Below are 57,133 nucleotides of genomic sequence, written 5' to 3'. Positions count from 1 at the left end.
GCCTGTAGTTCTTCCTGCTCGCTTCCCTAACTTGCTTGTAAACGGTGCGACAGGGATTGCGGTTGGGATGGCGACCAATATCCCACCGCATAATCTCGGTGAGTCTATTGATGCAGTTAAGCTTGTTATGGATAATCCAGAGGCAACAACTCGCGATATCATGGAAGTCCTGCCTGGACCAGATTTTCCGACAGGAGCACTGGTTATGGGCAAGTCCGGTATTCACCGGGCTTATGAAACAGGGAAGGGTTCGATTGTTCTTCGTTCTCGCACTGAAATTGAAGAAATGAAAAACGGCCGTGAGCGAATTGTCGTAACCGAGTTTCCATACATGGTTAATAAGACCAAGGTCCATGAGCATATTGTTCGTCTGGTGCAGGAAAAACGAATTGATGGTATCACAGCTGTTCGTGATGAGTCTAACCGTGAAGGGGTCCGTTTTGTCATTGAGGTTCGTCGTGATGCCTCTGCTCATGTCATTCTAAATAACCTTTTCAAGCTGACTCAGATGCAGACCAATTTCAGCTTCAATATGCTGGCTATTCAAAATGGTGTACCGAAGATTCTATCTCTGCGTGAGATTTTGTTAGCCTACATTGAACACCAAAAGGAAGTGGTGACTCGACGGACGGCTTTTGATAAAGAAAAGGCAGAAGCGCGAGCTCACATCTTGGCTGGTTTGCTGATTGCTCTTGATCATATTGATGAAGTGATTCGCATTATCCGTAATAGCGAGACAGACGCAGAAGCACAGGCTGAATTGATGGCTAAGTTTGAACTGTCTGAGCGTCAGAGTCAAGCTATCCTCGATATGCGTCTGCGTCGTCTGACTGGTTTGGAACGTGATAAGATTCAGTCAGAGTACGACGAGCTGATTGCCTTGATTGCGGACTTGGCTGATATCTTGGCTAAGCAAGAGCGAGTTATCGCTATTATCAAGGAAGAGTTAGATGAGGTCAAACGTAAATTTGCGGATGAACGCCGAACTGAGCTGATGGTGGGAGAAGTTCTTTCTCTTGAAGATGAAGATTTGATTGAGGAAGCGGATGTTTTGATTACCCTATCTAATAAAGGTTATATCAAACGTCTGAATCAGGATGAATTCACTGCTCAGAAACGCGGAGGCCGCGGTGTTCAAGGAACTGGTGTCAAAGACGATGACTTCGTCAAAGAGCTGGTTTCAACAAGTACCCACGATAGACTGCTCTTCTTTACTAACAAAGGTCGAGTTTATCGTCTCAAAGGATATGAAATTCCTGAGTATGGCCGGACAGCCAAGGGCTTGCCAGTGGTCAATCTCTTGAAGCTGGATGAAGGAGAGACTATTCAGACCATTATTAATGTCCAGCAAGACCGCAGTGATGATTCCTATCTCTTCTTTACTACCCGTCATGGGGTGGTCAAACGGACCAGTGTGACGGAATTTGCTAATATTCGTCAGAACGGCCTCAAGGCTTTGAATTTGAAGGATGAAGACGAGTTAATCAATGTCTTTCTGACAGACGGCGCTGCAGACGTTATCATTGGTACTAAGTTTGGTTATTCTGTCCGCTTCAATGAGACAGCTGTCCGGAGCATGAGCCGGATAGCGACTGGTGTTCGCGGAGTTAATCTTCGAGAGGGCGACCAGGTCGTTGGAGCTGGTGTGATTGCTGAGGGAGACGAAGTGCTTGTCATCACCGAAAAAGGCTATGGTAAGCGAACTCTTGCTAGTGAGTATCCAACCAAGGGCCGTGGCGGTAAAGGGATTAAAACAGCCAATATCACTGATAAGAACGGGCCTCTTGCTGGTCTGATGACCGTTACTGGCGAGGAAGATTTGATGATTATCACTAATACTGGTGTCATCATTCGGACCAGTGTGGCTAATATTTCTCAGACAGGCCGCTCGACCATGGGAGTTAAGGTCATGCGTCTGGATCAAAATGCTCAGATTGTCACCTTTACTAGCGTCGAAGCAGATGATAAAGAAGATGTAACAGAGGAAGAAAACGAATCGTAAAAGAGGACCTCTATATGGTACAAGGAAAAAGAAGTCGAAAAAGAAAACAAAAAAGCAAAAGAAATATCTTTATTAATATTGTTGCGACATTATTAATTATTGTGGCTCTTGGTTTAATCTTTAATGCGCAAATCCGAAACATGATTATGGTTTGGCATACCAACCAATATCAGGTCAGCAAGGTTTCTAAAGACTCTATTAATAAAAATAAAAATGTTGAGACTAGCTTTGATTTTAATAAGGTAGAGTCACTTTCTACAGAAGCAGTTATCAATGCTCAGTGGAAAGCTCAGCAACTGCCTGTTATCGGAGGCATCTCTATTCCGGAAGTTTCCATGAATTTGCCGATCTTCAAAGGACTGGATAATGCCGGATTGTATTATGGTGCTGGTACGATGAAAGAGACCCAGCAGATGGGGCAGGGCAATTATGCCTTGGCTAGCCACCATGTCTTTGGCATCACAGGGGCTAGTAACATGCTCTTTTCCCCACTGGACCGTGCTAAGGCTGGTATGAAGATTTATATCACCGATAAAGAGCAAGTCTATACTTATGTAATCACTAGTGTTGAAACGGTAACTCCGGATCGAACGGATCTGATTGAGGATACAGAAGGTGTTACAGAGATTACTTTGGTTACTTGTGAGGATGCTGCGGCAACCAACCGGACTATTGTTAAAGGAACGTTAGAAGGCTCTGTCGAGTATGATAAGGCGCCCAAGGAAGTTCTTGAATCTTTCAGTAAGTCCTATAATCAAATGCAGATCTAAAGTTAAAAAAATTTCACTCCAAAGGTTAGGAAAAACTCTAACTTTTGGAGTTTTTTTATCTAAAATTTGTTCTGGACGAAAGATTTTCAATCTTTATTTTCTGTATCTTTTCTTGTTGATTTTGACTCTTTTTCCGAATTATAAGATAAGGAGGTTTCTATGTATAGCATTTCATTTCAAGATGATATTAGCATGATGCCGCGCGAGCGATTGATGAGAGAAGGCGCTGAAAAACTCAGTAACCAGGAGCTTCTATCAATCTTTCTCAGAACAGGTAACAAAAAAGAAACTGTTTTTCAAGTTTCTCAAAGAATTTTATCATCGATTTCCAGTTTGAACGATCTTAAGTATTTAACTTTGCAGGAATTGCAAACAATTTCTGGAATCGGTCCGGTTAAGTCTGTGGAGCTGCAGGCCATTATCGAATTAGGCCGTCGAATTAACCAAGCAGAGGTTCTGCAGAAAGAGCAGATTATGGGCAGTCAAAAATTAGCCCAGAAGATGCAGCAAGAGCTAGGAGACATGAGGCAGGAGTGCTTGGTTGCTATTTATCTTAATAGTCAAAATCAAATTTTGCACCAGCAGACTATTTTCATGGGGACGGTCAGCAGAAGTATTGCTGAGCCGAGAGAAATTCTCCACTACGCTCTCAAGCACCTGGCGACATCTATTATACTGGTACACAATCATCCATCAGGCTCAGTCGTCCCTAGCAGAAACGATGATGAAGTGACCCAGCATATGAAAGAAGCTTGTGAGATGATGGGCTTGGTTCTTTTAGATCATTTGATTGTGTCCAAGTCCAACTACTATAGCTACCGAGAGGAGACAGATATGATATAATTTGATTTACTTGAATATAAAAAACTTCTATTCGTGTAGAACAGAAGTTTATCTAGGAATAGAGGCTTTTAAAGAATATTTACAACATAATCAAACAGAGCTAAGTCTCCTTCTCTGGAGCCAAACAAGAACTCTGGGTGCCATTGGACGCCAAGGAAAGGACTACCATCAGTAGAAGTGATGGCTTCAATAATTTTATCTCGCGGATCATAGGCGATGACTTCTAGGTCAGCCGCTAAATCCTTGATACTCTGGTGGTGGAAGGAGTTGATTTCAGATGCAGGGCCATAGATTTCGTGCAGAATAGAGCCGTTTTTGGTCACCATGCTTTGAGTCGTGTACTCAGCAGAGCTATCTTGCCAATGATCTTCAATGTCTTGATGAAGAGTACCGCCCAGTGCGACATTATAAAGTTGGGTTCCGCGGCAGACGGTGAAGATTGGTTTATTTTGACGGCGGGCTTCCTTAATTAAAGCAAGTTCAAAAATGTCCCGCTTTAGTAGATAATCATCACTGTCAATAACTTTTTCTTCTCCATAGAACTGGGGACATACATTCTGACCGCCTGTTATGATTAATTTGTCAACAATGGAAACATACCGTTTTGCCATTTCTTCATCACCAATTGGCAAAATCATTGGAATTCCGCCAACTTCTTTGACTCCCTCAACGAATCCAGTCGCCGTATAGCTCATATGGATGAAGTGATCGTCTGGGATTTCTCTTTCATTTCCGGTTATTCCAATAATTGGTTTATTCATTGAGTGTTCAATACCTCTTTCAAATTAATGTTCATTTTTTCTCATGAAGTAGAGCAGAGTCTGCAGTTCGCTAGTCAGGTCAACATACTGAACGACCACGTCCTTAGGTAGGGATAGGTTGACTGGCGAGAAGCAGAGAATGCCTTTGATACCTGCTTCAACCAAGATAGAGGCAACTTCTTGAGCTTTTACGCTAGGTACAGTTAGGATTGCAGTACGCACATTTCCTGACTGTATTTTTTCTTTGATTTGGGAAATTCCATAGATAGGAATCCCATCGCTGGTTGTGCTGCCAACTTCTGGATGGTCATCTGTGTCGAAAGCCATTACAACCTTCATTTTATTGCGCTCATGAAAACGATAGTGCAGCAGAGCTCGCCCCATGTTACCGACACCAACAATCATGACATTGGTGATAGCATTGTCATTCAAGAGGTCAGCAAAAAAGTTCATTAATTTCTTGACATCATAGCCAAATCCTCTGCGGCCAAGTTCACCGAAATAAGAAAAATCTCGTCTGACGGTAGCAGAGTCAATGCCAATAGCTTCAGCGATTTGCTTGGAGTTGGCTTTCTCAATTTTCTCAGCATTAAACCGTTTAAAAATACGATAGTAGAGCGACAGTCTCTTAGCAGTTGCTCGGGGAATTGTAGTATTTTTTTCAGTTTTCACAAAATCACAACCTTTCTAATTCTATTTTATAGGAAGTTTGTGAAAAAATCAACTAATTAAGGATGTTTGATTTATAAAAAAGAAAATCAGTAATCGCTGGGAATAGTAGCGTTGAAAAACTTAGTCCTGATAGGGACGTAGGTCTAACCGGTACATTTGGCGGTACAAGTCCCCAATTAGCCCTGTAAAAGGCAGCTGGTGTCCCTTATAAGTAACAGAAAGTACCTTGAGCGAGTCAGGAACCGTGACGCAGCCAGAGAAGGCTAGAAGAAATTCGTCAAAGTCTTCATAGGTGAGTGTTCGTTTTACCTTATATGAGTCCAAATAGGTCAGTTCAACCATCGTTAATCCTTTCTTTTGGTTCGATTAGTCATTTGATATTTTCAAGCGTTCCAAGTAGAGGTCAAGCTCGTTTAAATTTTGAAGAGTCAAAACCAAAAAAGCAAAATTACGAGAATCTTGCTTATTGTGGTGTCTTTTCAAAAATATTTCTTTCAACCAAGCTGTCCATCAAGAAATAAAATTTTTGTTGGATAATGTGATGATCTTCTGATTTGAAAATATTGACCAAGCGCAGGCCTGATTTGTCAGTGATGTTAATTTTAAAACCATTCAAATCTTTATTGACGATGATTTTGAGCAGAAAGCCATTTCCGCTGTTGGGAACAGATTCCAGCAGACGAGAGAGTTCGTAGTTGCCAACCTTGCTTTCCGCGAAAGTATTGTCGCGCAGGGTGAATTTCTTGACATTTGGATGAAGTGAATAGGTATATTCACAGTTTGCTAAGCTAACAGATGTTTGAAAGGCCATCTTATCCTCCTAAAATTTCTTTTAATTTCTTTGTAAATGATTGAATCTCTTGCAAAGACGTTTGGTCCGAAGTACTGATCCGAACAGACTCATACAAGCGATTGGAATCCTTGCCATACATAGCCTGCAAGACATGACTGGGTTGTATAGCTCCGGCTGTGCAGGCTGATCCTGTTGAAATGGAAAATCCATTTAAATCCATTTGAAGCAGAAGCAGGTCATTCTTTTGATTGGGAAATCCCAAATTGATGACGTAAGGCAAGCTTGGCTGACTTTCATTTAAGTAATAGTCAATGTCTGATAAGTCAGCAAGCAATCTGTTTTTTAAGTATTGCGCATGCGCTAGATTTTCCTCAAGATGTTCCGTGCTATCTGACAGAGCCGCCGCCATACCTGTGATAGAGATTAGATTTTCAGTTCCGGCCCGGTGTTTTTCTTCCTGGTCGCCACCGTGCATGAAATTGTCAAAATCCATCTTCTTGGCATAAAGGAAGCCAACGCCTTTGGGACCATGAAACTTATGCGCTGAAGCAGAGAGGAAGTCAATCCTTAGCTCGTCAGGGTAGATGGGAAGTTTACCAATTGCTTGGACAGCATCAACGTGAAAAGCAGCAGGATGTTCTTGTAGTAATTCACCAATTTCCTTAATGGAGAGCATGGCACCCGTCTCGTTATTAACTGCCATGACGGACACAAGAATAGTGTCAGGTCTAAGAGCCTTCTTAATATCCTCCGCTCGAATCTGACCATCTACCGGCTGAACAAAAGTAGCTTCGAAGCCGAATTTATCTACTAGGTACTCCACCACTTCTAAGACAGCATGGTGTTCAATAGCAGTGGTCACAATATGCTTTCCTCGGTTCTGGTGACGAAGGGCATAGCCTTTGATAGCAGTATTATTGCTTTCAGTGCCGCCTGAAGTAAAAAGAATCTTATTGCTTTGAGTATGCAGGGCTTGAGCAATATCTTCACGCGCCTGCCTAAGGAGTTTACTAGCTTCTCGACCATGGCTATGCGTACTGGAAGGATTTCCGAAGACAGTCATAGTTTTGGTCATTGCTTGAATTGCAGCGAGCGACAAAGCAGTTGTAGCAGCATTATCTAAATAAATCACTCTGGTTACCTTATTTCTTTTGATAGGCAAAGAGTGGGCTGACTGGTTTTCTCTCTTGGATGCGGACAATGGCATCACCAATCAGTTCACTAGCTGTAATGTAGTGGAGATTCTTAGGTGTTTTTTCTTTGGTATCAACAGAGTCTGTCACAAGAATTTCCCTGATAGGAGAATTATCCAGTAATTCTGCAGCTTTATCCGCAAAGAGACCATGACTGGATACAGCATAGATTTCGACCGCGCCTTCGCGACAGACAATTTTAGCTGCTTCAGAGAAAGTCCGACCGGTATTTAAAATATCGTCGATTAGAATAGCTTTCTTACCTTCGACATCTCCGATAATATAGCCCTCGGAGCGACCTGCCTCATCTTCGCCATAATCAATGATAGCGATAGGGGCATCCAGATATTCAGCCAGATTGCGGGCGCGTTTTACACCAGAGTTTTTAGGGCTGACGACAACGACATCATCGCCAGAAAGCCCCATGTTGCAGTAGTGTTTGGCAAAGAGCGGGATAGTGAAGAGGTTATCAACTGGGATATCAAAGAAACCTTGGACCTGCACGGCATGAAGATCCAGAGAAATCACACGATCTACTCCAGCTCCGACAAGCATGTTGGCAACTAGTTTAGCTGTAATTGGCTCGCGAGGAGCAGCAGTCCGATCCTGACGGGCATAACCAAAATAAGGCATGACAACATTAATCGTATTAGCACTGGCACGCTTGCAGGCATCCACCATAATCAAGAGCTCCATCAAGTGATTATTGACAGGGAAGCTGGTAGACTGAATGATGTAAATATCATAGCCACGAACGCTTTCTTCAATGTTAATCTGAATCTCGCCGTCCGAGAATTGGCGGGAGGAAAGTTTTCCCAAAGGAACTCCAGCCGCTTCAGCGATTTTTTCAGCTATGGAATGATTGGAGTTGAGGGAAAAAAGCTTCATATTTTTTTTATCTGACATGAGTTGGACCGTCCTCTTTTTGTCTCATTTCTATATCTAATGCTCCATGAAATTTATATTTCAATAGGCTTTAGATTGCTACCTTTTATTTTACCAAAAAAATTAGATTATTTCAGCTATTTTGTGGTCGTTGATTTACAAGTTTTCAGAAAATCTTGCTATCTTGCTCTTGCCAGGTTTGTAGTCGATCTTGTGCTGTTTTAGGAAGTTGAGGAAATTTTCTTTTCCCTTTTCAAAATCTTCAACTTCGACTTCAAGTTCGAAGTCTTTTTTGCCCAAGTAGTGGCTCTCATCCAGAGCAAATAGACCGATTTTGTCTTCTTTTTCATAGCGGATAGTCTCTAGAGAACCTAGAATCTTCAAGTCTTGGATGGGAATTTCTTTCTGAAGCAGCGTCTCTAAAATCTCTCCCGTAGGAAATTCATTGTTCTGCAAAATGTTTTTGGTTTCTTCTGGTGTCAAGTTCTGATTGAGTTCCAAGGCTCCGACTTCTTGAGGAATCTTGAGTGTCAGCTCAGCTTCGCGATGGTTAAAAGTTCGTACTCGAAAAGCCATGTGGGCGTGTCGGATACTCTGCTGGTCTGACTCGATGTAGTAGTTGGTCTGGCTAATAGGCGAAATATCAGCAAATAACTGGAGCAGACGGTCGTGCTCTTCTTTGGTCAGCATGGTTTTGAATTCAATTTCTAAGTGATTCATTTTCATATCCTTTTCTTTTTTTTGAAAGCGATTTATGTTATAATAACAGTTGTGTTTATTTTATACAAAAAATAATGATATGACAAGGTAAGTGTATGACAATAGAATGGGAAGAGTTTCTAGACCCCTATATTCAAGCAGTTGGAGAGCTGAAAATTAAGTTGCGTGGGGTGCGAAAGCAATACCGTAAGCAGCAGCGCCATTCTCCGATTGAGTTTGTGACCGGACGCGTCAAGCCGATTGAGAGCATTAAAGAAAAGATGGTTCTGCGAGGCATTCGAGAGGAAAATATCGAGCAGGAGATGCAGGATATCGCTGGCTTACGAGTCATGGTTCAGTTTGTCGATGATGTAGATGAAGTTTTAGAAGTCCTGCGAAACCGGACTGATATGCGCATTGTTCAGGAGCGGGATTATATTAAAAACAAAAAAGCCAGTGGCTATCGGAGCTACCATGTGATTATAGAGTATCCAGTTGATACGATTAATGGTCATAGGCTTATTCTGGCTGAGATTCAGATTCGCACCCTTTCGATGAATTTTTGGGCTACGATTGAGCATTCTTTGAATTACAAGTATAAAGGAGAATTTCCCGAGGAGATCAAATGTCGCTTGGAAACGACAGCTAATCTTGCCTATCAGCTGGATGAGGAGATGGGAGAAATTCGTGATGCTATCCAGGAGGCGCAGGCTCTCTTTGATCCTCTCCACCGCAAGTTAAATGACGGTGTGGGAAATAGTGATGATACAGATGAAGAATACAGATAAAAAAATAGCGATTATCCGTAATCGGAAAAGACAGAGCGAACAAGTTTATCAAGATTTAAAGCAGAAGCTTAAACAGAACGGCTTTATTTTAACTACTAAGAATCCCGATATCGTGATTTCGGTAGGTGGTGACGGCATGTTGCTGTCGGCTTTTCATATGTATGAAGAACAGCTGGATCGGGTCCGCTTTGTCGGTGTGCATACAGGGCATCTCGGCTTCTATACGGACTACCGTGATTTTGAACTAGATAAGCTGGTCGAAAACCTTAAATTAGACTCTGGTGCTCAGGTTTCTTATCCAATTTTAAATGTGAAAATCACTTTCGAAAATGGTGATACACGCACCATTCGTGCTTTGAACGAAGCAACAATCAAGCGTTCGGATCGGACCATGGTAGCTGATGTCATTATCAATCGGGTTCATTTCGAGCGCTTTCGAGGAGATGGGATTTCCGTCTCTACTCCGACGGGCAGTACAGCCTATAACAAATCTCTGGGCGGAGCGGTATTGCATCCGACAATCGAAGCCTTGCAGGTGACAGAAATTGCTAGTCTCAACAATCGGGTTTATCGGACGTTGGGTTCGTCGGTCATTGTTCCCAAGAAAGATAAGATTGAGTTAGTGCCGACCCGCAGTGACTATCATACTATCGCGGTTGATAATCAGACTTTCTCTTTCAAAAATATTGTCCGTATTGAGTATCAGATTGACAATCATAAGATACATTTTGTGGCTTCGCCAAGTCATACCAGCTTTTGGAATCGTGTCAGAGACTCCTTTATTGGAGAGTGCAAGGAATGAGGTTTGAGTTTATTGCTGATGAGCATGTCAAGGTGAAGACTTTTTTGAAGCGGCACGAAATTTCCAAAAGCCTCTTGGCAAAGATAAAATTTTCCGGCGGAAACATTCTCGTCAACCATCAACCTCAGAACGCTGTTTATCTCTTGGATATTGGCGATAGGGTGACGATTGATATCCCGTCTGAAAAGGGATTTGAGAGTCTGAAGGCTGTTGATAAGGACTTGTCTGTCATCTATGAAGATGAGCATTTCTTGGTTTTGGATAAGCCGGCAGGGGTGGCTAGTATTCCCAGTGTTAATCATTCCAACACTATGGCTAATTTCGTCAAGGCTTACTATATTCGTCAGGGATATGAAAACCAGCAGGTGCATATCGTGACTCGCCTGGATAAGGATACAAGTGGTCTCATGCTTTTTGCTAAGCATGGCTATGCTCATGCCAGATTGGACAAGCAACTGCAGAAGAAGCTGATAGAAAAGCGCTATTACGCTCTGGTTCGGGGGACTGGTGACTTAGAAGAGCAAGGTGAGATTATTGCTCCGATTGGACGCAATCCTGAGAGTATCATTACGAGGCGCGTGACAGAGGATGGCAAGTACGCTCATACCAGTTACAAGGTCATAGAGCGATTTGGAGATGTCTATCTAGTGGATATTCATCTGCATACTGGGCGGACTCATCAAATCCGCGTTCACTTTTCACATATTGGCTTTCCGCTTTTGGGTGACGACCTTTATGGTGGGAGTTTGGAACACGGAATAGAGCGTCAGGCTTTACATTGTCATTCTTTGAAATTTTATAATCCTTTTAGTGGTCAGGAAGTTGAGCGTGCCAGTCCTTTGCCAGAAGATTTTAAACAAGTTATTGAGAAATTAAAAGAATAAGAGATAAAGGAGTTTTAAGAAACATGAAAATTTTTGACTCAATTCGTGAAGCCTTGAAAGATAAGGAAGTAAAGATTGTCTTGCCAGAGGGTGAGGAGCCACGGATTTTGCAAGCAACTAAACGCTTGGTGAAAGAAACCGATATTACACCAGTTCTTTTGGGGAATCCAGATAAAATCCGTATTTATCTGGAAATTGAGGGAGTAAAAGAAGGATATCAGGTTATTGACCCTTCAAACTGTTCTTGCTTTGAGGAACTGGTAGAAGCATTCGTTGAGCGTCGCAAAGGGAAAATCACTGCAGATGAAGCACATCAGTTGCTAAAGGAAGACGTCAACTACTTTGGTGTTATGTTGGTTTATCTTGGTAAAGTCCAAGGAATGGTATCTGGCGCGATTCACTCCACAGCAGCGACTGTTCGACCGGCTCTTCAAATCATCAAGACCCTGCCTTGGGTGTCTCGTACTTCAGGAGCCTTTCTCATGGTGCGTGATGACGAACGCTATATTTTCAGTGACTGTGCCATCAATATTGATCCAGACGCCAATATTTTGGCGGAGATTGCTGTTAACTCAGCTTTAACAGCACAAATTTTCGGTATCGATCCAAAAGTTGCTATGCTCAGCTATTCGACCAAAGGATCTGGTTTCGGAGAAAAGGTTGATAAGGTTGTGGAGGCGACTAAGTTGGCTCAGGAAATGCGTCCAGACTTGGCTATTGATGGTGAATTGCAGTTTGATGCAGCTTTTGTTCCCGCAACAGCAGAACTGAAAGCACCTGGCAGCCCTGTGGCAGGTCAAGCGACCGTCTTTGTCTTCCCAAGTATCGAGGCAGGGAATATCAGCTACAAAATGGCAGAGCGTTTGGGTGGCTTTTCAGCGGTAGGTCCTATCCTACAAGGACTAAACCACCCAGTTAATGACCTTTCTCGAGGCTGTAATGCGGATGACGTATACAAGCTGACTTTGATTACAGCCAGTCAGGCTGTCGGTCATTATTAAACGATTGAAAGCGATTGGAGGGCGTAAGCTCTCCAATTTTTCTTGCCTTGTGCTATACTAGATTTATGTTAGATTTGAAAGAATACGGAATTGAGATGTGGGGGGCAGATAAAATTGCCTCTTTTCGTGAAAAATTATTGACTTGGTATGATGAAAACAAACGCGACCTGCCTTGGCGCAGAACAAATAATCCTTATCATATATGGGTTTCTGAGATTATGCTGCAGCAGACTCGGGTGGATACGGTGATTCCTTACTATGAGCGCTTTCTTGACTGGTTCCCGACAGTAGCTGACTTAGCACAGGCACCAGAAGATAGACTGCTCAAGGCTTGGGAAGGGTTGGGTTATTATTCTCGGGTGAGAAATATGCAAAAAGCAGCCCAGCAGATAATGACGGATTTCGCTGGAAAATTTCCTGATAGCTATGAAGGAATTGCCAGTCTCAAAGGGATTGGTCCTTATACGGCTGGTGCTATTGCTAGTATTGCCTTTGGCCTAGCCGAGCCTGCGGTAGACGGCAATGTCATGCGGGTGCTGAGTCGCTTATTTGAAGTCGATTTAGATATTGGCCAACCTAGCAATCGTAAGGTCTTTCAGGCTATGATGGAGATTCTGATTGATCCAGATAGACCCGGAGATTTCAATCAAGCACTGATGGATCTGGGTTCAGATATTGAAGCCCCTGTTAATCCCCATCCAGAAGACAGTCCTGTAAAAGAGTTCAGCGCAGCTTATTTGCACGGAACTATGGATAAATATCCAATCAAAGCACCTAAAAAGAAGCCAGTTCCAGTCTATCTGCAAGGCTTGATTATCGAAAACGAACAGGGACAGTTCTTGCTTGAAAAGAATGAGGCTGCTGGCTTATTATCAGGTTTTTGGCATTTTCCCTTGATTGAAATTGAGGAATTTCAAACTGAAAATCAGATGTCCCTCTTTGAGGTGGCAGAAAATCAGTCAAGTCTGGACTTGTCTCCTCAAGAAAGTTTTGAGCAGGATTATGATCTGATTGTTGATTGGCAGCAGCAGTCCTTTTCAAAAGTACAGCATGTTTTCAGTCATCGTAAGTGGCATATTCAGCTAGCTTATGGACGAGTCAAAGATAGCCAACACGCAGCTGATGGAGAGGTCTTGTGGCTTCATCCAGAAGATTTTGGCAATTACCCCTTTGCCAAACCCCAGCAGAAGATGTGGGAGGCTTTTCAGGAAGCTAGAAATAAATAAAAAATCTGAGACTAATTGGTCTCAGATTTTTTTGAATCAATTTTACAAGTTTGCAAAAGCTTTAATTTCATCTGCAGTCATAGAAGAATCACAACGAACAGAGACTTGGCCGTCTTGAACATGAACAAAACCAGGAACCGTCGGAATGCTGTATTCAGAGCGGAAGGCTTGCAATTTCTCTAATTCGCTAGCTTCTTCGCTATTGATAAAGAAAATATGCGCCTTGGTATCAGCGACAACGCCAGCAAGAGTAGCAGCGAATTTACGGCAGTAAGGGCAAGTTTTGCGACCAACGAAGAAAGTTGCTGTCTCTTTGTCAGCAATCGCTTGACGAGCGCGGTCAACTGTTGTGACTTCAAGGTCTTTAATGTTTTGATCAAATTGTTCCATAAATCATCCTCATTTCTTTTGATAAGACTAGTATGCCATAAAATGCAGAAAAATGCTTGATTTGGAAACGAAAAACCAGAGAATGCGAAATTCATCCTCTGGTTGCTTGGTTGATAGTGTTATTTTACTTGATAAAGGCATTAATCTCTGCTTCAATAGCAGCAATTTTTGTTTGAGCATCTTCATTGCTGTCACCGACAACGGCAATGTAGAACTTGATTTTTGGTTCTGTTCCGGATGGCCGAACAGCAATCCATGAACCGTCAGCCAAGGTGTATTTCAGCACATCGCTTGGAGGAGTTGTCAGAGCTGTAACTGTACCATCTATAGCGGTAGAAGTCTGAGCCTTAAAGTCTTCTGTGACAGAAATAGCAGTAGCGTTGAATTCTTTCGGAGCATTGTCACGGAACTTAGCCATGATAGCCTTGATTTGCTCAGCTCCATCAACACCAGACAAGGTTACAGAGATAGTCTTTTCAGCAAAGTAACCGTACTCTTTGTAGATTTCTTCAATACCGTCAGCCAGAGTCAAGCCAAGTGAGCGGTAGTAGGCAGCTAGCTCAGCTACAACCAGAACAGCTTGGATAGCGTCTTTATCACGTACAAACGGTTTAATCAGATAGCCGAAGCTTTCTTCAAATCCCATCATGTAGGTGTGGTTGTGCTTTTCTTCGAATTCTTGAATCTTTTCAGCGATAAATTTGAAACCAGTCAAGACATTGAACATGGTTGCGCCATAACTTTCGGCAATCTTAGTCACCAAGTCAGTAGAAACGATAGACTTGCAAAGTGCTGCGTTTGCTGGCAGAGTTCCAGCACTCTTATGAGCTTCCAAGATGTACTTAGCCATAATAGCTCCGATTTGGTTACCTGAAAGGTTGAGATAGCTGCCATCTTTTTGCAGAACTTCGACACCGACACGGTCAGCATCTGGGTCAGTTGCGACCAAAACATCTGCACCAACTTTACGGCCCAATTCCTCAGCCAAGGCAAAGGCTGTTTGGCTTTCAGGGTTTGGAGACTTAACAGTAGAGAAGTCTGGATCAGCTACAGCTTGAGCTTCAACAACTTCAACAGAATCAAATCCTGCTTGAGCCAAAGCGCGACGAGCCAACATTTCACCAGTGCCGTGCAGAGGAGTATAGACAATCTTCATGTCCTTGCCGTATTCATCAATCAGTTTTTGGTTGATATTGACATCTTTAACTTCCTTGAGGTATTCAGCATCAATAGCATCGCCAATCACTTCAATCAATCCAGAAGCTTTTTCAGCTTCAACATCAGCGACCTCAATAGTAAAAGGATTTTCAATCGCACGGATGTAATCAGTCAATGCATCCGCATCATGCGGAGGCATTTGTCCGCCGTCTTCACCATATACCTTGTAGCCGTTAAATGGAGCAGGGTTGTGGCTGGCCGTAATCATGATACCAGCAAAAGTTCCCAAATGGCGCACTGCAAATGAAAGTTCTGGAGTTGGGCGCAGACTTTCAAAGACATAGGACTTGATGCCGTGTTTAGCTAAAACAGCAGCAGATTCAAAGGCAAATTCTGGTGAGAAATGACGGGAGTCGTAAGCAATCGCGACACCGCGTTTTTTGAACTCATCACCTTTTTCTTCAATCAAGCGAGCCAAACCTTCGGTTGCCTGACGGACAACATAAATATTAATACGGTTGGTACCAGCGCCAATCAAACCACGCATACCAGCAGTACCAAACTCAAGATTGGTGTAAAAGGCATCTTCCTTAGTTTTTTCGTCCATACTGTTCAAGTCTTGGCGAAGATAGTCAGGAAGTTCAGCATAATCAAGCCATTTTTTGAAGTTATCTTGATAAGTCATAGGTGGAGTCTCCTTTATTTTTGAAATGAAGAGTTGGAAATTTTAGTAAAAAATCCTGCTCTTAAATTTTCTTAATCGCTTACATTGTAGCATATTTTCATTAATTTTGAAAGAGGTTACCTAGAAAACGATGAAATACTTTTCAAGGTATTGTTTCAAGGATTTCAGAATGGTATAGCGGAATTGTGGGATTAAAAAAAGACCAAAGCAAGGCTTGGTCCAGAAAACTAAATCATCATCATTTTTTGGCTTTTTCAAGCGCAGGAATGATAGTTGCTGTCAAAATCGCAGAAATGATTAACTCGGCAATGGAATTCGCTGATAGAATCACAGCCAGAAGTGCTTTGATATCTCCTTGGTATACATTTGAAAAGAGAAAGAAGATACCGCCCAAGACGAAGATGGTATTAGTGGCAGAACCAACGGAACCAGCTACAATCAAGCCAGCCTTATTTTTCATTGCTTTATATACGAAATAAGGAGTGATACCGATGAGAATTCGAGGCACCATGGCAACAAGAAGTGAAGAGAGGCTTCCATTTGGCACAAAAGGGCTAAAGAGATAGCTGGTTGGCAGCAGTACCAAGGTATTGGTAATAACGCTGATACATCCCATGAGGCCGCCTAGGACAGCCCCGACTTTAGGGCCATAGAGGATACTGGCGATAATCACTGGGATGTGAATAATTGTAGGCTTAATCGGTACTGGAAGCAGGTTAAAAATGACTGAACTGAGCAGGTGCAGTACCAACATGATGGCAAAGAAAATAGCAATTTGAGCAATTTTAGATTGTTTTTTCATAAATAAGTTCCTTTACTGTATAAATAATTGTATCAATTTCAGCTAGAGCACCTGTCCCCTGATCGCCACAGGCTAGAACAGCTTCGCGCGGCTGGATAATCTTCCATCCAAAACGCTGCAGACGCTCCAAATTGTGTTGGGTTAGTGGATTTTCAAACATCTTAGTGTTCATAGCTGGAGCCAAAACTTTCTTAGTATGAGTCGGCAGAGCCAGGGCAGTAGCTGTCACCATATTGTCAGCTAAGCCGTTGGCTAGTTTAGCGATGGTATTGGCTGTAGCGGGGGCCAGCAAAAAGAGGTCAGACTTTTTAGCGATATCAATGTGATTGACCTTGCTAGGGTCAGGTTCTTGCATAATATCGATTGCAACTGGTCTTTGCGACAAGACTTGCAGGGTCAACGGTGTGATAAATTCTGTCGCTGCATTTGTCATGAGGATAGCTACTTCAAAGTTCTCTTTCTTTAGACGGCTGGTGATGTCAGCAGCCTTATAGGCTGATATACTTCCGCTGACAGCTAAGGTAATCTGAGTCATCTTGTTCCTCCTTATGTATTGTGGATATGCAGGTAGAGGAGCTGAGCAATTTCTTCTTTGGATTGAGCTTGAATTACAGTATCTTTTCCGATAAGGTAAGCTCTGTGCTTTTGGTTAGAAATCTTTGTTAAATCATTGGCGACAATGATTTCTGCTTGATTTTTTATGAGACTGGCTCGTGCGGTCTCGAGTAACTCTTCGTTAGAAACATCAACCAAGAGTTTGAAGCCAATCAAGCGAATGTCTGGATTCCATTTTTTTACCAGGCTGATGATTTTTGGTGTCTTTTTGAGAAAAAGAACTTGAACATCATCCTGAGAAGAAATCTTACTTTCTGAGTTAGTTTTATTCAGAAATTCAGTCAAATCAGAGCTAGCTGCTACAGCTTCCAAACCAGTCATGTAGACGGGAGTATAGTCAGAAACAGCCATTGCATGAATCAGTACATCATGTGTGTGAACGAGCGGCTTCAAGCTTTCAAGCAGTTCTGCAACGTTTTCAATCTGGACAATGGTAAGATTGGGATGAGCTGCCGGGCGGACAGCCTTGGGAGTCGTCACCAGAGTCACCTGATCGCCCTTGTCTAGGAATGTTTCAGCTATGATTTTCCCTAGCCTGCCCGTCGAATGATTTGTAATAGAGCGGACACGGTCGATTTTCTCGCTGGTCCCGCCAGAAGTAATCAATATGTTCATAGCACTATTTTACAAGAAAAAAGAAATTTAGTAAAATAATTCTAATTACAGAGTGTCACAGCGGAGAAGTGACTCTAAAATCTTATAGTTTAGAGAACAAAAATTTCCATTTTTTTGTTTTTTTCCGAACATTAAAATCTATTTAGAGTTTAATCGTGTAGATTTTGCTCTTTTTTGTTATAATCTTTATATTAATTGATAGAGGAGTTCTTGATGAAAACAGATATTGAAATTGCTCAAAGTGTTGAATTGCAGCCTATTGTTGATGTGGTGAAAAAAGTCGGCATCGACTATGATGACTTGGAACTATATGGTAAGTATAAGGCCAAGCTCAGCTTTGATAAGATTCGTGAGGTTGAAAAAAATCCTGTTGGCAAACTGATTTTGGTAACGGCAATCAATCCGACACCAGCTGGAGAAGGTAAGTCTACCATTACTATTGGACTAGCTGATGCGCTCAACAAAATTAGCAAGAAAACTATGATTGCTATCCGCGAACCGTCTTTGGGACCGGTGATGGGGATTAAAGGAGGAGCTGCTGGCGGCGGTTACGCGCAGGTTCTACCGATGGAAGATATCAACTTGCATTTTACTGGTGATATGCACGCCATTACGACTGCTAATAATGCCCTGTCAGCTCTTATTGATAATCATTTACATCAAGGAAATGCCCTGGGAATCGATCAGCGCCGCATTATCTGGAAACGTGTGGTGGACTTGAATGATCGGGCTCTTCGCCATGTGACTGTTGGCTTAGGAAGTCCAGTTAACGGTATTCCACGCGAAGATGGCTTTGATATCACGGTCGCTTCTGAAATTATGGCGATTCTTTGCCTAGCTACGGATATTGAAGATTTGAAAAAACGCTTGGCTAACATTGTCATCGGTTATCGCTATGACCGCACACCAGTCTATGTTCGTGACCTTGAGGTAGAAGGAGCCTTGGCTTTGGTCTTGAAAGATGCGATTAAGCCAAATCTAGTTCAGACTATTTACGGGACACCAGCCTTTGTTCATGGCGGGCCTTTTGCCAATATCGCCCACGGATGTAATTCTGTCTTAGCGACTAGCACAGCGCTGCGCTTGGCTGATTATACAGTGACTGAGGCAGGGTTTGGTGCGGACCTTGGTGCTGAAAAATTCTTGGACATTAAGACGCCAAACTTGCCAACCTCTCCAGATGCAGTAGTCATTGTTGCAACCCTTCGTGCTCTTAAGATGAATGGCGGCGTAGCTAAGGATGCACTGACAGAAGAAAATGTAGAAGCAGTTCGTGCAGGTTTTGCTAATCTTAAACGCCACGTTGAAAATATCCGTAAGTTCGGTATTCCAGCAGTTGTTGCTATTAATGAATTTGTTACTGATACAGAAGCTGAAATTGCTACTCTTAAAGAACTTTGTGCAGAAATCAGAGTACCGGTTGAGCTAGCTAGCGTCTGGGCTGACGGCGCCGAAGGTGGTGTATCTTTGGCTGAGGCTGTAGTCAAAACTATTGACGAAAAACCAGCGTATTACACTCGTCTCTATGACAATGATTTATCTATTGAAGAAAAAATCGAAAAAATTGTCACAGAAATCTATCGTGGTTCGAAGGTGAACTTTGAGAAAAAAGCGCAGACTCAGATTCGCGAAATTGTCAAAAACGGCTGGGACAAGCTACCACTCTGTATGGCCAAAACACAGTATAGCTTCTCTGACAATCCTGCTGCTCTGGGGGCGCCAGAAAACTTTGAAATTACAATTCGTGAACTGGTACCAAAACTTGGAGCGGGCTTTATCGTGGCTCTGACAGGAGATGTCATGACCATGCCAGGATTGCCGAAACGCCCAGCTGCACTTAATATGGATGTGGCAGCAGACGGCACAGCGATTGGTCTATTTTGATCTTGGTTTAAAAGGCTCTTTACGAGTCTTTTTTGGTATAATAGTGAAAATAATGAGAATAGAATATGGAGTCAACATGAACATTAGATTAGCAACTCCATCAGACGCTGCAACCTTGCTTGCTATTTATGCGCCTTATGTGGAAAATACAGCCATCACTTTTGAGTATGAAGTTCCAACTATCGAAGATTTCACAAATAGGATTGCGACAACATTGGAAAAATATCCTTACCTGGTGGCGGAAGAAGACGGTGTAGTCGTAGGTTATGCTTATGCTTCGACTTATTATGCGCGTGCAGCATATGATTGGGCAGTGGAATTATCGGTTTATGTCAGTCAAGATGCTAGAGGAAAAGGAGTCGGCAGTAAGCTTTATGATAAGCTTGAAGACCTGTTAGATCAGATGGGATATATGCATTTTCTAGCCTGTATTTCTCTGCCTAACGAAGCTAGCCTGGCTTTGCATCGAAAAAGAAGCTATCAGCAGGTGGCGCATTTCCCTAAAATGGGCTATAAATTCGAGCGTTGGCATGACATTGTTTGGCTGCAAAAGTCCTTGGACAAGCAAGCTGGCCCCATCAAACTTTTAAAAGAAATGGAGCGTAAATGATGAAAAAGAAATATTTACTAATAGCTCTTTTTAGTATTGGTCTTTTGACCCTGACCGGTTGTCAGGCTGTTGAAAATTGGTTTAAAAATGCCAAGGAGGAATGGTTGGGGTTGGAGATGACGGTTCGCACCTATGATGAGAATTCCCAACTCATAGACCAGATGTCGGGCAAGTCACTATCCATCTCGCGTAACGAGGAGTTTGATTCAGTTGATGCGGAAGGAAATTCCAAGGAAGATTCTTCTGTGCTCAAAATAACCTTGGGTAAGTATGAGATTGACCATGTGGGCTCTTCCTTGATTGCAGAAGAAAAGGGATTGAAGGATGTGTTTGCCCAGTATCAAAAGACTACAGATGTTGAGGAGAACAGTCATGCAGTTCCCGTTTTAAATCGCATGATTTCAGCCTTTAAAAACGACTTTACCGGAAAGAAAAAGGTTGTTCTGATTCGCTCTCAAAACGGCACTCCGTTGGCTGCCTATGCTGGAGACCGTGTTTCTCTTGATAAATCTGATGCTCCAAAAACCTCTGAATTGCTGATTGACGGCAAGCGCCTCGTGATTTACCGCTGCGACTACACTATTTATGACCGTGAATTGCTGGAGTAAGTTATGGATGTAGAAGAGTTGCTTGAAAATCTGAAAGCAGTAGCTAACCCTGACGATGCGGGAGCTATGAAAGCCTATATGAAAAATAAATTTGAGTTTCTAGGAGTCAAGACTCCAGCCAGACGGAAGCTTGCAAAGGCTTTTTTCAAACAGCAGACTGACTCCGTCATTGACTGGAATTTTATAAATGAAGCTTGGAAAAATCCCTATCGAGAATTGCAGTATGCCGCGCTAGATTATCTGGAAAGTCGCAAGAAACTATTGACTCCATCTGACTTGCCACGTTTGAAAAAGCTGGCCCAAACAAAATCTTGGTGGGATACCATAGACTTTTTGGACCGCTCGGTTGGATCAATCATTGCCCGATTTCCAGAAACCAAAGAGATTATTTTAGCTTGGAGTCGTGATGAGGATATCTGGCTGCGGCGCTTAGCTATTGATCACCAGCTGTTGCGAAAAGAAGAAACGGACACGGAGCTCTTGGAGAAGATTTTAGTGAATAATCTAGGCCAAACAGAATTCTTTATTAACAAGGCCATCGGCTGGGCGCTGAGAGATTATTCCAAAACCAATCCAGACTGGGTCAGAGATTTTATAGAATGGAATCGAGCAGCAATGGCTGCCCTTAGTATTCGAGAGGGAAGTAAGTATTTATGAAACATATTTATTTAAAATATCTGGAAGAGAAGGATTTCTCGGTTTGGCTGGAAGGATTTTCCAATAGACTACCTTCCCAATCGCCATTTGATGATGGGCTTTTAGATATGACAATTTGTACAGAAAGTTGGTTTGCGGATTTGGTGGCTAAGCACCGTGATTTTCGAGAGAAAGACCAACAGTATATTTGGGGAATTTATGATGCAAAAAGCGGAAAACATGTAGGTATGGTTAATTTATTTGTGCTAGCTAGAGACGATTTCCAATGGGCGGAAATAGGCTATACGATACATAATCAATTTTGGCGTCAGGGTTACGCCAGAGCTATGTTAGAAGAACTCAAGAAAGTCAGTCGCGAACTAGGATTTCATCGTTTAGAAGCACATGTTGATCTACAGAATATCCCTTCGCAAAAATTACTAGAGCAAGCTGATTTCTATCGTGAAGGAGTACGGAAACAATTCCAAAAAGAAGGTCAAGAATGGAAAGATAGACAAGTTTTTGTTTATATTTTAGATTAAATACCTTGACAAAACGGAAAAAGATAAGGTAAACTATATTTCGTGCGATGAGTCGATATGCAGATTTTCTGCAAATTGAAGCATGGGAGGTCATAACGCAGGAGCGGATCTTGATCAGTTGTGTGAACCTGCTGATCACACGAAAGTGCCCTTATCCCCAGTCTACGGATTGGGGATTTTTCTATGTCTCTTAGATAGGCAAGACGTTTAGTCGCAGCCGAGCTTAGAGACATTGATACTGAGACGGTTGGCGTCGTGAGTGCTATTGCTCTTTGCGAAACAACTTCGCAGAAGGCAGTTGAGTCGTAGAGCAATGGATGCAGTTTTGTTCGTGAGAACAAAAGCTGTAAACTTTGAAACTTCTCTTAGAGAGGTAAGAGAGTTGGTGTGGTTTATCCAAATATCACACTTATATTCTTCAGAAATATTTGCATTTTTCCCTAAAAATAGTATAATACTAACAATACAAAATTTTTTGAAAATTCAGAGAGGTTATCGCATGGGATATACAGTTGCTGTAGTAGGTGCCACTGGTGCCGTTGGATCTCAAATGATTAAAATGCTGGAAGAATCTAGCCTTCCAATTGATAAAATACGCTATCTGGCGTCTGCTCGTTCAGCTGGAAAAGTTCTCCAGTTCAAAGGACAAGATATTACTATCGAAGAAACGACTGAGACGGCTTTTGAAGGTGTAGATATTGCTCTCTTCTCAGCTGGAGGTTCTACCTCAGCAAAATTCGCTCCTTACGCAGTTAAAGCGGGATCGGTGGTGGTCGATAACACCTCTTATTTCCGTCAAAATCCTGATGTTCCTCTGGTTGTTCCAGAAGTCAACGCCCATGCCTTAGATCAGCACAAGGGAATTATCGCTTGCCCTAATTGCTCGACAATTCAGATGATGGTGGCTTTAGAGCCTGTTCGTCAGCAATGGGGGCTGGAGCGTATCATTGTGTCTACCTATCAAGCAGTTTCTGGTGCAGGTATGGGAGCCATTCTTGAAACCCAAGCTCAATTACGCTCTGTTCTCAATGATGGTGTAAATCCTAAGGATGCGGAAGCCAATATCCTGCCATGTGGCGGTGATAAAAAACACTATCCTATTGCCTTTAATGCCTTACCTCAGATTGATGTCTTTACAGATAACGACTATACTTACGAAGAGATGAAGATGACTAAGGAAACTAAGAAAATCATGGAAGATGATTCTATTGCTGTTTCTGCGACTTGTGTTCGTCTTCCAATTTTGTCTGCTCACTCGGAGTCTGTTTACATCGAGACTAAGGAAGTGGCACCTATTGAACAGGTAAAAGCAGCAATCGCAGCTTTCCCAGGAGCTGTTTTAGAAGATGACGTAGCTCATCAGGTTTATCCGCAAGCAATCAATGCGGTTGGTAAGAAAGAAACCTTTGTCGGCCGAATTCGTAAGGATCTTGATGCGGAAAAAGGAATCCACATGTGGGTTGTTTCAGACAATCTTCTTAAGGGGGCGGCTTGGAATTCTGTTCAAATCGCAGAGACACTGCATGAGCGTGGTTTAGTTCGTCCAATAGCAGAAGTTGTTTTTGAATTAAAATAAAGTGACCAAGGAAACTTGACAGTACAGGGTTGAATAATCGTTCTTTCAACCCTCTTTTCGTATAATAAAGAGAGGTAAGTTTATGGCGTATGCGGATCTGAAAAACTGTAAAATCATCACAGCTTTTATCACACCTTTTCATGAAGATGGTTCCATCAATTTTGATGCTATTCCAGACTTGATTGAGCACCTTTTGGCACATCATACGGATGGGATTTTGCTGGCTGGAACAACTGCAGAAAGTCCAACCCTGACTCACGATGAAGAGTTGGAGTTATTTGCGGCAGTTCAAAAGGTTGTCAAGGGGCGTGTTCCTTTGATAGCCGGCGTCGGTACCAATGAAACGCGCGACTCTATCGAATTCGTCAAAGAAGTAGATGAATTTGGTGGTTTTGCAGCTGGTTTGGCCATTGTACCCTATTACAACAAACCTTCTCAGGAAGGGATGTATCAGCACTTTAAAGCCATTGCGGATGCTTCAAACCTGCCTATCATTATCTATAATATACCTGGGCGGGTAGTTGTTGAGATGACGCCTGAGACTATGCTAAGATTGGCAGAACATCCAAATATTATCGGCGTTAAAGAATGTACCAGTCTGGCGAATATGGCCTATCTGATTGAGCATCGTCCAGAGGAGTTTCTGATTTATACCGGTGAGGATGGTGATGCCTTTCATGCTATGAATTTGGGGGCTGATGGAGTTATTTCTGTTGCTTCTCACACAAACGGTGATGAAATGTTTGAAATGCTGGATGCTATTGAACACAATGACATCAAAAAAGCAGCAACTATCCAACGGAAATTCATTCCTAAAGTCAATGCTCTTTTCTCTTACCCAAGCCCTGCCCCTGTCAAGGCTGTCCTTAATTACTTAGGCTTTGCAGCTGGTCCAACCCGCTTACCTCTTGTGCCGGCTCCCGAAGAAGATGCCAAACGCATTATCAAGGTCGTAGTTGATGGCGACTACCAAGCAACCAAAGAGACGGTTAAAGGAGTCCTGAGACCGGATTATTGATTGATAGCAGCAGTTTTAGGATTGACATAGATAAAAATAATAAAGAAAGAATTGAAATTTGTGACAGAAAAACATAGTGAACGAATTGAGGAGTATAAGGCTAAGCATAGACTGGAAAAACTTGAGGGAAAAAAAGTTTATGATAAGCCAGTTATCCGAACCGGTGATAAGGCAGGTTGCTATGGTTCAGGATTGATTTTACTTGGATCTGTTTTAGGAATTATTTATTTACTTCTAATACTGATAACGGACTGGGATTTGAAACTTTTCTCTTTCATCTGGGAAACACTTGCTGCGTTAGGGATAGTTTTCAGTCTCTTTGGAGCTTTTAAAATCGGTCAGTTGGAGCTGCACAGTTTGTCAATGGTGGCTGACAAAGAGAAAAATTTTGAAATCGATAAAGCTTTCAATCTTTATAACATCATTCACAAACCAACAAAGAAAATTTTACTTCAATATGATAGTGAGGATGATAGTTTAATTTCTCTGAATGCTGGAGGAGAGTTATTAGTTGAGCTCTTAAAGAGAGTTGAAGAAGAAAAATTGTTCTTTAAGGCTATTAACAAAACATTGAGTTTAGAAGAAGTATCTGAAAATCACTGGAAAATGCACTATCGTTATAAAAGACAGGACATAATATTAGAGAAATCCGATACATAGTGTTTGGCTTGTTATTTTAGTTGTATTGACTTAAACTGAAAAGTGAATTCAGAATCTGATAGTTTTTGAAGAGCATATAAAAAAGAGAGCTTCCTTTGAAAAATATTGGAAAAAATTATATAATGTTAAGGTATGGTCTGACTTTGAGATTTCTTTTTGAGCAGACTATAGACAACTGGACTGGCAGCAGTCATGTTAGAGTTTTACATTAGATTAGAAATATATAATATAAAAGGAGTTTTTTATGCAAGTTATTAAACGGAGCGGTGAGGTTGTAGAATTTGACCCAGATAAAATCTATCAAGCAGTTTTAAAGGCAGCACAGACTGTCTATGTGTTGACAGATGATTTGCGTCAGAATTTAGCGCAGGTTACAAAGAAAGTGGTTCTGGATTTGGAAGAAGCTAAGGTTGAGCGTGCGACGATTAGCATGATCCAGTCCATGGTTGAAAGTCGCCTCTTGGGTGCAGGTTATATTACTATTGCCGAGCATTATATTTCCTATCGCTTACAGCGCGATTTAGAGCGCAATGGCTATGGAGATCATATAGCTGTGCATCTGCATTTTGAACAAGTAAGATAAAGTTAGAAAGCCCGCTAGGGCTTTTTTTGCTCTTGAGGTAGAGAGTGTCGCTTTAGAATTCACCCGCTTAAATTCTAGAAATATGTTAAAATAGTTAAGGATATAAAATTTTATCAATGATATTCGTTGAAAGGATAAATTATGGCAACGATTCAATGGTTTCCGGGGCATATGTCCAAGGCACGGAGACAGGTACAGGAAAATATTAAGTTTGTTGATTTTGTGACGATACTGGTTGATGCCAGGCTTCCTTTATCCAGTCAAAATCCTATGCTGACTAAGATTGTGGGAGATAAACCTAAGCTTTTGATTTTAAATAAGGCTGATTTGGCAGACCCTGTTCGTATCAAGGAATGGCAGAGCTATTTTGAAAGTCAGGGGATTCCGACTTTATCTATTAATTCCAAAGAGCAATCTGCTGTAAAAAAAGTGACAGATGCAGCTAAAAAGCTTATGGCTGACAAATTGGCGCGTCAGAAAGAGAGAGGAATTCGCGTCGAAACCCTGCGTACCATGATAATTGGTATTCCAAATGCCGGAAAATCAACCCTCATGAATCGCTTGGCAGGTAAGAAAATTGCCGTTGTAGGGAATAAGCCAGGTGTGACCAAGGGGCAGCAATGGCTCAAGTCAAATAAAGACTTGGAAATCTTGGATACACCAGGGATTCTCTGGCCTAAGTTTGAAGATGAGACGGTTGCTCTCAAGCTTGCCCTGACTGGAGCTATTAAGGATAATCTGTTGCCTATGGATGAGGTGACGATTTTTGGCCTCAATTACTTTAAGGAGCATTATCCTGAAGAGCTGACAGCACGCTTCAAGCTGCTGGATCTGAGTCAGGAAGCACCTGATATGATTATGGATATGACTCAAAAACTCGGCTTCCGCGATGACTACGATCGTTTTTACAGCCTTTTCGTCAAAGATGTTCGCGATGGCAAGTTAGGCCGTTATTGTCTGGATATGGTTGGTGAACTAGATGGCAACGATTAAAGAAATCCAGCAACGTTTAGAGTTAGTGACTGATTTGGCTGATCCTTTTCTGGCAGAAGCGGCGAATGATTTGCGCAGCGGAGTTCAAAAGGCGATTGAAAAGCGTAAAAGAGTCATTCAGGCAGAGTTGGACGAGGATTTGCGTCTGGAGCAGATGCTACGGTATGAAAAAGAACTTTATCAAGCCGGCTATCAGACGATTGCTGGGATTGATGAAGTCGGCCGCGGTCCTCTAGCTGGACCAGTTGTCGCTGCAGCAGTTATCTTACCTCCGGGATGTAAGATTAAGGGCCTTAACGACAGCAAGAAGATACCCAAGAAAAAGCATCAAGATATCTATCAAGCAGTCATAGATAAAGCCTTGGCAGTCGGTATTGGCCTGATGAACAATGAGATTATTGACCAAGTCAATATTTATGAAGCGACCAAGCTTGCTATGAGAGATGCTTTGTCTAAGCTTTGTCTCAAGCCAGATTATCTGCTGATTGATGCCATGAAGCTAGATGTCGAGATTCCGCAAGAGTCCATCATCAAAGGTGATGCTAATTCGCTATCTATTGCAGCGGCCAGTATTGTTGCTAAGGTCACTCGAGATAAGCTGATGGCAGACTATGACAAAGAATATCCTGGTTATGATTTTGCGCAAAATGCAGGCTATGGAACTAAGAGCCATTTGCAGGGCTTGGAGCGAAATGGCGTAACTCCTATTCATCGCAAGACATTTGAACCCGTAAAATCAATGTGTGAATAAGCACGAAGAGGTGAGGCATGCTAATCAGTAAAATCTTAAACAATAATGTGGTGATTTCTGAAGAGGACCAAGAAGAAGTTATTCTCATGGGACGAGGACTGGCCTTTGGTCGAAAAGTTGGCCAGGAGATTCCAGATGAGCTGATTGAGAAAAAGTATGTCTTGTCAGAAAATAGACGCCAGCTTCTGATGGAGTTGCCAGCAGAGGTCATGGAAATGTCGGATAAGATTATTTCTTTCGCAAGGGAGAAACTGCAGAAGAAGCTCAAAGACACTGCTTTTCTGGCGATGGCAGATCATATCCACGGAGTCTTGCTGCGCTTGGAAGATGATATTTACCTCAAGAATTTCCTCATGTGGGATATTAGACGCTTTTTTCCTATCGAGTTTGAGGTTGGTCAGTATGCCAAACAGCTTTTGAGCGCTTATATCGGTAAGGAACTTCCAGAGGAAGAAGCAGCTTTTATAGCGCTGACCTTGGTCAATGCAGAGTTGGAAAATGGCGATGGAACTGCGCGTGATTTGACTATGATGATGGAGGAAATCATGACCATTGTCAAGTACAGTTTGGAAATTTCTTTAGACGAGGAAGACATCTACCTTGAGCGCTTCATGACCCATCTAAAATTTTTCTGTGAGCGAGTCCTGACTGATAGAGGCCACCGTGACCTAGAGGACAATGAAATGTTTGGCTTACTTAAATGTAAGTATCCCTTGGCCTATGAAACCACTAGGAAGATTGCTGAATTTTTAAAGCAAACCAGAAATTACCAAACATCAGAGGATGAACAACTTTACCTGACCATCCATTTGTCACGCATGAAAAGGAGGATGACATGCAAAGCGAATACGAAAAAATGATTGCTGGAGAGATTTACCGACCACAAGACGAAGATTTAAGAAAAATTAGAGCCCGATCCAAAGAATTTCAATATCGTTTTAACCAAGAGCAAGACAGCGACAAGAGAAGTGCTATTATCAAAGAATGGTTTGGCAGCACAGGAGAGAATCTTGCTATGAAGCCTGATTTGGTCTGTGATTATGGAATCAATATTCATCTAGGCGAGAATTTTTATTCTAACTGGAATCTGACTATGCTGGACGTTTGCCCGATTCGCATCGGAGACAATGCCCTGCTCGGTCCTAATTGCCAGTTTCTGACACCTCTTCATCCGCTTGATCCAGTGGAAAGGAATTCCGGAATTGAGTACGGAGCACCAATCACTATTGGTGATAATTTCTGGGCTGGCGGAGGTGTGACGATTCTGCCGGGCGTGACACTAGGGGATAATGTCGTAGTCGGAGCAGGAGCGGTTGTGACTAAGTCTTTTGGTGATAATGTAGTCTTGGCTGGCAATCCTGCTAAGATTATTAAGGAAATCCCTGTTCATAAAGAATAAAAGATGTGTTAAAGGCGATAGGCATAGAAACCAGCTATTGACAACATCAAATTTAATAGAATCGTAAAGAAGGAACTGTACTGCAGTTCTTTTTTTGAACTTTTTTACGAATAAGAAAGTGAGGTGAAAAAATGAATAATTTTGAAATTTATAAATTGAAAAAAGCTGGTTTGACCAATCATCAGGTTTTAAATGTTTTGAGATACGCCGAGAGTAAAGATGGCAAGCTTTCTCTGCGAGATAAGGCTGTCGTATCTGAGTGTCGCAATCCTGCCCTCTTTATAGAGAAATACAAGAGGCTTGATTTACCAGCTTTGAAGGAAGAATTTGAACTTTTTCCATCCTTTTCTATCTTGGATGATATCTACCCTTGGGATTTATGCGAGATTTACGATGCACCGACTTTGTTATTTTATCAGGGAAATCTAAATCTACTAGAATTGCCCAAGGCTGCAGTCGTTGGCAGTCGAGACAGCAGCAAGCAAGGAAATGCCTCTGTACAAAAGATTATCAAAGAGCTAAACAATGAGTTGGTTATCGTCAGTGGCCTAGCTCGTGGAGTAGATACGGCGGCCCATATGGCTGCCCTGCAAAACGGAGGTCAGACAATTGCTGTCATCGGAACGGGATTAGATGTCTTCTATCCCAAGGCAAACAAAAAACTACAAGCTTACATTGGCAAAAATCATTTATTGCTGACGGAGTATGGTCCAGGTGAACAGCCTTTGAAATTTCACTTTCCAGAGCGGAATCGTATTATCGCCGGTCTATGTCGAGGCGTCATCGTGGCAGAAGCCAAGATGCGCTCAGGCAGCCTGATTACCTGTGAGCGAGCCATGGAAGAAGGGCGGGATGTCTTTGCTATTCCAGGGTCAATTTTAGATGGAAAATCTGATGGTTGCCATCATTTAATTCAAGAGGGCGCAAAGTGCATCAAATCAGGCTCTGACGTCCTTTCTGAGTTTGATTTTTAAAACAAGTTTTCCTATAAGAAAAGTTAGCAGTTGACATCTATCAAAAAATAGTTTAAACTCTATGAGATTTATTTCTTATAGAAGGTGTCTAAATTGGTAACAAAAACAAAGAAAAAGTCTACGACCAAGAAAAATCTTGTCATCGTAGAGTCGCCTGCCAAGGCAAAAACAATAGAAAAATATCTGGGACGAAACTACAAGGTTCTGGCCAGTGTCGGGCATATTCGTGACCTGAAAAAGTCTACTATGTCCATTGATTTTGAGAACAACTATGAGCCACAATACATCAATATTCGTGGTAAAGGTCCCTTGATTAATGACTTGAAAAAAGAAGCGAAGAAAGCTAAGCAAGTCTTTCTGGCAAGTGACCCGGACCGCGAAGGAGAAGCTATTTCTTGGCATCTGGCTCACATTCTGAATCTGGATGAGAAAGAGAAAAACCGCGTCGTCTTTAATGAAATCACCAAAGATGCAGTCAAGAATGCTTTTAAAGAGCCGCGCCAGATTGATATGGATTTGGTCGATGCGCAGCAGGCTCGCCGAGTTCTGGATCGCTTGGTTGGTTATTCCATTTCTCCTATTCTCTGGAAGAAAGTCAAGAAAGGTCTGTCAGCTGGTCGAGTGCAGTCTGTTGCCCTCAAGCTGATTATCGACCGGGAAAATGAAATCAACGCCTTCAAACCAGAAGAATACTGGACAATTGACGGAACCTTCAAGAAAGGAACCCGTCAGTTTCAGGCCAGCTTCTACGGTATGAATGGTAAAAAGATGAAGTTGTCTAACAACGACGAGGTCAAAGAAGTCCTGTCTCACCTCAAGGGTGATGATTTTACAGTTGACAGCGTTGAAAAGAAAGAGCGTCGACGCAATGCTCCGCTACCCTACACGACTTCCTCAATGCAGCAGGATGCCGCTAATAAGATTAATTTCCGGACTCGTAAGACCATGATGGTGGCTCAGCAGCTCTATGAAGGGATTAACATCGGTTCTGGCGTACAAGGTCTGATTACGTATATGCGTACCGACTCGACTCGTATCAGTCCTGTAGCGCAAAATGAAGCAGCAAGCTTTATCACGGATAAATTTGGTGCTAAATATTCCAAACATGGCAGCAAGGCTAAGAACGCTTCTAGCGCTCAAGATGCCCACGAGGCCATTCGTCCTTCCAGCGTTTTCAATACTCCAGAAAGCATCGCAAAGTATTTGGACAAGGATCAGCTTAAGCTCTATACTCTAATCTGGAACCGTTTTGTAGCCAGCCAAATGACAGCAGCAGTCTTTGATACTATGAATGTTAAGCTGGGGCAAAATGGTGTCCAATTTTCCGCCAATGGCAGTCAGGTCAAGTTCGATGGCTATCTGGCTATTTATAACGACTCTGACAAGAATAAAATGCTGCCAGATATGGAAAAGGGGGATACAGTCAAGCGAGTCAATACCAATCCAGAACAGCACTTTACCCAGCCACCTGCACGTTATTCTGAAGCGACTCTCATCAAGACTTTAGAAGAAAATGGTGTTGGTCGACCATCTACCTATGCACCGACTATTGAGACCATTCAGAAACGATATTACGTTAAGCTGGTTTCTAAGCGCTTTGAGCCGACGGAACTAGGGGAGATTGTCAATTCATTGATTGTCGAATTCTTCCCAGGCATCGTAAATGTGAAATTTACAGCTGAAATGGAAGCAAAACTGGATGATGTAGAAGTTGGAAAAGAGCAGTGGCAGAAGGTTATTGACGAGTTTTATCAACCTTTTGAAAAGGAAGTAGCTAAGGCCGAGACCGAAATGGAGAAAATCCAAATCAAGGATGAACCAGCTGGTTTTGATTGTGAGGTCTGTGGCAGTCCAATGGTCATCAAGTTGGGTAGATTTGGCAAGTTCTACGCCTGCAGTAACTTCCCAGACTGTCGTCACACTCAGGCTATTGTCAAGGAAATCGGCGTGACCTGCCCACAGTGCCAAAAAGGTCAAGTTATCGAGCGTAAGACTAAGCGAAATCGCATTTTTTATGGCTGTGATCGTTATCCTGACTGTGATTTCACATCTTGGGACAAGCCAGTCGGTCGGAACTGTCCAAAATGTGACCATTATCTGATTGAAAAGAAAGTTCGTGGTGGCGGCAAGCAAGTGGTCTGCAGCAATGGCGATTACGAAGAAGAAAAAGTGAAATAGCTCCTTTTACATAATTTATATTATGTAAAACATTTTCTGAAGAAGAGGTGCAGCTTTATGACAGATAAATTTGCAGAATTTCTAAAAATCGCTTCTCAACTGAATAAGATGGGAATTATTCCAATTCTGATGGGTTCTCTAGGTCTGGAGCAAGTTACTGGTCAGGACTGGCAGGCGCGGGATATTGATATTCATGTTCACGGTGATGAGCGTGGCTGGGAAGCACCAGATGAAGAGCGCATTTATGATATGGACAAGATTGAACCTATGATGGAGAGCTTGGGCTATCGCTTAGTCGATCTGCACGAGCATGAATTTCAAAAAGAAAGCTTATCTATTGAATTTGGGGTCATGGAAACCTTAGAGGCATTTTCATGTGTGCCGCTAGAGAAGTTGACTCGAAAAGAAGTTGAAGGTGTCAAGTTTCTGCTGCCAACTGCAGAGCAGTTTTTAGCTATCTACCTTGCTTCTTCACAAGATTCTTACCGAAATGATAATAACAATCATAAGGATTTTGCTAAGATTGCTTATTTGGAAAAAATGACAAAATGACGGACAGACGGGAATTCTCCTGTCTGTCTTTTTTACTATCTTTTTGTTATAATGGTCAGAGTGAAAATCTAGAAATATCCAAGGGAGAGTATCATGTCATCATCCTATATCAATGTTATCGGTGCTGGTCTGGCTGGCAGTGAAGCAGCTTACCAGATTGCCAAGCGTGGAATCCCAGTCAAACTCTATGAAATGCGGGGTGTTAAGTCAACGCCTCAACACAAGACTGCAGACTTTGCAGAACTTGTCTGCTCCAACTCTCTACGAGGCGATGCGCTGACCAATGCAGTCGGTCTGCTCAAGGAAGAAATGCGACGGTTGGACTCGGTTATTTTAAAGTCAGCAGAAGCGACTCGGGTGCCAGCGGGTGGTGCTTTAGCAGTTGATAGAGAAGGCTTTTCTCAGATGGTAACGGATCTAGTGAGCAACCATCCATTGATTGAGGTCATTCGTGAAGAAATCACCGAAATTCCAGAGGGTGACATCACAGTCATTGCGACAGGACCCTTGACCAGCGATGCTTTGGCCGAAAAAATCCACGCGCTCAATGGAGGCGACGGTTTTTATTTCTACGACGCAGCAGCGCCAATCATTGACGTCAATACTATTGATATGACCAAGGTCTATCTCAAATCCCGCTATGATAAGGGCGAAGCTGCCTATCTCAACGCGCCAATGACTAAGCAAGAATTTATGGATTTCCATGATGCTTTGGTCAATGCTGAGGAAGCACCGCTCAATTCCTTTGAAAAAGAAAAATACTTTGAAGGCTGTATGCCAATTGAAGTTATGGCTAAGCGGGGCATTAAAACAATGCTTTATGGACCGATGAAGCCAGTTGGTTTAGAATATCCAGATGACTATCAAGGCCCTCGAGATGGTGAATATAAGACGCCATACGCTGTGGTGCAGCTTCGTCAGGACAATGCAGCAGGTAGTCTTTACAACATTGTCGGCTTCCAAACTCATCTCAAGTGGGGAGAGCAAAAGCGGGTCTTTCAGATGATTCCTGGCCTTGAAAATGCAGAATTTGTCCGCTATGGTGTTATGCATCGAAATTCCTATATGGACTCTCCAAATCTGCTTGAACAGACTTTCCGGTCTAAGAAACAGCCAAATCTTTTCTTTGCAGGTCAAATGACTGGAGTTGAAGGCTATGTCGAATCAGCGGCTTCTGGTTTGGTTGCTGGTATCAATGCCGCTCGACTCTTCAAGGGAGAAGAAGCACTTGTCTTTCCAGAAACAACAGCTATTGGAAGTCTGCCTCATTATGTTACTCATGCTGACAGCAAGCATTTCCAACCCATGAATGTCAATTTTGGTATTATCAAAGAGCTAGACGGCCCTCGGATTCGTGATAAGAAGGAGCGCTATGAGAAAATTGCTGAGCGCGCCTTGCAGGATTTACAGCCTTATTTGGATAAATAATCTATTTTCTATCATTATCTAATAAAAATCATCAAAAAGTTAGGAAATTCCTAACTTTTTTGCTTAATTTGTGATATAATAAATAAAAATTTTGAAAATAGAAAGTTTTCTGAAAATGAATAAATCCTATTTTTACCTTGAAATGAAAACACATGAGTTGGTCGTTCCTTATACCAAGCAAAAACGCCGTGTCCGCGTCTTGCTTCCAAAGAACTATAGCCAGGATGCAAACAAGAACTATCCCGTCGTTTATTTTCATGACGGACAAAATGTTCTTTATAGCAAGGAGTCTTTCAGCGGCCATTCGTGGAAGGTGATTCCAACAATTAAGCGTAATCCAGATATTGAAAAAATGATTGTTGTGGCTATTGACAACGATGGCCAAGGGCGGATGAATGAGTATTCAGCTTGGAAGTTCCAAGAGTCCAATATTCCCGGTATTCAGTTTGGCGGCAAGGGAACAGAGTATGCGGAGTTTGTCATGGAAGTCGTCAAACCTTTCATTGACCAGCATTATCGGACCAAGTCGGATCGGTTACATACGGCTATGATTGGCTCTTCTCTTGGGGGAAATATCAGCCAGTTTATCGGCGTTGAATACCAAGATCAAATTGGCTGTCTGGGCATCTTTTCATCGGCTAATTGGCTGCATCAGGAAGCTTTTGACCGTTATATTGAGAGAAAGACACTTCAGGCTGACCAGCGAGTTTTCATTTATGTTGGGACAGAAGAGGCTGATGATACGGATAAGACATTGATGGCTGGCAACATCAAGCAGGCCTATATTGATTCATCGCTCAGCTATTTCCGACAGTTACTTGTATCTGGGGTAGATTTGGCAAATATTCAGATTAAGATCCAGTCTGGAGCTATTCATAATGAAATCGCTTGGGCAGAGCACTTGCCAGACTGTTTCCGTTTTATCAGCGAGAAATGGTAATCTAGTCAAACAGTGAGAAAGAGGTAGAAACTATGCATGTAGAATTTTTAAGTCATTGGAGCGGCAATCTAGGTCGTGAAATGTATATCAATCGCTATGGCCATGCCGGGCTCCCGATTATAGTCTTCGCATCATCAGGCGGCAGCCACAATGAGTATGCTGACTTCGGTATGATTGAGGCCTGCGCAGGTTTTATTGAGGCTGGTAAGGTCCAATTTTTCACTCTCAGCAGCGTTGATAGTGAGAGTTGGCTAGCGGACTGGAAGCATCCTCACGACCGCGCAGAAATGCATCGTGCCTATGAGCGTTATGTCATTGAAGAAGCGATTCCATTTGTCAAGCATAAGACAGGCTGGTTTGACCCTATGATGACGACAGGCTGCTCCATGGGCGCTTATCATGCCCTTAATTTCTTCCTGCAGCATCCAGATGTTTTCAATAAAGTGATTGCCCTAAGTGGTGTCTATGATGCACGTTTCTTTGTTGGTGACAATTTGAACGACGAAGTCATTTATCAAAACTCTCCAGCAGACTATATCTGGAACCAAAATGATGGCTGGTTTATTGACCGCTATCGACAGGCTGATATTATCGTTTGTACTGGCTTGGGCGACTGGGAGCAGGACGGTCTGCCTTCCTTCTACACGCTGAAAGAAGCTTTTGAGCATAAGAATATTCCAGCTTGGTTTGCTGAATGGGGCCATGATGTTTCCCATGACTGGATTTGGTGGCGTAAGCAAATGCCTTATTTCCTTAATGAACTCAATCTTTAAAGGAGGTTTCCTATGAATTATATCGTTATTTCTCCCTATTATCCGCAGAATTTTCAGCAGTTTACAGTGGAACTGGCTAACAAAGGAATCACTGTTCTGGGAATCGGTCAGGAGCCTTATGACCAGCTAGACCAGCCTTTGAAGGATTCATTGACTGAATACTTCAGAGTAGAAAATCTTGAAAATCTTGACGAAGTAAAAAGAGCAGTTGCCTTTCTCTTCTACAAGCATGGACCTATCGATCGGATTGAGTCTCATAACGAATATTGGCTGGAACTGGACGCAGAGTTGCGCGAGCAATTTAATGTCTTTGGAGCAAAACCAAAAGACTTGAAAAAGACCAAGTTCAAATCAGAGATGAAAAAACTCTTTAAAAAAGCAGGCGTTCCAGTCGTACCTGGTCAGATTGTCAATACAGAAGCTGGTGCTGATTTGGCTGTCAAGAAACTTGGTCTACCTTTGATTGCCAAGCCTGATAATGGAGTAGGAGCAGCTGCAACCTTTAAATTGGAAACAGCAGAAGATGTCGAACGATTCAAGCAAGAATGGGATCACCAGACAGCTTATTTCTTTGAAAAGTTTGTCCAGTCTGGCGAGATTTGTACCTTTGATGGTTTGGTAGATAAGGACGGTCAGATCGTCTTTTCAACCACCTTTGACTATGCCCATACACCACTGGATTTGATGATCTATAAGATGGACAATTCCTATTACGTTCTCAAGGATATGGATCCAAAACTGCGTGCTTATGGAGAAGCGATTGTTAAAATTTTCGGCATGAAAGAACGCTTTTTCCATATTGAGTTCTTCCGCGAGGGTGATGATTATGTAGCCATTGAGTACAATAACCGTCCAGCAGGTGGCTTTACCATTGATGTCTATAATTTCGCCCACTCAATCGATCTTTACAGAGGCTATGCAGCGATTGTAGCAGGAGAGCCTTTCCCAGCTGCCCACATGGAGCCGCTGTATTGTCTGGCAACATCACGCCGTGCATCAACGAACTATGCTTACCCTGAGGCTGACTTGCTGGAGAAATACAGAGATAATTTCAAAGTTAAGAAAGACATGCCAGCTGCATTTGCGGAGCTGCAAGGTGATTACCTCTATATGCTGACAACACCAAGCCGTGAGCAGATGGAGCAGATGATTGCAGACTTTGCTAAACAGGCAGACTAATCGGAGTCGTGCTCTGCTATTATTTTCGTATAACAGTTTCAAAATAGTAAAAACTACTCTAGCACAAAAAGTTTGTGAAATTTCTATTTTGGTATCGAAAACCAGTTTATCCAATGGATCGACTGGTTTTTCTTTGTGAAATGTAAGTGAGCAAAAGTTTTGACAGTGCTTACAGCTTTAGATAGAATTAAATAGAAGAATTATGCTTAGAAAGGCAAAAAAATGGCAACTTTAGATAAAGATCTTTTATTAGAGATGTTCCGTAAGATGGAAGAAATCCGTCGCATAGACTTAAAAATTGCTCAACTTGTAAAAAAAGGAAAGGTTCCTGGGATGACTCACTTCTCGGTAGGTGAGGAAGCAGCCAATGTCGGTGCTATGCTGGCCTTAAATGAGGATGATTTGCTGACTTCTAATCACCGGGGACACGGTCAAGCTATCGCCAAAGGAATCAACCTCAATGAAATGATGGCTGAAATCCTAGGGAAATACACCGGTACATGTAAAGGAAAAGGCGGCTCTATGCACATTGCGGACCTAGATGCTGGAAACCTTGGTGCTAATGGTATCGTAGGTGGCGGCATGGGAATTGCTGTCGGAGCAGCTCTGACCCAGCAAATGCAGAAGACAGGTAAGATTGTTGTCTGTTTCTTTGGTGACGGTGCTACCAACGAAGGCGTCTTCCACGAAGCTGTCAACATGGCTTCTATCTGGAATTTACCAGTTATTTTCTATTGTATCAATAACGGCTATGGTATTTCTGCTGACATCAAGAAAATGACCAACGTAGAGCATATCCACGAGCGCAGCGCAGCCTATGGCATTCCTGGTATGTTCATCGAAGATGGAAATAATGTTTTGGATGTCTATGAAGGCTTCCAAAAAGCTGTAGAGCATGTTCGCAGCGGTAAAGGACCTGTCTTGATTGAGAGCGTCACTTATCGTTGGTTGGGACACTCTTCTTCTGACCCAGGTAAATACCGTACTCGTGAAGAAGTAGAAGAATGGAAGAAAAAAGATCCAATCGAAAATCTTCGTAAATACTTGCTGGAAAACAAGATTGCAAGCGAGGAAGAGCTGGAAGCTATCCAAGCTGGAGTCAAAGAAGCAGTAGAAGCATCTGTGAAGTTTGCAGAAGAAAGCCCATTCCCACCGCTTGAATCTGCCTTTGAAGATATTTACGCAGACTAAAGAGAGGAGAAAAAGAAAATGGAAACTAAAACTATGTCTTTTCGTGATACCATCATCCTCGCTATGTCTGAGGAAATGCGTCGCGATGAAAATGTACTCTTGATGGGAGAAGATGTCGGAGTCTTTGGTGGAGATTTCGGAACATCTGTTGGTATGCTGGAAGAGTTCGGGCCAGAGCGTGTACGTGACTGTCCGATTTCAGAAGCAGCTATTTCTGGAGCAGCAGCTGGAGCAGCTATGACAGGGCTGCGTCCAATCGTAGACATGACCTTTATGGACTTCTCTGTAATCGCCATGGATGCTATTGTCAACCAAGCCGCTAAAACGCGCTATATGTTTGGCGGAAAAGGGCAGGTGCCAATGACTGTCCGCTGTGCAGCAGGTAATGGAGTTGGCTCAGCGGCTCAGCACTCGCAGTCTTTGGAATCTTGGTTTACCCACATTCCAGGGCTTAAGGTAGTTGCTCCAGGAACTCCGGCTGATATGAAGGGGCTTCTCAAGGCTTCTATCCGAGACAACAACCCAGTCATTATCCTGGAATACAAGTCTGAATTTAACCAAAAAGGCGAGGTGCCACTGGATCCTGAGTATGTAATCCCACTCGGTGTTGGCGAAATCAAAAAAGAAGGTACCGATGTAACAGTTGTTACCTACGGAAAAATGCTTCGCCGTGTCATGCAGGCGGCTGAGGAATTGGTAGAAGAAGGTATCTCTGTAGAAGTGGTTGACCCACGTACATTGGTGCCGCTTGATAAGGATATTATCATCAACTCTGTTAAGAAGACTGGAAAGGTAGTTTTGGTTAATGATGCCCACAAAACTAGCGGTTTCATTGGTGAAATTTCGGCGATTATTTCTGAGTCTGAAGCATTTGACTATCTAGATGCGCCAATCCGCCGTTGTGCAGGTGAAGATGTGCCAATGCCTTATGCACAAAACTTGGAAAATGCGATGATTCCGACCGTTGAAAGCATCAAAGACGCTATTCGAAAGACATATCACAAAGAATAAGGTATAATAAAGAAAAGGCTTTCTCATGAATTAGATTACATAAATTATTTTATGTAATCTAATCTTGTGTAGAGGGTCAAAGTAGCTAAAATTTTACAAATTACAGACAATCGTTATAGCGACTTAGTAAGTCTACTAGGTTGGTCGCAGATAGCGTTAACCGTAGTAACTTGAGATACGTTTTGTATCCAAGTTGCTGTAGATATGTAATTGAATTCGGACGGAGGATTGCGAAAAAAATATAGATTTCCTTGTGTTCATCGAACACAGCGTCAATCTCCTATTTTTTCATTGTCCTTTGAGTCCTTAATATCTTATAATAGAATTGGAGAGGTCATGGCTGATGATAAGCTAAGAGCGACTCCTGCAGCTAGAAAGTTAGCGGATGATTTGGGAATCAACCTCTATGATGTTTCTGGCTCAGGCGCAAACGGTCGTGTCCACAAAGAAGACGTGGAAACTTATAAAGATACAAATGTGGTGCGTATTTCACCACTGGCAAAACGAATTGCCCAAGAACACAATATTGCTTGGCAAGAGATTCAAGGAACTGGCCATCGTGGCAAGATTATGAAAAAAGATGTTCTTGCCTTCTTGCCTGAGAATGTTGAGAGCGATACAATCAAATCTCCTGCTCAAATTGAAAAAGTGGAAGAAGTGCCTGATAATGTCACTCCTTATGGTGAAATTGAGCGTATTCCAATGACGCCGATGCGGAAGGTCATTGCTCAGCGGATGGTAGAATCTTACCTGACGGCGCCAACATTCACCCTCAACTATGATGTTGATATGACAGAAATGCTAGCCTTGCGTAAAAAAGTGCTGGATCCAATCATGGAAGCCACTGGCAAGAAAGTAACTGTCACAGACCTGCTTTCGCTGGCTGTTGTGAAGACTTTGATGAAACATCCTTATCTCAATTCGACCTTGACAGAGGATGGCAAGACCATTATCACACACAACTATGTCAACCTTTCAATGGCAGTCGGTATGGATAATGGCTTGATGACACCAGTTGTCTATAATGCAGAAAAAATGAGCCTATCAGAGCTTGTGGTAGCCTTTAAAGATGTAATCGGACGTACTTTGGAAGGCAAGTTAGCTCCGAGCGAGCTGCAAAACTCAACTTTCACAATCAGTAACTTAGGTATGTTTGGCGTTCAGTCCTTTGGTCCTATCATCAACCAGCCAAATTCTGCTATCTTGGGTGTAAGCTCAACAGTAGAAAAACCTGTCGTTGTTAATGGCGAAATTGTTATCCGTCCAATTATGAGTCTTGGCTTGACCATTGACCACCGTGTAGTTGACGGAATGGCTGGAGCTAAGTTTATGAAGGACTTGAAGGCTTTGATTGAAGACCCAATTTCAATGTTGGTATAAGATTTTCTTTGCTAGTTTAAAAAGTAAAGAAACGAAATACTCAGCAAGTGAAAAATTAAATTAGAAAAGGAAAGAAAAATGGCTTTAGAAGTAATTATGCCAAAAGCCGGCGTGGATATGACCGAAGGGCAAATTGTCCAATGGAATAAGAAAGTCGGCGAATTTGTCAAAGAAGGGGAAATCCTTCTGGAAATCATGACTGACAAGGTCAGCATGGAATTGGAAGCCGAAGAAGATGGCTATCTGATTGCTATTCTCAAAGGTGACGGAGAAACTGTTCCAGTAACGGAAGTCATCGGTTACTTGGGAGAAGAAGGAGAAAACATCCCAACCGCTGGCGGCTCTGCTCCTGCGGAAGCACCAGCTCCTACAACAGCGGCAGTAAGTACAGATGATGATAAGAGTGATGATGCTTACGATATCGTTGTTATCGGTGGCGGACCTGCAGGTTATGTAGCGGCTATCAAAGCAGCCCAGCTGGGTGGCAAGATTGCCTTGGTTGAGAAGTCTGAGCTCGGCGGAACCTGCCTGAACCGTGGCTGTATCCCTACTAAGACTTACCTGCACAATGCTGAAATCATTGAAAGCCTTGGCCACGCTGCTAACCGCGGTATCATCATCGAAAATCCAAGCTTCTCAGTGGACATGGACAAGGTTTTGGAAACCAAAAACAAGGTTGTCAATATACTCGTTGGCGGTGTTGCTGGCCTTCTTCGCAGCTATGGCGTAGATGTTCATAAGGGAATTGGCACCATTACTAAAGACAAGAATGTTCTTGTAAACGGCAGCGAGCTGCTAGAAACGAAGAAGATTATCTTGGCTGGTGGTTCAAAAGTCAGCAAGATCAATGTTCCTGGTATGGAATCATCTCTTGTTATGACCAGCGATGATATTCTGGAAATGAACGAATTACCAGAAAATCTGGTAATTATCGGCGGTGGTGTTGTCGGTATTGAGCTTGGACAAGCCTTCATGACTTTTGGTAGCAAGGTAACGGTCATTGAAATGATGGACCGTATCGTACCCGCTATGGATGCTGAAGTCTCTAAAAACCTTCGCCTCATCTTGGAGCGCAAGGGTATGAAAATTCTGACTGAAACTAAGTTGGAAGAAATCATCGAAGAAAATGGTAAACTTCGTATCAAGGTTGAAGGAAAAGAAGATATTCTAACAGATAAGGCTCTGCTTTCTATCGGACGCGTGCCAGACCTAGAAGGCATTGGTGAGGTTGAGTTCGAACTGGATCGCGGCCGTATCAAGGTCAATGAGTACATGGAAACTTCTGTTCCAGGTATTTACGCACCAGGTGATATCAATGGTACTAAGATGCTGGCTCATGCAGCCTTCCGTATGGGTGAAGTTGCTGCTGAAAATGCGCTGAAAGGCAATCACCATGTTGCTAAACTCAATCTGACACCTGCGGCTATTTACACCCTGCCAGAAGTAGCAGCAGTTGGTTTGACAGAAGATCAAGCTCGTGAGAAATACGATGTAGCGATTGGTAAGTTTAACTTCGCTGCTAACGGCCGTGCTATCGCTTCAGACGCAGCTCAAGGCTTCGTTAAAGTCATTGCTGACAAAAAGTATGGTGAAGTGCTCGGTGTTCATATCATCGGTCCTGCGGCTGCAGAATTGATCAACGAAGCATCAACCATCATCGAAATGGAAATCACCGTAGAAGAAATGCTTAAGACCATTCACGGTCATCCAACCTTCTCAGAAGTCATGTACGAAGCTTTTGCAGATGTACTGGGCTTGGCAGTTCACTCACCTAAGAAAAAATAATTTAAAAGATAGATTAGACTGGGCATAAATCATTGTTCCAGTCTCTATCGTATAAAGAGGTAGCTTATGAAATACATTGTTAACTACTCAAATGACACAGCTTTTAATATTGCTCTGGAAGAATATGCTTTCAAACACCTCTTAGATGAGGATGAAATTTTCCTGCTCTGGATTAACCAACCTTCTATCATCGTAGGGCGCCACCAAAACACTATCGAAGAAATCAACCGTGATTATGTTCGTGAGCATGGCATTGAAGTTGTGCGTCGTATCAGTGGCGGAGGAGCTGTTTATCATGATCTAAACAACCTTAACTACACCATTATCTCTAAGGAAAGTGAAGATAGAGCTTTTGACTTCAAGAGTTTTTCTACGCCGGTTATCAACACTCTAGCAGAACTTGGAGTAAAGGCTGAATTCACTGGCCGTAATGACCTGGAAATTGACGGTAAGAAGTTCTGTGGCAATGCGCAGGCCTATATCAATGGCCGTATCATGCACCATGGTTGCCTGCTCTTTGATGTTGATCTGTCAGTCTTGGCCAATGCACTTAAGGTTTCTAAAGACAAGTTCGAATCAAAAGGGGTTAAATCTGTTCGTGCACGCGTGACAAATATTGTCAATGAATTGCCAGAAAAAATTACTGTCGAAGAATTCCGTGACCTGCTTCTGGACTATATGAAGAAAGAGTATCCAGAAATGACAGAATATGTCTTCTCTGAGAAAGAACTGGAAGAAATCAAGCAAATCAGAGATAGCAAGTTTGGAACTTGGGACTGGAACTACGGTAAATCACCTGAATACAACGTGCGCCGTGGTACTAAGTTTACCAGTGGTAAGGTAGAAATCTTTGCCAATGTTGTTGAATCCAAGATTCAGGATATTAAAATCTATGGAGACTTCTTTGGTATTGAGGATGTAGCAGCAGTGGAAGATGTGCTTCGCGGTGTTAAATACGAACGCGAAGATGTCCTGAAAGCTCTTGAAACGATTGATATTAGCCGCTACTTTGCTGGAATCAGCAGAGAAGATATTGCCGAAGCTATCGTCGGTTAAAATCTGATATAAAGAAAACCAAGCTCTCGAAGAGTTTGGTTTTTCATGTAAAGAGTTTATTTCAAATCAACAACATTCTTACGTTTCCTTAACCGGCGAGTTTTCTCTAGGCTTTATCTGCTAGATATGATAAAATGATAGGGAATCAGAGAAAGGGGTGTCTTGATGCAGAAAGTCCCAGTAGAAAGCCTTGGTCTGTTTGAGCAGTTGGACCGTACAGTTGTAGCTTTTCTGAAGAAAAAACCATCTCCTAATCCAGACAATTTTTATGTTAGCATATCTGCAGAAGATTATGAGAAAAAGAAAGAAGAATTTGAAAAATCTGGCTATCAAGCTGTGGAATTGCCGCTTGGCATGGCATTAGATAATGTTATTCAGCAACCTTCTTTCCAAAACCTAGTCATTGGTGGGCTCTACATGGTAGATATCTTCGTTCCCAAGGAAGATCTGCTGCCCTTAAAGGATCTTGTTGACAGCTTTTGCATCATGTTTGCAGCAGCTAATAATCGAATAGAGAATATCAAGGCTTACGATCTGATGAAGAGTAAGACAGTTTACTTTATAGGAAAACTCTTTACGGATAATCCTCAGCCAGGCGATGAAGTTAGCTTTGAAGGGCTAAATAGAGAGACAGCAGAAGGCTCCTACGAAGCGGTCAAATGCTTCCTAACTAGAGAAAGTGCTGAAAAGTACAACACCAAAAATCGACCAGTCACAGCAGCGAATCTGGAGCATCTCAAGCACTTCTGGGGCAAACCGCTGATTGTTGAACCCCATCGTAATTATTGGATTGAGTTTTTATAAAAGAAAGAGCGAAGCATCTAAAATAGATTTTTCGCTCTTTTGTTGTTATTCTTATGTTTTGCATATTTTAAATTATGTAACATTATAATTTATCCAAAGCATTCTTTTGCTCGTCATTGACAATATGGGTGTAGAGGTCCGTTACCTGAGTGCTAGCATGCCCTAGCTGATGACTGACGAGAACTTGAGATTTGGTTGCATCGTATAAACGTGTAGCAAGCGTGTGGCGGAGTTTGTGAGGAGTCACTCGCACCTTGAAGCCCTCAGAATACTTAGCCACCATTTTTTCAACACTGGAAGCATCGATTCGATTAGGAGTGCCGCGGTATTCAGTCAAAAAGAAGGCTGTATCAGTCTTTTCGGCTTTGTATCGCTTGCTTCGAATACTCAGGTACTCCTCTAAATAGGACTTGGCAAAAGCAGCAACATTGACAGAGTCCCTTTTCCCACCTTTCCTTGTCACTTCAATGACCATCATTTTGAGATTGATGTCTTTCAGGTCCAGATTAACAGCTTCAGACAGACGAACACCAGAGGCTAGCAGCAAGGCAATGATGGCTAAATCTCGTTCCTTGTTCTTGTTAAAAGAGGATAGGGCACGGTTAGAGAGCTTCTTGGGGTACTCCCTATCAATATACAGGAGAAATTCTTCTGTCTCATCTCCTAAAAAGAGCTTCTGCTTAATATTCTCTGCACGGGCTGCCAGAGTTTCCTTTTTCTTCTTAGTAGCAACTTTTTTCATCACATTTCGATAGAAGTAGGGCTCACCCTGCTCGTTTTCAACTTCCTCAGTCAAATATTTGTAGAGGCTGGACAAAGCTGACAGAGTTCGGTTTATAGTTGTCTGAGAAACACCGTTTTGCGTCGTATTAGCATTGAGAAGCGGCCGCTCGCGCAGATACAGAATGAAGGCCTCCATGTCTTTCTTGGTCATGTTTTCCAAGACAGAAAGAGGAATCTCAGCAATATGCGAAGCATCCGTGATACCAGATTCTAGCACCCAGTTAAAAAAGCGATCATATTCTTTGAGATATTCGTATAAGGTTGTAAAACTATAAGGCACCGCCAGCTTAGACTGGTAATATTCCAAAATGTACCAGGGCATGGTAGCCTTAAGTTTATCAATTCTTTCTAACAACAGTTCACGTCTCATCACATTTCTCCGTTTTTTCTATAACAGTAGTATAGCATATCTAGATATATTTTTCAAGAAAATTATAGTTTTTCGGAAAGATGATAGAGGGAAGTAAGCAATCTAACTTTACTACAAAATAGATAATAAAAACAAGACAAAATTGAGAAATTAAACTCTGTCTTGTTTTACCTGAAACTTATTCTTCTAATTCGATTTTTTGAAAATAATCCAGTTGCCATTTTTGTGTTGCCTGAGCTGTTTTATTTAAATGTGTGCACCAGGACGGATAAAAACGCATAGCCATCTTTCCTTTACAATCTTTTGTAGAAAGAATTTTTTTACTGATAGCCACCTCTTTGGGAATGATAAATATACCGCAATGACGGTCGTCGATGACGACAATAACCAGTTCATTACCCAAGTCTTTATCAGTATAAGGAATATTCTTGTTGTCTTGGTCTTTTTTCCAAAAGACTGTAAAGTAGCCTTCTTTTTTAGGTGTTTTCTTTGCCAAACGGCATCTTTTATATTCTTGATCATCCTTTAGCTTAATCAAAATGCTTTCATAGTCTTCATTCCATTTTTCATTTATCAGATCAAAGTCACCATAATACCTATGAAGAATGTCTGTCATTTTCATTGTTTTATCGCCTTTCTAATTGTTTACCAAAATTAAATTATGTAAGATAATTACTAGAATAGAAACTCTTTAATCAAAACAACTACCTGTTCATTTTGTGGCAAGGAAGAATGGTGAGCATCCTTGCCTACGACGACTACTTCTCTGTGTGAAGCAATCTTTCCTTTGTAAATCAAACTCCCGGCCTCTACACTGCTTTTATGGACAATTCCGTCACCATCTCGGAAAAAGATTCCCAAAATTGACAAATGCTGCAGCTTCTTAGGAAGTTTTCCCTGGTTGGCTACAAAGTCATCTAGCATCGCAACTCGATGATTGAGATTTTTCTTGTTCAGATTATAAGGACTGCCAATAGTCAGGAGCTTTTCCATCTTCAACCCAGAATGGTTTGCCAGGTATTGCTGCAGGAATACTGTATAAATTAGGCCACCGTTAGAGTGCCCTAGCGCCTTAAAGCTGTCAAAAGAATATTTCTCTCGCAAAACAGTCAAGGCAGCATCAAACATAGCCGCCTGCTTCTTGATATTTTCGTAACCATCACGATTATTTTGAAAGCCAACCACAAAAATGGGATTTCTATCCTTGCGCTTCAAATGCCCTCGGTAAGTCATGTGTCCGTCATTCCATACTTTAATACGGACCAGACTATGACGTGGATGCTGATTGCGGTTGAGCTTTTTAACCATTCGATTAAATCGATTCTCTGTCGCCGAACTACCTGGAATCATGATAATAGGACTCATTTCGACCTTGCTGGCAGGTAGATGAGAAATAGGGTGGCTAGGCAGCTTATTCAATAATTTTTGAAAGGTTTTAGCAAGTCGATGAATCAATTGAGTCAAAAAAGGCTTCATTCTAGTCTCCGTATCTGAATCTGATATTTTCAAAAACAAGCCACATAAAACTTAGTTATGCGACTTGTTTTTTTGTTATTACTTCCGCTTCTTCTTGTTTTTCTTCATTTGCTTGGCCATTTTGTTCATGCTGCGACGCATTAGAAATTCTCCAGCCTTCCCTTTGAGGCCGCCACCAAACATTTGGCTCATATCCGGCATGCCGGCTCCTCCTAAGCCTGACATATCTGGCATACCGCCTTGGCCCATCATGCCTTCCAGAGCTGACATGTCGGGCATTCCTCCGCCACCAGGCATGTTCTTAGGCATGTTGTTTGGATTGAGACCCATTTGCTTCATCATCTTGCTCATATCGCCTGACAGAACGCCCTGCATCATCTGCTTAGCTTGATTGAAGTCTTTGATAAATTTATTGACATCAACGAAGCTGTTACCCGAACCATTGGCAATACGACGGCGACGGCTAGGACTCAACAAGTCTGGATTTTCACGCTCAGCCGGTGTCATAGAGGATACAATGGCACGCTTGCGGGCAATTTCTTTCTCATCCACTTTGATATTCTTGAGGGCAGGATTATTGGCCATACCTGGAATCAGTTTGAGCAAGTCTTCCATAGGTCCCATGCCTTGTACCTGATCCAACTGATCAATAAAATCATTGAAATCAAAGGTGTTTTCCCGCATCTTTTCAGCCATTTCAAGCGATTTTTTCTCATCGTATTCCTGAGAGGCTTTTTCGATCAGAGTCAGCATGTCCCCCATGCCCAGAATCCGGCTGGACATACGGTCTGGATGGAAGGTTTCGATATCAGTGATTTTTTCACCGGTACCAGTAAATTTAATAGGCTTACCAGTAATCTGACGGACAGACAAGGCAGCACCGCCACGAGTATCGCCATCAATCTTAGTCAGGATAACCCCGGTCACTTCCAGTTGACTGTTGAATTCACGAGCGACATTAGCCGCTTCCTGACCAATCATGGCATCGACAACCAAGAGGATTTCATTCGGATTAGCCAGCGTTTTGACATCTGACAGCTCCTGCATGAGCTTTTCATCAATCTGAAGGCGCCCAGCCGTATCAATCAGGACATAGTCATTGTGGTTGGCTTTTGCCTGCTCCAGACCTTGACGGACAATCTCAACAGCTGGAACTTCGGTCCCTAAAGCAAAGACAGGTAAATCAATTTGCTGTCCAAGTGTTTTCAGCTGATCAATTGCTGCTGGACGGTAAATATCCGCCGCAATCATAAGCGGACGAGCATTTTCTTCTTTCTTGAGCTTATTAGCAAGCTTACCAGCAAAGGTGGTCTTACCAGCCCCTTGCAGACCAACCATCATGATAATAGTCGGAATCTTTGGTGACTTGATAATCTCAGCAGTATCAGAGCCCAGGATAGTTGTCAGCTCTTCGTCAACGATCTTGATGATTTGTTGCGCTGGATTGAGGGTGTCGATAACCTCATGACCGACAGCGCGCTCACGGACTTTCTTGATAAAGTCTTTGACGACTGGCAGGGCTACGTCGGCTTCTAAAAGGGCCAGACGAATCTCTTTGGTTGCTTCCTGGACATCGTTCTCTGAGATTTTTCCTTTTCTGCGCAGATTTTTAAAGACGTTCTGCAAACGTTCCGTTAAACTTTCAAATGCCATTTTTTATTTCTCCTAGTTTCTAATTCAATCAATTCAGTGGAAATTTTCCAAAACGTGTTAAACAAGCATATTCTTCAGCAGAGACTTCTTTCATAATCTCATTTGGGTAGCCCCAGCAGCTGAAGCCTTCTTGCATTGCCTTAGAAAGATCGTCAGGGGAGATGATTTGTACCCTGGCAGGAAAAGATTCTTCCAACTCTAACAACCAGCAAGACATTCCCTTGTAGATTACTTGTTTAGCCATGGTCACTCCCTATTGTCAATACCAGACAGAATCCCGATCTGCTCCTGAAGATAGCTGTCGTCAGGGTATTTCTCTGTAATCTGGTCAAATATCTGACTTCTGACAATGTAGTCCGAGTACATGTGCAGCTTTTTCTCATAGTCTTCCAGAATCTTCTCTGTCCGTTTGATATTATCATAAACGGCCTGACGGCTGACACCAAACTCCTCAGCAATCTCTGCCAGACTGTAATCATCCGCATAGTAGAGCTCGATATAGTTCATCTGCTTGTCAGTCAAAAGTGCCGCATAAAACTCAAAGAGAGCATTCATTCGGTTTGTTTTTTCAATTTCCATAAGAAACATTATACCAGAAAAGCATGATAAACTCTAGTCTGACAAGGGAAATAAACACTCGAAATATGAGATTGCAAAAGGTCAATCAGCTTTTTCTGCCGAGTAAAAGACAAGTTAAAAACTCTTAGTGATAACCAAGAGTTTTGTAGCTATTAATTGTTTTCCAAATAAAATTCAAAACGATCACCGACATACTGGCTTTTTACATATTCAAAAGCTGTTCCGTCGTCAAAGTAAGAAATCTGAGTCAGTCCTAAGATGGCATGGCCGCGGGGAATATCGAGGTAATTGGCGATTTTTTCCTTAGCCAGCCGAGCATAAATAGTCTGCTGAGACTTGCCGATTTTATAGCCGTGTTCCTGCAAGGTCTGGAAGAAATGACTAGTCACCTCTTCTTTTTTGAAATTCTTAATGAACTTCTCTGGAATTGAAGCCACCTCGTAGACCACCGGCAAATCGTCAGCGTAGCGAACCCGCTCCATCCGAATGACATTTTCCGTCTTATGGATGCCTAGCTTCTCCACTTCCTGCTCACTCGGCAGGGTACGCCGATAAGAAATAAGCTGACTGGATGGCGTTTTGCCTTGCGCCTTCATGATTTCTGTGAAGCTGGTGGTGCCGCGCATTTTCTCTTGAACACGTGTACTGGCAACGAAGGTGCCACTACCGACTCGACGCTCTAGCACTCCCTCATCAACCAAGAGTGTGATAGCTTGACGCAGGGTCATACGGCTGACCTTAAAGGTTTCGGCTAGATCTCGCTCACTGGGCAGGCGTTCCCCAATCTCCCAAACGGCATCGTCAATGTCTTTCTTAATCTGATCATGAATTTTGATATATGCGGGCAACATGTTGACTCTTCTTTCTTATTTGGTACCTTCCTTTATTTTAGTACCAAATACTTCAAATGTCAAACTAAATGATAGAGATCAGCTCTCAAATGCTCGCTTTTATCAAGATTCTAGCAGTTTAGCCAAATAAAGACTCATACTCGTTTTTTCATCACTCTTGCTCCTTATTACCTTGGAAAAATTCCTTTTTTGTGATAAAATGAGGGGAAAAGATTACTTCTTTTAAGAAAGGGAACAGATGACAACTAGAACTGAATTGCAAGATGTCGAAAAGATCATCGTGCTTGATTATGGCAGCCAGTACAATCAGCTGATTTCACGCCGGATTCGTGAAATTGGTGTTTTTTCTGAGCTCAAGAGCCACAAGATTACCGCTGACGAAGTCCGTGCTATCCAGCCTGTCGGGATTATCCTTTCCGGTGGTCCGAATTCTGTATATGAAGAAGGCTCCTTTGATATTGACCCGGAAATCTTTGAGTTGGGAATCCCGATTTTGGGAATCTGCTATGGTATGCAGCTCTTGACTCACAAGCTAGGCGGCAAGGTTGTCCCTGCTGGTCATGCTGGAAATCGTGAATACGGTCAGTCAACTCTGTCACATACCGCTAATTCCAGCCTTTTCAACGGTACGCCTGAAAGACAGTTAGTTCTTATGAGCCACGGAGATGCAGTAACTGAGATTCCTGCTGACTTTGTCCGTACTGGCACTTCTGCTGACTGTCCTTTTGCAGCTATTGAAAATCCAACTAAGAAAATCTATGGCATTCAGTTCCACCCTGAGGTTCGTCATTCAGAGTTTGGTTATGATATCCTGCGCAACTTTGCTCTGAATATTTGTGAAGCTAAAGGCGACTGGTCTATGGATAACTTCATTGACATGGAAATTCAAAAAATCCGCCAAACCGTTGGTGACAAGAAGGTGCTGTTGGGACTTTCTGGCGGTGTAGACTCTTCTGTTGTCGGTGTTCTCTTGCAGAAAGCAATCGGCGATCAACTAATCTGTATCTTTGTGGATCATGGTCTTTTGCGTAAAGGCGAAGCAGATCAGGTCATGGATATGCTGGGCGGCAAATTTGGTTTGAATATCATTAAGGCAGATGCTGCTAAGCGTTTCCTTGATAAACTAGCCGGTGTCTCAGATCCAGAACAAAAACGTAAAATCATCGGAAACGAGTTTGTCTATGTCTTTGATGATGAAGCCAGCAAACTGAAAGATGTAAAATTCTTGGCTCAGGGAACGCTCTATACAGACGTTATCGAATCCGGTACCGACACTGCTCAGACTATCAAGTCTCACCATAATGTTGGTGGTCTGCCTGAAGATATGCAGTTTGAGCTGATTGAGCCACTGAACACGCTCTATAAGGACGAAGTGCGTGCTTTGGGTACCGAGCTTGGTATGCCTGATGAAATTGTCTGGCGCCAACCGTTCCCAGGCCCAGGACTTGCTATTCGCGTTATGGGAGAAATCACTGAGGAAAAATTAGAAACTGTCCGCGAATCTGATGCTATTCTCCGCGAAGAAATCGCCAAAGCTGGTCTTGACCGCGACATCTGGCAATACTTTACTGTTAATACTGGCGTCCGATCTGTTGGGGTCATGGGAGACGGCCGGACTTACGACTACACAATTGCGATTCGCGCTATCACTTCTATCGATGGTATGACAGCTGACTTTGCCAAGATTCCTTGGGATATTCTGCAAAAGATCTCTGTTCGTATCGTTAATGAAGTAGACCATGTCAATCGCATCGTCTACGATATCACCAGCAAACCACCTGCAACTGTAGAGTGGGAGTAAAAAGCAAATCTTATTTTAAATGATAACTGTAAAAACAAACAAGGCTAGGACATTTTAGTCCCAGCCTTGTTTTATATAGTCTTGAGATTAACCGCCAAACAATCCTTTAAAGAAGTTGACAATGGCATTCCAAATATTAGAAAAGAAATTACCGCCTTCTTGAAGGAGGCCGTTTGCATCAAAGTTGAGGTTAATATTGTTAAAGGTATCCCCTGCTTTTGAAACGATGCTGTCTTTCAAGTCACTAAGTGTCTTTGTAAAGTCAGAATCTGTAATGACTCCACTGTTTGAAAGATTGATAGCGAAATTCACGATGAGGTTGATTTGGTCACTGGTCACTGACTGAGTCAGACCGTAGTTTTTCAAGGTTTCTTCAACAATCTTACGGACATCATCTGCTGTCAGATTACTGTTGTTCTTCTTAGCATTGGCGACAGCCGCTTTGATATCAGCTAGGGCTACATTGAGCTTATCTGCGTCATAGCCTTCCTTACCTGTATTTTCAGCATTGATACCAGAAAGGGCAGCCAGTTCTTCCTGCGCTAGGTTTTTATTTTCCTGAGGAATGGTCGCACCATTATCTTCCAGAGAGTAGTAAATCCCTGCCAAGGCGCTCTCACCTGTTACCGGAATCGGTGCAGCAACGGTAATCTGCGCGTGCTGAACCCCTAGAGTAACAGCCGCATTGCGATACATATCTTCTGTAACCTTGGTGATGTTTTGCGGAGTGACAATTTTGACCTCTAATGGTTTATTGCTGCCTAACTTCTGGATTTTTACCGAAGAATAAAGCTGCAGGCTAGGGTCGTTAGCAACATCCATGATTTTAGAGTAGACTTCCGGTGTCATGGTCTTAAGTGGCTTGCTGTCGCTGGATGAATTGTAGCCAAGCATCTGCAAGGTCTGCTGTTTTTGGCTCTCATCTAAGGAGTAACCCAGGACATACTCAGGCTGCACGTAAGTCTCATCAATGACTTTCTGAACATTTGAATCGGCAGCTGCGGTCGATACAGTAAACAGAGTAGCCAGCAAGGCTCCTGCTGTCATTAAAGTTTTTTTGAATTTCATATTTTTTTCCTCTTTTCCTCCTGCTATAGTTTCCCAAATTCTATAGCTTTTTTTATAGAGCAAACTTACTATCTGACTGCCTCGAATTTCTGTTTCTTGAGCTTGTGATTTTCGCTCCTTTTGATGTTCAGAGTGCTTCAGGTAAGTTGCTGCAATGATGGAGTTATTATTATCTCATCCATTAAGGGCTTGAGATAATAGATACATTTTACAACATTTCTCAAAGAAGTTCAAAGAAAAAACAGTCACTGGATTTGCTTGCCAGTAACTGCTCTTTTCTACTTTTTCCAAAGGAAGTCTATCAGTAATTCGTCTACTTCTGGATTCTCATGCAATTGGCTGTGCTGAGCCAACTGACCTGTAATTTTCTTTTCCTGGTAAGATTTAGCATTCTCAACTAAGAGATATTTGAGGCTGCGGGAAGAGGTATTGAGTACGGAGCCATCAGATTCGTTTTTAAAATCACCATAAATATTCAGAACATCAACCTGCTCTTGTGGATATACTTCTCGTAATCCCAGTAGTTTTTGATAAGTCTGGCTCATAGCACTAGGCTGGCCAGTTTGGTCGTCTAGGATTCTCAAATCTTCAGGCAAGTCCCTTCCTTCCAGGCCATTAACATGGTTGGCAATATTGACCTGCTTATGCAGCTCGGGCAGCTTTTCATCCTGACCGTTCTCCAGCATATAAAAGAGGATGGACATATTCCCCATCGAATGGCCTACCAGATTCATCTTATCAAAGCCATAAGTTTCTTGTAGCTTGCGAATCACAGCTGCTGCATATTTGCCGTCTTGCGCGTAGTCGGCATTGCGGTTATCTTCATAGTTTACCTTGATAATGGGATTGATAGCACCTTTCGGTATCTCTCCTAATAAGCTTACTTGACCGTTTTTACTGACATTTGCTGTGATAATTGTCTGAGTGACTCCAGCCTTTTTGGCTGCCTCTGTCATATGATTTTCAGCATTAGAGCTGGATCCAAAACCGTGGAAAAACAAGGTCGGCGTTGTTGACTGCACAAATTGTTTTGTATTGAGGCTAGTGGCTTCTTTATGGTTGTAAAAAGCTGTTAGACCGGCAATTGTCACCAAGACCAGAATCAGGAGCTTAAAACCAAGTTTCTTATTCATTTTTCATTCCTTTTTATGATAGATGTACAAAATTATATCATGTATCTATCATGGTTACAAATATCTGGATTATTACTTCACCATCAAAAAAGAAAGAAGCTTAACTACTTCTTTCTAAAACCATTTTAAGAGGCGCATGATGTGCATGTTCATCTTGACCTGACGGGAATAATAATAATTGCCGCCGTTGATATAGAGCTCTGGACCGTGGAAAATTGAAATCAGGTTATAGTAGCCGTAGGTCTTGCCAGTTACATTTCCTAAACTTGGCGCTACTATATCTTTTGAATATTTCTTGGCCAGCTCCAGCGTATTTTCACCACCGTTTTTAGCGACGTAGTCGATATAGGCTTGACCGAAATTATAGGCTTGTACTGCTGTCCAAACATCCACCTTTTTCTCGCTGGCTAACTCTAGGTTATCAGACAAGGTCTGAACGCCCTGGCGAATGCTTTCTTTGTTGTCCGTGATAGCATTGGTCTGGCCAGTTGCGCTTTCACTGGACTGCATGACATCAGTATCTTTTCCCTTGGTTTCTGTATAAATCATGGCCAGTACCAATTCTTCATTGGCCGCCGTGTCCTGTTCGTCCAGCACTTCTCTGACCAAAGTCTGATACTTCATGACTTGCTTGACATCATGATGAACCTGATAAATCTTATAGCCAGCAAAGAGCACGAAAAGGACTAAAATCAGTCTTCTTAGAAATTTAAACATTATTTATTTTGGATATCCTCGATGTTCTTAATCAAAATAGAATAGGTCCCGTTGTCGTTCTGGATAAACTCTACAGACTCTGCGTCCTGATAGATATTATTGGGAACGATAAGCTCAATTCCATTTGAAAGGGAGAGTTTCTGATTTTCGAACTTTTTCTTCTGGCGGCTGCTGTCAATCTCATCAAACTTGACTGGCTCAGGAATAGCTTCCTTGACTTGGTCAATAAAGGTAAGTCGGGCAGTCAGATTGCTGTCAAAAAGATCATCGGCCAGTTTCTCAGGCGACAGTTCGTCATTTTCTTCCAGATTTTTGAAAATACTGGATTTGACCTTGGACTGGAACTGGAAATCGTCTTTGTTAAAACTTTCGGCAACTTTTTGAGCAGTCTTCTCAAGCGCTTTAATTGATTTCTTGGCTGAGATTGTCGGACTGACCTGCAAGAGATTATCTGACATATAATTGAGAAAGGCACCGTTGTACTTGATGCGTTTTTCAATCAGATGGTACTTGCGAGATTTGAGATTGATGACCAAAGCCTCGTCCGCACCCGTACCAAAGCCAGGCAGATTATTCTGCGTCAGCTTGATAGGATTGTCCACCTCACCACCCAAGTGAGTAAGAGTTTCCCGCAGAGCAATCCGCAGAAAAGCGAAGTGTTCCACACCTTCTTTGTCAAACTGGACAAAAATCAGATCGTTGGTTTTCTGGTTTTCACTGACAGAAAACTCCTCCTGCCAAAGCTTGGCCACTGTCACTGATGTTTCCAGTAAGTCGTCTGAAAGCTGGGCTAAAAAGACGTTTTCGGGATCGAAAACACCTGTTTTAGCATCGTCAGAATAGACCCGTTCAATCTTCTTGCGCAGGTACTCTTCAATCTTAGGAGTGATGTTGAGAAACTTATCCGCCAGCAGTAGTTCGGTATCAGCTGGGCTGAATTGATGAATAATCGCTTTTTTAACGTAAATATCCATCTTAGTTCAAGCCCTCATAGAGTGGAAAAGCGTCCGTCAATTCGCGCACTTCCGCCCGCACTTGGTTCAGCACCGCTTCGTTTTCAGCGTTTTCCAGAGCCTTGATAATAAGCTCGGCTACCTTGATACTTTCTGTTACACCAAAGCCTCGAGCTGCAATAGCTGCTGTACCGATACGAATGCCGCTAGTCTTAAACGGTGACAAAGTCTCGTAAGGAATGGAGTTTTTATTAAGGGTAATATTAACCTCATCCAAGAGATTTTGTGCTACTTTTCCATTTTCTACAACCTTAGTAACATCTACCAAGAAAAGGTGATTTTCAGTACCGTCAGAAATCACACGGAACTTATCATGCTGACGGAAGACTTGAGCCATAGCTTGGGCATTGTCCAAAATCTGCTGAGCATAAACCTTGAAAGCTGGGTCAAGCACTTCTTTAAAGGCCACCGCTTTGGCTGCAATGACATGCTCCAATGGTCCGCCTTGAATGCCCGGGAAGATAGCTGAGTTAATTTTCTTAGCTAGGTCTTCATCATTTGTCAAAATCAAGCCGCCGCGAGGACCACGCAAGGTCTTGTGGGTTGTCGTGGTTGTGATATCTGCATAAGGAACAGGGCTAGGATGGAGACCTGCAGCAACCAAGCCAGCGATGTGAGCCATATCTACCATAAGCTTGGCACCTACTGCATCAGCGATTTCACGGAATTTTGAGAAGTCAATGATATGAGAGTAGGCTGAAGCCCCAGCCACAATCAGCTTAGGCTGCACTTCCTTGGCTTGCTGGAGGATAGCATCAAAGTTCAGTAATTCTGTTTCAGGATCAACACTATAGGATACAAAATTATAGGTTTGACCAGAGAAGCTGACTGATGCACCGTGAGTCAAGTGACCGCCAGCAGACAGATCCATGCCCATAACTGTATCGCCTGGCTCAATCAAAGCCATATAAGCTGCACAATTAGCCTGGCTGCCTGAGTGAGGCTGAACATTAGCAAACTTGGCACCAAAAATTTCCTTGGCGCGTTCAATTGCCAGACTCTCAATCACATCCACTACATCTGTCCCACCATAGTAACGGCGACCTGGGTAGCCTTCAGCGTACTTATTGGTCAAAATAGAACCTTGAGCAGCCATGACAGCTTTAGAAACGACATTTTCTGAAGCGATCAGCTCAATATTATGCTGCTGACGTTCTTCTTCTTTGGCAACTGCTTCCCAAATCTCTGGGTCAAATGCTTTGTAGTTTTCTTGGTCAAAAATCATAAGGTGTCTCCCTTCTTTTGCGAAAATAGGACCTTAGGTCCTAAAGTTAAAAATTTATATCATTTACTTGGGCGAGAATATCCTCGCGCGTGATTGCCCCTTGGCGTAAAATGAGTGCCTTTTCTCCAGACAAGTCCAGAATAGTTGAATCCTGACCTGTCAAAGATGCATCATCTTCTACACCTGAGATCTCTTCTTGAAAATCCATCATAATCTGCTGGAAAGAAGTTCCACTAGCTTTTCCAGAAAGATTGGCGGATGGACCAATCAAGGGACCGTACTTGCGAATCAAGTCAAGCGTAACCGGATGCTTAGGAATCCGAAAGCCCACAGTTTCCATACCTGAGTTGATCCAAGTCGGCACTCGGT

Annotated in this window: 60 protein-coding genes (2 of these 60 only partly in view); 35 read left to right on the top strand and 25 right to left on the bottom strand. The window is 42.5% G+C overall.

Translation table 11 applies throughout. The features are described from left to right. The 3 genes from gyrA to radC form a co-directional block, all read left to right on the top strand. Positions 1–2,002 carry the 3' portion of a DNA gyrase subunit A gene (gene gyrA / locus RWX26_RS04115; RefSeq protein WP_314579471.1) on the top strand. The gene continues 458 nt to the left of window position 1, outside the view, so only the last 2,002 of its 2,460 coding nucleotides appear in the window; its start codon lies off the left edge, out of view; the stop codon is at positions 2,000–2,002. A gap of 14 nt (positions 2,003–2,016) precedes the next feature. Next, positions 2,017–2,772, top strand: coding sequence for a class A sortase (locus RWX26_RS04110; protein ID WP_314579469.1), 756 nt, complete (start codon positions 2,017–2,019; stop codon positions 2,770–2,772). A 159-nt stretch (positions 2,773–2,931) separates the two neighbouring features. After that, positions 2,932–3,615, top strand: coding sequence for a DNA repair protein RadC (gene radC / locus RWX26_RS04105; protein ID WP_314579466.1), 684 nt, complete (start codon positions 2,932–2,934; stop codon positions 3,613–3,615). Positions 3,616–3,683: 68 nt separating this feature from the next. Here the strand turns inward: radC and RWX26_RS04100 are convergent, their stop codons facing one another. From RWX26_RS04100 to RWX26_RS04070, 7 genes are all read right to left on the bottom strand, one after another. Then, positions 3,684–4,376 carry a gamma-glutamyl-gamma-aminobutyrate hydrolase family protein gene (locus tag RWX26_RS04100; protein ID WP_314579464.1) on the bottom strand — a complete coding sequence of 231 codons (693 nt, stop codon included), beginning with the start codon at positions 4,374–4,376 and terminating at the stop codon, positions 3,684–3,686. A gap of 24 nt (positions 4,377–4,400) precedes the next feature. Continuing rightward, positions 4,401–5,048, bottom strand: a complete 648-nt coding sequence (locus RWX26_RS04095) for a redox-sensing transcriptional repressor Rex (RefSeq protein WP_268701573.1) — start codon at positions 5,046–5,048, stop codon at positions 4,401–4,403. A gap of 120 nt (positions 5,049–5,168) precedes the next feature. Then, positions 5,169–5,390, bottom strand: coding sequence for a DUF4649 family protein (locus tag RWX26_RS04090; RefSeq protein WP_314579461.1), 222 nt, complete (start codon positions 5,388–5,390; stop codon positions 5,169–5,171). Positions 5,391–5,511: 121 nt separating this feature from the next. After that, positions 5,512–5,859 (bottom strand): DUF1831 domain-containing protein, encoded by a 348-nt coding sequence (locus tag RWX26_RS04085; RefSeq protein WP_002902952.1) that lies wholly within the window; start codon positions 5,857–5,859, stop codon positions 5,512–5,514. A 1-nt stretch (position 5,860) separates the two neighbouring features. Then, on the bottom strand, positions 5,861–6,973 hold the full coding sequence (locus RWX26_RS04080; protein ID WP_314579458.1) for a cysteine desulfurase family protein: 1,113 nt from the start codon (positions 6,971–6,973) through the stop codon (positions 5,861–5,863). A 10-nt stretch (positions 6,974–6,983) separates the two neighbouring features. Further along, positions 6,984–7,940, bottom strand: coding sequence for a ribose-phosphate diphosphokinase (locus RWX26_RS04075; RefSeq protein WP_049541263.1), 957 nt, complete (start codon positions 7,938–7,940; stop codon positions 6,984–6,986). Between the two features lie 135 nt (positions 7,941–8,075). After that, the gene (locus RWX26_RS04070) at positions 8,076–8,639 is read right to left on the bottom strand and encodes a CYTH domain-containing protein (protein ID WP_314579453.1); all 564 of its coding nucleotides are present in this window, start codon (positions 8,637–8,639) and stop codon (positions 8,076–8,078) included. A 95-nt stretch (positions 8,640–8,734) separates the two neighbouring features. Here RWX26_RS04070 and RWX26_RS04065 point away from each other — a divergent pair, with 95 nt between their 5' ends. The 5 genes from RWX26_RS04065 to mutY all read left to right on the top strand — a co-directional run bounded on the left by RWX26_RS04065 (position 8,735) and on the right by mutY (position 13,319). Beyond that, on the top strand, positions 8,735–9,406 hold the full coding sequence (locus RWX26_RS04065) for a GTP pyrophosphokinase family protein (protein ID WP_125407102.1): 672 nt from the start codon (positions 8,735–8,737) through the stop codon (positions 9,404–9,406). After that, the gene (locus RWX26_RS04060) at positions 9,381–10,208 is read left to right on the top strand and encodes an NAD kinase (protein WP_314579452.1); all 828 of its coding nucleotides are present in this window, start codon (positions 9,381–9,383) and stop codon (positions 10,206–10,208) included. The genes RWX26_RS04065 and RWX26_RS04060 overlap by 26 nt, the downstream gene beginning before the upstream one ends. Then, complete coding sequence (locus RWX26_RS04055; RefSeq protein WP_314579449.1) at positions 10,205–11,092, top strand: RluA family pseudouridine synthase; 888 nt, start codon at positions 10,205–10,207, stop codon at positions 11,090–11,092. The genes RWX26_RS04060 and RWX26_RS04055 overlap by 4 nt, the downstream gene beginning before the upstream one ends. 23 nt (positions 11,093–11,115) lie before the next feature. Continuing rightward, complete coding sequence (gene pta / locus RWX26_RS04050; RefSeq protein WP_314579446.1) at positions 11,116–12,093, top strand: phosphate acetyltransferase; 978 nt, start codon at positions 11,116–11,118, stop codon at positions 12,091–12,093. A 65-nt stretch (positions 12,094–12,158) separates the two neighbouring features. Next, positions 12,159–13,319, top strand: a complete 1,161-nt coding sequence (gene mutY, locus RWX26_RS04045; RefSeq protein WP_314579444.1) for an A/G-specific adenine glycosylase — start codon at positions 12,159–12,161, stop codon at positions 13,317–13,319. Positions 13,320–13,361: 42 nt separating this feature from the next. Here the strand turns inward: mutY and RWX26_RS04040 are convergent, their stop codons facing one another. From RWX26_RS04040 to RWX26_RS04020, 5 genes are all read right to left on the bottom strand, one after another. Further along, entirely contained in the window at positions 13,362–13,709 is a 348-nt protein-coding gene (locus RWX26_RS04040) for a thioredoxin (protein ID WP_314579441.1), read from the bottom strand. A 124-nt stretch (positions 13,710–13,833) separates the two neighbouring features. After that, entirely contained in the window at positions 13,834–15,552 is a 1,719-nt protein-coding gene (locus RWX26_RS04035) for a phospho-sugar mutase (protein WP_314579439.1), read from the bottom strand. 238 nt (positions 15,553–15,790) lie between these two features. Then, complete coding sequence (locus RWX26_RS04030; RefSeq protein WP_002924636.1) at positions 15,791–16,354, bottom strand: ECF transporter S component; 564 nt, start codon at positions 16,352–16,354, stop codon at positions 15,791–15,793. Beyond that, on the bottom strand, positions 16,338–16,889 hold the full coding sequence (gene coaC, locus RWX26_RS04025; RefSeq protein ID WP_314579434.1) for a phosphopantothenoylcysteine decarboxylase: 552 nt from the start codon (positions 16,887–16,889) through the stop codon (positions 16,338–16,340). The genes RWX26_RS04030 and coaC overlap by 17 nt, the downstream gene beginning before the upstream one ends. Positions 16,890–16,900: 11 nt before the next feature. Further along, positions 16,901–17,584: a phosphopantothenate--cysteine ligase gene (locus tag RWX26_RS04020; protein ID WP_314579433.1), complete on the bottom strand. Its 684-nt coding sequence runs from the start codon at positions 17,582–17,584 to the stop codon at positions 16,901–16,903. 213 nt (positions 17,585–17,797) lie between these two features. Here RWX26_RS04020 and RWX26_RS04015 point away from each other — a divergent pair, with 213 nt between their 5' ends. From RWX26_RS04015 to RWX26_RS03890, 26 genes are all read left to right on the top strand, one after another. Continuing rightward, on the top strand, positions 17,798–19,468 hold the full coding sequence (locus RWX26_RS04015; RefSeq protein ID WP_314579430.1) for a formate--tetrahydrofolate ligase: 1,671 nt from the start codon (positions 17,798–17,800) through the stop codon (positions 19,466–19,468). Positions 19,469–19,544: 76 nt separating this feature from the next. Further along, positions 19,545–20,078 (top strand): GNAT family N-acetyltransferase, encoded by a 534-nt coding sequence (locus RWX26_RS04010; protein WP_314579427.1) that lies wholly within the window; start codon positions 19,545–19,547, stop codon positions 20,076–20,078. After that, positions 20,075–20,686, top strand: a complete 612-nt coding sequence (locus RWX26_RS04005; protein WP_314579425.1) for a DUF5052 family protein — start codon at positions 20,075–20,077, stop codon at positions 20,684–20,686. The genes RWX26_RS04010 and RWX26_RS04005 overlap by 4 nt, the downstream gene beginning before the upstream one ends. 3 nt (positions 20,687–20,689) lie before the next feature. Beyond that, positions 20,690–21,343 carry a DNA alkylation repair protein gene (locus RWX26_RS04000; RefSeq protein WP_268697622.1) on the top strand — a complete coding sequence of 218 codons (654 nt, stop codon included), beginning with the start codon at positions 20,690–20,692 and terminating at the stop codon, positions 21,341–21,343. Further along, positions 21,340–21,864, top strand: a complete 525-nt coding sequence (locus tag RWX26_RS03995; protein WP_011836982.1) for a GNAT family N-acetyltransferase — start codon at positions 21,340–21,342, stop codon at positions 21,862–21,864. The genes RWX26_RS04000 and RWX26_RS03995 overlap by 4 nt, the downstream gene beginning before the upstream one ends. Before the next feature lie 499 nt (positions 21,865–22,363). Beyond that, the gene (locus tag RWX26_RS03990) at positions 22,364–23,440 is read left to right on the top strand and encodes an aspartate-semialdehyde dehydrogenase (RefSeq protein WP_314579420.1); all 1,077 of its coding nucleotides are present in this window, start codon (positions 22,364–22,366) and stop codon (positions 23,438–23,440) included. Positions 23,441–23,522: 82 nt separating this feature from the next. Next, positions 23,523–24,458, top strand: coding sequence for a 4-hydroxy-tetrahydrodipicolinate synthase (dapA, locus tag RWX26_RS03985; protein WP_314579417.1), 936 nt, complete (start codon positions 23,523–23,525; stop codon positions 24,456–24,458). A 60-nt stretch (positions 24,459–24,518) separates the two neighbouring features. Continuing rightward, positions 24,519–25,118 (top strand): hypothetical protein, encoded by a 600-nt coding sequence (locus tag RWX26_RS03980; RefSeq protein ID WP_314579415.1) that lies wholly within the window; start codon positions 24,519–24,521, stop codon positions 25,116–25,118. Positions 25,119–25,362: 244 nt separating this feature from the next. After that, positions 25,363–25,701, top strand: coding sequence for an ATP cone domain-containing protein (locus RWX26_RS03975; protein WP_002895476.1), 339 nt, complete (start codon positions 25,363–25,365; stop codon positions 25,699–25,701). A gap of 141 nt (positions 25,702–25,842) precedes the next feature. Next, entirely contained in the window at positions 25,843–26,694 is an 852-nt protein-coding gene (gene ylqF, locus RWX26_RS03970; RefSeq protein WP_314579413.1) for a ribosome biogenesis GTPase YlqF, read from the top strand. Next, the gene (locus RWX26_RS03965; protein WP_314579411.1) at positions 26,681–27,445 is read left to right on the top strand and encodes a ribonuclease HII; all 765 of its coding nucleotides are present in this window, start codon (positions 26,681–26,683) and stop codon (positions 27,443–27,445) included. The genes ylqF and RWX26_RS03965 overlap by 14 nt, the downstream gene beginning before the upstream one ends. 17 nt (positions 27,446–27,462) lie before the next feature. Then, positions 27,463–28,305 (top strand): PRD domain-containing protein, encoded by an 843-nt coding sequence (locus RWX26_RS03960; RefSeq protein ID WP_314579408.1) that lies wholly within the window; start codon positions 27,463–27,465, stop codon positions 28,303–28,305. Further along, positions 28,281–28,844 (top strand): sugar O-acetyltransferase, encoded by a 564-nt coding sequence (locus RWX26_RS03955; RefSeq protein ID WP_002917210.1) that lies wholly within the window; start codon positions 28,281–28,283, stop codon positions 28,842–28,844. The genes RWX26_RS03960 and RWX26_RS03955 overlap by 25 nt, the downstream gene beginning before the upstream one ends. Positions 28,845–28,975: 131 nt before the next feature. After that, entirely contained in the window at positions 28,976–29,818 is an 843-nt protein-coding gene (gene dprA / locus RWX26_RS03950) for a DNA-processing protein DprA (protein ID WP_314579404.1), read from the top strand. Between the two features lie 84 nt (positions 29,819–29,902). Further along, entirely contained in the window at positions 29,903–31,996 is a 2,094-nt protein-coding gene (gene topA / locus RWX26_RS03945) for a type I DNA topoisomerase (RefSeq protein ID WP_314579401.1), read from the top strand. Between the two features lie 57 nt (positions 31,997–32,053). After that, positions 32,054–32,548: a phosphoribosylanthranilate isomerase gene (locus RWX26_RS03940; protein WP_295503465.1), complete on the top strand. Its 495-nt coding sequence runs from the start codon at positions 32,054–32,056 to the stop codon at positions 32,546–32,548. 93 nt (positions 32,549–32,641) lie between these two features. Further along, complete coding sequence (trmFO, locus tag RWX26_RS03935; protein ID WP_314579397.1) at positions 32,642–33,976, top strand: methylenetetrahydrofolate--tRNA-(uracil(54)-C(5))-methyltransferase (FADH(2)-oxidizing) TrmFO; 1,335 nt, start codon at positions 32,642–32,644, stop codon at positions 33,974–33,976. A 115-nt stretch (positions 33,977–34,091) separates the two neighbouring features. After that, entirely contained in the window at positions 34,092–34,916 is an 825-nt protein-coding gene (locus RWX26_RS03930) for an alpha/beta hydrolase (protein WP_314579395.1), read from the top strand. A 32-nt stretch (positions 34,917–34,948) separates the two neighbouring features. Continuing rightward, a complete protein-coding gene (locus RWX26_RS03925) occupies positions 34,949–35,689 on the top strand; it encodes an esterase family protein (protein ID WP_023916226.1) in 741 nt (246 codons plus the stop codon). 12 nt (positions 35,690–35,701) lie between these two features. Then, complete coding sequence (locus tag RWX26_RS03920) at positions 35,702–36,868, top strand: acetyl-CoA carboxylase biotin carboxylase subunit family protein (RefSeq protein WP_009660321.1); 1,167 nt, start codon at positions 35,702–35,704, stop codon at positions 36,866–36,868. A 222-nt stretch (positions 36,869–37,090) separates the two neighbouring features. After that, complete coding sequence (locus RWX26_RS03915; RefSeq protein ID WP_314579388.1) at positions 37,091–38,059, top strand: thiamine pyrophosphate-dependent dehydrogenase E1 component subunit alpha; 969 nt, start codon at positions 37,091–37,093, stop codon at positions 38,057–38,059. 18 nt (positions 38,060–38,077) lie between these two features. Beyond that, on the top strand, positions 38,078–39,070 hold the full coding sequence (locus RWX26_RS03910) for an alpha-ketoacid dehydrogenase subunit beta (protein WP_223312905.1): 993 nt from the start codon (positions 38,078–38,080) through the stop codon (positions 39,068–39,070). A gap of 336 nt (positions 39,071–39,406) precedes the next feature. Continuing rightward, positions 39,407–40,450 (top strand): dihydrolipoamide acetyltransferase, encoded by a 1,044-nt coding sequence (locus tag RWX26_RS03905; protein ID WP_002913560.1) that lies wholly within the window; start codon positions 39,407–39,409, stop codon positions 40,448–40,450. A gap of 78 nt (positions 40,451–40,528) precedes the next feature. Beyond that, entirely contained in the window at positions 40,529–42,235 is a 1,707-nt protein-coding gene (gene lpdA / locus RWX26_RS03900) for a dihydrolipoyl dehydrogenase (protein WP_314579382.1), read from the top strand. 66 nt (positions 42,236–42,301) lie between these two features. Next, positions 42,302–43,291: a lipoate--protein ligase gene (locus RWX26_RS03895; RefSeq protein ID WP_314579380.1), complete on the top strand. Its 990-nt coding sequence runs from the start codon at positions 42,302–42,304 to the stop codon at positions 43,289–43,291. 165 nt (positions 43,292–43,456) lie between these two features. Next, positions 43,457–44,095: a hypothetical protein gene (locus RWX26_RS03890; protein WP_314579379.1), complete on the top strand. Its 639-nt coding sequence runs from the start codon at positions 43,457–43,459 to the stop codon at positions 44,093–44,095. 82 nt (positions 44,096–44,177) lie between these two features. Here RWX26_RS03890 and xerS read toward each other — a convergent pair whose 3' ends face one another. The 7 genes from xerS to RWX26_RS03855 all read right to left on the bottom strand — a co-directional run bounded on the left by xerS (position 44,178) and on the right by RWX26_RS03855 (position 49,807). Continuing rightward, positions 44,178–45,248, bottom strand: a complete 1,071-nt coding sequence (gene xerS / locus RWX26_RS03885; RefSeq protein WP_314579377.1) for a tyrosine recombinase XerS — start codon at positions 45,246–45,248, stop codon at positions 44,178–44,180. Between the two features lie 178 nt (positions 45,249–45,426). Further along, on the bottom strand, positions 45,427–45,870 hold the full coding sequence (locus RWX26_RS03880; RefSeq protein ID WP_314579375.1) for a MepB family protein: 444 nt from the start codon (positions 45,868–45,870) through the stop codon (positions 45,427–45,429). A 53-nt stretch (positions 45,871–45,923) separates the two neighbouring features. Further along, positions 45,924–46,724, bottom strand: coding sequence for an alpha/beta hydrolase (locus RWX26_RS03875; RefSeq protein WP_314579373.1), 801 nt, complete (start codon positions 46,722–46,724; stop codon positions 45,924–45,926). A gap of 78 nt (positions 46,725–46,802) precedes the next feature. Next, positions 46,803–48,377, bottom strand: coding sequence for a signal recognition particle protein (gene ffh / locus RWX26_RS03870; protein ID WP_314579372.1), 1,575 nt, complete (start codon positions 48,375–48,377; stop codon positions 46,803–46,805). Positions 48,378–48,405: 28 nt separating this feature from the next. Then, positions 48,406–48,621, bottom strand: a complete 216-nt coding sequence (locus RWX26_RS03865) for a hypothetical protein (RefSeq protein WP_004191299.1) — start codon at positions 48,619–48,621, stop codon at positions 48,406–48,408. A gap of 2 nt (positions 48,622–48,623) precedes the next feature. After that, positions 48,624–48,956: a putative DNA-binding protein gene (locus RWX26_RS03860; RefSeq protein WP_032907526.1), complete on the bottom strand. Its 333-nt coding sequence runs from the start codon at positions 48,954–48,956 to the stop codon at positions 48,624–48,626. Positions 48,957–49,108: 152 nt separating this feature from the next. After that, on the bottom strand, positions 49,109–49,807 hold the full coding sequence (locus RWX26_RS03855; RefSeq protein ID WP_002895508.1) for a GntR family transcriptional regulator: 699 nt from the start codon (positions 49,805–49,807) through the stop codon (positions 49,109–49,111). 238 nt (positions 49,808–50,045) lie between these two features. Between RWX26_RS03855 and guaA the strand changes: the two genes are divergently transcribed. Continuing rightward, on the top strand, positions 50,046–51,608 hold the full coding sequence (gene guaA, locus RWX26_RS03850) for a glutamine-hydrolyzing GMP synthase (protein WP_314579370.1): 1,563 nt from the start codon (positions 50,046–50,048) through the stop codon (positions 51,606–51,608). Between the two features lie 87 nt (positions 51,609–51,695). Here guaA and RWX26_RS03845 read toward each other — a convergent pair whose 3' ends face one another. From RWX26_RS03845 to RWX26_RS03820, 6 genes are all read right to left on the bottom strand, one after another. After that, the gene (locus RWX26_RS03845) at positions 51,696–52,676 is read right to left on the bottom strand and encodes a DUF1002 domain-containing protein (protein WP_314579368.1); all 981 of its coding nucleotides are present in this window, start codon (positions 52,674–52,676) and stop codon (positions 51,696–51,698) included. A 278-nt stretch (positions 52,677–52,954) separates the two neighbouring features. Continuing rightward, the gene (locus RWX26_RS03840) at positions 52,955–53,809 is read right to left on the bottom strand and encodes an alpha/beta hydrolase (RefSeq protein ID WP_314579365.1); all 855 of its coding nucleotides are present in this window, start codon (positions 53,807–53,809) and stop codon (positions 52,955–52,957) included. Positions 53,810–53,923: 114 nt separating this feature from the next. Beyond that, positions 53,924–54,526, bottom strand: coding sequence for a lysozyme family protein (locus RWX26_RS03835; RefSeq protein WP_048773437.1), 603 nt, complete (start codon positions 54,524–54,526; stop codon positions 53,924–53,926). Then, positions 54,526–55,500, bottom strand: coding sequence for a nucleoid-associated protein (locus RWX26_RS03830; RefSeq protein ID WP_002913572.1), 975 nt, complete (start codon positions 55,498–55,500; stop codon positions 54,526–54,528). The genes RWX26_RS03835 and RWX26_RS03830 overlap by 1 nt, the downstream gene beginning before the upstream one ends. Position 55,501: 1 nt before the next feature. Further along, positions 55,502–56,764: a serine hydroxymethyltransferase gene (glyA, locus tag RWX26_RS03825; RefSeq protein WP_314579357.1), complete on the bottom strand. Its 1,263-nt coding sequence runs from the start codon at positions 56,762–56,764 to the stop codon at positions 55,502–55,504. A 46-nt stretch (positions 56,765–56,810) separates the two neighbouring features. Beyond that, on the bottom strand, positions 56,811–57,133 hold the 3' portion of the coding sequence (locus tag RWX26_RS03820) for an L-threonylcarbamoyladenylate synthase (RefSeq protein ID WP_002897582.1). 268 nt of this gene lie beyond the right edge of the window; only the last 323 of its 591 coding nucleotides appear in the window; its start codon lies off the right edge, out of view; it ends in the stop codon at positions 56,811–56,813.

Source organism: uncultured Streptococcus sp., from assembly GCF_963536705.1.
Lineage (GTDB): Bacteria > Bacillota > Bacilli > Lactobacillales > Streptococcaceae > Streptococcus.
The sequence above is the reverse complement of the archived record's forward strand: the minus strand, read 5'-3'. Positions and strand labels throughout refer to the sequence as shown.

Bases quoted from the DNA above. Each gene is read 5' to 3' on its own strand.
- RWX26_RS04110 (WP_314579469.1), top strand. From the start codon at position 2,017: ATGGTACAAGGAAAAAGAAGTCGAAAAAGAAAACAAAAAAGCAAAAGA.
- radC (WP_314579466.1), top strand. From the start codon at position 2,932: ATGTATAGCATTTCATTTCAAGATGATATTAGCATGATGCCGCGCGAG.
- RWX26_RS04100 (WP_314579464.1), bottom strand. From the start codon at position 4,376: ATGAATAAACCAATTATTGGAATAACCGGAAATGAAAGAGAAATCCCA.
- RWX26_RS04090 (WP_314579461.1), bottom strand. From the start codon at position 5,390: ATGGTTGAACTGACCTATTTGGACTCATATAAGGTAAAACGAACACTC.
- RWX26_RS04085 (WP_002902952.1), bottom strand. From the start codon at position 5,859: ATGGCCTTTCAAACATCTGTTAGCTTAGCAAACTGTGAATATACCTAT.
- RWX26_RS04075 (WP_049541263.1), bottom strand. From the start codon at position 7,940: ATGTCAGATAAAAAAAATATGAAGCTTTTTTCCCTCAACTCCAATCAT.
- RWX26_RS04070 (WP_314579453.1), bottom strand. From the start codon at position 8,639: ATGAATCACTTAGAAATTGAATTCAAAACCATGCTGACCAAAGAAGAG.
- RWX26_RS04065 (WP_125407102.1), top strand. From the start codon at position 8,735: ATGACAATAGAATGGGAAGAGTTTCTAGACCCCTATATTCAAGCAGTT.
- RWX26_RS04060 (WP_314579452.1), top strand. From the start codon at position 9,381: ATGATACAGATGAAGAATACAGATAAAAAAATAGCGATTATCCGTAAT.
- RWX26_RS04055 (WP_314579449.1), top strand. From the start codon at position 10,205: ATGAGGTTTGAGTTTATTGCTGATGAGCATGTCAAGGTGAAGACTTTT.
- pta (WP_314579446.1), top strand. From the start codon at position 11,116: ATGAAAATTTTTGACTCAATTCGTGAAGCCTTGAAAGATAAGGAAGTA.
- mutY (WP_314579444.1), top strand. From the start codon at position 12,159: ATGTTAGATTTGAAAGAATACGGAATTGAGATGTGGGGGGCAGATAAA.
- RWX26_RS04040 (WP_314579441.1), bottom strand. From the start codon at position 13,709: ATGGAACAATTTGATCAAAACATTAAAGACCTTGAAGTCACAACAGTT.
- RWX26_RS04035 (WP_314579439.1), bottom strand. From the start codon at position 15,552: ATGACTTATCAAGATAACTTCAAAAAATGGCTTGATTATGCTGAACTT.
- RWX26_RS04030 (WP_002924636.1), bottom strand. From the start codon at position 16,354: ATGAAAAAACAATCTAAAATTGCTCAAATTGCTATTTTCTTTGCCATC.
- coaC (WP_314579434.1), bottom strand. From the start codon at position 16,889: ATGACTCAGATTACCTTAGCTGTCAGCGGAAGTATATCAGCCTATAAG.
- RWX26_RS04020 (WP_314579433.1), bottom strand. From the start codon at position 17,584: ATGAACATATTGATTACTTCTGGCGGGACCAGCGAGAAAATCGACCGT.
- RWX26_RS04015 (WP_314579430.1), top strand. From the start codon at position 17,798: ATGAAAACAGATATTGAAATTGCTCAAAGTGTTGAATTGCAGCCTATT.
- RWX26_RS04010 (WP_314579427.1), top strand. From the start codon at position 19,545: ATGAACATTAGATTAGCAACTCCATCAGACGCTGCAACCTTGCTTGCT.
- RWX26_RS04005 (WP_314579425.1), top strand. From the start codon at position 20,075: ATGATGAAAAAGAAATATTTACTAATAGCTCTTTTTAGTATTGGTCTT.
- RWX26_RS04000 (WP_268697622.1), top strand. From the start codon at position 20,690: ATGGATGTAGAAGAGTTGCTTGAAAATCTGAAAGCAGTAGCTAACCCT.
- RWX26_RS03995 (WP_011836982.1), top strand. From the start codon at position 21,340: ATGAAACATATTTATTTAAAATATCTGGAAGAGAAGGATTTCTCGGTT.
- RWX26_RS03990 (WP_314579420.1), top strand. From the start codon at position 22,364: ATGGGATATACAGTTGCTGTAGTAGGTGCCACTGGTGCCGTTGGATCT.
- dapA (WP_314579417.1), top strand. From the start codon at position 23,523: ATGGCGTATGCGGATCTGAAAAACTGTAAAATCATCACAGCTTTTATC.
- RWX26_RS03975 (WP_002895476.1), top strand. From the start codon at position 25,363: ATGCAAGTTATTAAACGGAGCGGTGAGGTTGTAGAATTTGACCCAGAT.
- ylqF (WP_314579413.1), top strand. From the start codon at position 25,843: ATGGCAACGATTCAATGGTTTCCGGGGCATATGTCCAAGGCACGGAGA.
- RWX26_RS03965 (WP_314579411.1), top strand. From the start codon at position 26,681: ATGGCAACGATTAAAGAAATCCAGCAACGTTTAGAGTTAGTGACTGAT.
- RWX26_RS03960 (WP_314579408.1), top strand. From the start codon at position 27,463: ATGCTAATCAGTAAAATCTTAAACAATAATGTGGTGATTTCTGAAGAG.
- RWX26_RS03955 (WP_002917210.1), top strand. From the start codon at position 28,281: ATGCAAAGCGAATACGAAAAAATGATTGCTGGAGAGATTTACCGACCA.
- dprA (WP_314579404.1), top strand. From the start codon at position 28,976: ATGAATAATTTTGAAATTTATAAATTGAAAAAAGCTGGTTTGACCAAT.
- RWX26_RS03940 (WP_295503465.1), top strand. From the start codon at position 32,054: ATGACAGATAAATTTGCAGAATTTCTAAAAATCGCTTCTCAACTGAAT.
- trmFO (WP_314579397.1), top strand. From the start codon at position 32,642: ATGTCATCATCCTATATCAATGTTATCGGTGCTGGTCTGGCTGGCAGT.
- RWX26_RS03930 (WP_314579395.1), top strand. From the start codon at position 34,092: ATGAATAAATCCTATTTTTACCTTGAAATGAAAACACATGAGTTGGTC.
- RWX26_RS03925 (WP_023916226.1), top strand. From the start codon at position 34,949: ATGCATGTAGAATTTTTAAGTCATTGGAGCGGCAATCTAGGTCGTGAA.
- RWX26_RS03920 (WP_009660321.1), top strand. From the start codon at position 35,702: ATGAATTATATCGTTATTTCTCCCTATTATCCGCAGAATTTTCAGCAG.
- RWX26_RS03915 (WP_314579388.1), top strand. From the start codon at position 37,091: ATGGCAACTTTAGATAAAGATCTTTTATTAGAGATGTTCCGTAAGATG.
- RWX26_RS03910 (WP_223312905.1), top strand. From the start codon at position 38,078: ATGGAAACTAAAACTATGTCTTTTCGTGATACCATCATCCTCGCTATG.
- RWX26_RS03905 (WP_002913560.1), top strand. From the start codon at position 39,407: ATGGCTGATGATAAGCTAAGAGCGACTCCTGCAGCTAGAAAGTTAGCG.
- lpdA (WP_314579382.1), top strand. From the start codon at position 40,529: ATGGCTTTAGAAGTAATTATGCCAAAAGCCGGCGTGGATATGACCGAA.
- RWX26_RS03895 (WP_314579380.1), top strand. From the start codon at position 42,302: ATGAAATACATTGTTAACTACTCAAATGACACAGCTTTTAATATTGCT.
- RWX26_RS03890 (WP_314579379.1), top strand. From the start codon at position 43,457: ATGCAGAAAGTCCCAGTAGAAAGCCTTGGTCTGTTTGAGCAGTTGGAC.
- xerS (WP_314579377.1), bottom strand. From the start codon at position 45,248: ATGAGACGTGAACTGTTGTTAGAAAGAATTGATAAACTTAAGGCTACC.
- RWX26_RS03880 (WP_314579375.1), bottom strand. From the start codon at position 45,870: ATGAAAATGACAGACATTCTTCATAGGTATTATGGTGACTTTGATCTG.
- RWX26_RS03875 (WP_314579373.1), bottom strand. From the start codon at position 46,724: ATGAAGCCTTTTTTGACTCAATTGATTCATCGACTTGCTAAAACCTTT.
- ffh (WP_314579372.1), bottom strand. From the start codon at position 48,377: ATGGCATTTGAAAGTTTAACGGAACGTTTGCAGAACGTCTTTAAAAAT.
- RWX26_RS03865 (WP_004191299.1), bottom strand. From the start codon at position 48,621: ATGGCTAAACAAGTAATCTACAAGGGAATGTCTTGCTGGTTGTTAGAG.
- RWX26_RS03860 (WP_032907526.1), bottom strand. From the start codon at position 48,956: ATGGAAATTGAAAAAACAAACCGAATGAATGCTCTCTTTGAGTTTTAT.
- RWX26_RS03855 (WP_002895508.1), bottom strand. From the start codon at position 49,807: ATGTTGCCCGCATATATCAAAATTCATGATCAGATTAAGAAAGACATT.
- guaA (WP_314579370.1), top strand. From the start codon at position 50,046: ATGACAACTAGAACTGAATTGCAAGATGTCGAAAAGATCATCGTGCTT.
- RWX26_RS03845 (WP_314579368.1), bottom strand. From the start codon at position 52,676: ATGAAATTCAAAAAAACTTTAATGACAGCAGGAGCCTTGCTGGCTACT.
- RWX26_RS03840 (WP_314579365.1), bottom strand. From the start codon at position 53,809: ATGAATAAGAAACTTGGTTTTAAGCTCCTGATTCTGGTCTTGGTGACA.
- RWX26_RS03835 (WP_048773437.1), bottom strand. From the start codon at position 54,526: ATGTTTAAATTTCTAAGAAGACTGATTTTAGTCCTTTTCGTGCTCTTT.
- RWX26_RS03830 (WP_002913572.1), bottom strand. From the start codon at position 55,500: ATGGATATTTACGTTAAAAAAGCGATTATTCATCAATTCAGCCCAGCT.
- glyA (WP_314579357.1), bottom strand. From the start codon at position 56,764: ATGATTTTTGACCAAGAAAACTACAAAGCATTTGACCCAGAGATTTGG.